The sequence below is a fragment of the Nocardiopsis rhodophaea genome, from assembly GCF_039530945.1.
Taxonomy (GTDB): Bacteria; Actinomycetota; Actinomycetes; order Streptosporangiales; family Streptosporangiaceae; genus Nocardiopsis_C; species Nocardiopsis_C rhodophaea.
The window spans coordinates 1-57,671 of the sequence record NZ_BAAAPC010000023.1; the positions used below are offsets into that span (position 1 = coordinate 1).

The window sequence follows — 57,671 nt, forward strand, 5'->3', positions numbered from 1 at the left end:
GTGCCCCTACCGCCGCCGCTGCCGGAGGCCGTCCACATCAACCCGCCCCGCCCCGAGGGCGAGGGCAGCAACTCCGACCTGGGAGAACACGCGGCATAGAACGTCTCAACTGATTTGACAGCTTCCGTCTCGCGGAGGACGCGGCGCTTGCAGGCGAGGTTGGCACGTCTACGGCCTGCACGGGAGTCCCGGATCGGACGCCGCGGCCGTCTCGACTGTGCGGAGGCGGTGAAGCGAGCGGGAGCCCCTTGTGTGCTGGCGGACGCCTCCAGGCCTGGGAAGGGGCCTGCCAGCGAGGCGTTGGGGCGGGGGCATAGGGGCCGGGGCCAGGGAGACGAGCTCTGTCCGGTGCGGTGGCCGGCTGGGGTGCTGCGGCGTAGCGCCGATGGCGCGTCGCCTGCCGCGACAGTACCGCGTGGTGATCTGGCTGGCGCGTTGTGCACTGGCCGACGTGTTCGGGTTCGGCTGGGGTGTCTGGGCGTCGGTTTAGGGGCTGTGCGGTCATGCTGTTCCCCTCCCGGGGGTATGGAACGGAGTCGAACATGGGGGTGTCCGCCCCGCGTCCCCTCCTACGGGACGGACACCCTGGGTGCGCTCTGCAGCCCGCTCTTCCCCACCGTTTCCGTTAGCGGGCGCGAGCGCGGGAGGGGGCGGGATCGCCCCGTTGCTCACTCGGTGCTGTCGAGGATGAGGATGTTGCGGATACGTCGCGCGGTCTCGCCGATCTCCTCAACGGGGAGAAGGCGCGTCACCTCGGGGTCGGCCGTCTCGTTGTCGAACCGCTCCCCCGGCCACAACACCCACCACCACGGGTGAGCGTCGACCGGATCGGGCCGCAAGATCGCGCGCTGGGTGCAGTGGGCACACGCGCGGCGCAGCCCCTGCTGCCACCGGGAGGAGCCAGGGAGGACGTACGCATCGACCACGGAGACCGACGCGTCGATCGTTGCCCCGAGACGCCGCGCTTCCAGCTCCTTCGCAAGAGCGTGGAGGGGCTGCAGCGGCGAGGACGAGGGAGAGAAGTAGCTGGGCATACAGGTCACCACCTGGGATGCTGGGGAGTCGATCGCTTGCCGCGATCGACCTCTCACACTCCAGGCTACTTAGTTCAAACTGTTTTTATATAGGTAGTTCGAACTATTTTTCCTCGCAAGTCGGTAGCTCTATGCTCATTCAAGACACCGAAGGAGGACCTCTTGCCCTCGAACCCCAGCCAGACTGTTCGCCACCGTCGTCTGTCTGCCGAGCTGAAGCGGCTCCGCGAGGAAGCAGGTGTGACTGTCGACAGAGCCGCAGAGGCTCTGGGGTCCTACAGAACGAAGATCCACCGGATTGAGCGCGGCGAGTGGAAGCGCTTGAAGGAAGCTGACATACGCACTCTGGCTCACCTGTACGGGGTCACCGATCCCGCCAAGCAGGACGCGCTCGTCGCCATGGCCAAACAAGCTAAGGACAAGGGGTGGTGGGTTCGCTACTCGGATGTGCTCGGGCCGGGCACCTACATCAGTCTTGAAGCCGAAGCATCGGCAATCCGCTTCTACAGCGGCATGCTCGTACCTGGGCTACTACAGACACCGGACTACGCCAAGGCGGTGATCGTCGGCTCTGGGACAGCCGACGAGGCGGTGGTCGAACGGCGTCTTGAGGCTCGGCTAATGCGTCAGAAGATCCTCACCCAGAACGACCGGCCACAGATTCACACAATCGTGGACGAGGCCGCCCTGTGCAGGATGGTCGGCGGCACGGAAACCATGCGGGCGCAGCTGCACCACTTGGCAAGGCTCAACGAGCAGGGCATTGCGGAGATCCAGGTGCTCACAAACACCGCAGGAGCGCACCAGGCAATGACCGGCCAGTTCATCATCCTCGACTTCGAGTCACCGGATCAGTCACCCGTGGTCTTCATCGATATATCCCTTGATGGTCTTCTCATGGAGGAACCGCATGATATAGAGAGATATAAGACGAAGTACGACAGTTTGCGCCAGACTGCGCTGTCCCCCAAGGACTCAAACGCGTACTTGGTGCGGCTCACGGCGAGACTTGACGGATGAGGCAGTGATGATCAGTCCGCAGGCCTGGAAGAAGAGCAGCTACAGTGGGGGCGACACACAGGAGTGTGTGGAGGTCGCCTCCTGCCTTCCCTGGGGCAGTTCCGTACGCGACTCCAAGCATCCCCTCCGTGAGAGACTCGCCTTCAGTTCCTGTGAGTGGTCAACGTTCATCGGTAGATTGAAGAGACATGACTTCGAATGATCGCACCGAATGAAGCGAAGTGTTGATCTGTACGATGAGCTGGGCTTGGAGGACGAGCAGCTACAGAGGCCGAAGATCAAGCAGGGGTCCAGCGTTCAAGATCCAGACTCACTGGCTGCGCAATCTCCTTGACTTCGTTCCAGAACGCTGCTTTTGAGACTGATTCAGAATCACTCTGCATCCGAATCATGTAGGCACTTCCACTGATGTTACCAACAAGAACGTACTGCTTACCCTCTTGAGATTCCCCATAGACATAGTGAGAGTCCCCAGCTAGACGCTCGCTGCCTTCCTGTTCAACATCATCGAACAGCTCCTCTGCTTCGGATTTCATACGAGCGAAAGCTTCATCGCCCTGCTCTGAAGGCTTTTTTCCACCATCCTCAGAGACGAACGACTCGTACTTGAGAGTGAACTCCCAAGGCTCAAACTCAGCCGCTCTTGGATTCAACTCCCAGATGCACTCATCACTGATGGTTCGCCCCTCCACAGAAGGGTCGTTCTCGCCGGTATCAACATAGTTGTCTCCGTCATCAAGACGCCGAGGAGTGTTAATCGCGGAGAGCGTTCCGACAGTCTTTTCACATACGTCAAGAACACCGACATCGATAGTTGATGGCGGCTGCCAGGGCTGCTGCCTGCTGTTTTCATCAGCCGAGTTATCGGAACTGAGGCTCGACACAAACATCCGTGCACCCCCTACGACTACGCCCACAACGACAAGTGCTGCCGTTGTACCGCAGCCGAACATGAGGAAGAAGGCACGCCAGCCATGCACGCCTTGCTTTCTTGCAGGTGTGGACGTTCTTTCAGACATATCGAAACCTCAAGTCACAGAGAGGCAGGAAGGCGCTACTTTCCTTGGGCCTTCAGCTGCGCCTTCACATCGGGGTGCTCCAGCGGCCTGGTGAAACCCAGGATCGGCGCCCGGCCAGGGGCATCGTACGGCCGCGTGGCGATCGGGCCACAGTTGGTACATCTGGCCTCCACCATCAGCCCATCACCGATCACCATGCCGACATGCCCCGGCCCCGGCGGCTCGCCCGCCCGGGAGACATCGAAGAACACGAAGTCTCCAGGCTGCTCCTCGCCCTTCTTGATCTCGGGACCGAACTTCCACTGGTCCTGCGAGATCCGAGGAATCGAGACACCGATGCTCTCGTACGCCTTCAGCAACAGGCCGGAGCAGTCGAACGCGTTGGGGCCAGTGCCACCGTAGAGGTACGGCTTCCCGCGCTGCGCCATCGCCCAGTCGACCACCGCCTGTGAGGCCTTGTCGGGCGCTCGCCCGATCGGGGCTCCGTCAGCAGTCACTTCGCAGTTGACGGCCACATCAATGGCGCCGCTGACGTCGAAACTGCCCTTCGCGTACTTCCCCGCCCACTCCATGACGTCATCCACGTACCACCAGGCGTGGTTGTAACCGAAGATCGCCTTGCGCAGGTCGTCCTTGGCGCCGTGCGCGATCAGGTAGTCGGCAGCGGCCGGAATGGCGTCGGCTGGGTCGTAGACGTTGACGATCCCATCGTCGTTGCCGTCCTGGCCATATCCCTTATCAGGCCGGTCCTCAACCGGCATGATGGGTTCTCCTCCCCAACTGTTCCCAGCAGCAGAGCCGTCCTTGGCGCCGAACTGCATTGGTCCGGCCGCACCCCAGTCGTTATGGCCCTCGGTGATGCCGGGTCCATCCCACCGGCCGTGCTTACTCTCGACCTGACCGATTCCCGCGAGCACGTTCCAGGGAATTCCCTTGTCCTTGCCCACCTTCTTGTAGATCTTGAGGTAGTTCTCCGGAATCGACTCTTCGGCATAGCTGCTGCTCGTGGCCTGGTCGGCTTCCTGGCCCGGGGTGCACTTCAGGCCTGCCATCAGGCTGGTCACCCCGGAGTTGAACGTCGCCACCGGGAGGACGATGATCGCGACAAGAATCGTTCCGGCAATCAGCAGGCCAACGCCCACGGCGAGCCGGGTGGCAGCGGACCCTCGATCGTTGGGGGTGGGGGTTGTGAAGAGGGAGATCACTCGGCACCTGCCTCAGACGAGTACCTGCGAAGGGGGAGGGGGAAAGTTGGGGAACTAGCGGTGGGGGAACCGAGGCATCAACCGTCTCCCCGGTTTCCGGCATCAGCGGGTTGGAAGTCGTACACCTTCCACTCGCCGCCCTTCTTTACCACCGTGACGGCGAAGTCTCCCAGGTCCTCCCTGAATCCGTCCTCGTCCTCGGTGATCGACTGGGCCTTGACCACGAAGACGGCAGAGTCCTCGTCGATACTCTGAAGCGTCTTCACGTCCGCTCGCCCCTCCGCGACGGCCTTCTTCTTCGCCATCTCCTCCCAGAGACTCGTCGCCCCGGAGCTCTGCGCGAGTGTCTTCGCATAGTTCTTGGTCGCCAACTCCTCCATCGCCTTGTAGTACTCCTCGGGCGACTTCGAGTAGTCGATCGTGCCGTAGGCCGCGGCGAACCCCTGGGCCGTCGCGGCCGCGGCCTTCACCTCGTCCTCGGACAACGGAAGCCACTCCAGCACCTTCATGTCCTCAGTGGCGGTCGTCGGGATGGGACTAGGTGGGACGGTGGCGGGGGCGTCCACCCCCTGGTCGATGGAGTCCGACTGTCCCTGTGCCTGTTCCCGCCTTGATGACTCCTGCCCGTCGTCACCACCGCCGTTGAAGCCACCCAGGCTCAGATAGATGCCGAATGCGACCAGTACGACAACAAGTGCGCCAAAGAAGAGGCGCTGCTGACCTTCTGTGAGGGGCTTAGGCATGGCGAGGACTTCCTAGCTGGCACGCGGTCTGTGTCGAAACGGGCGAGGTCGCCGACGTGCGGTGGGCTCCTTCCGCATCAGCTGTCCTCATCCCGTAGCCAGAAGGGAATGTCGCGCTTGTGCTCACGTTGGCGCTGGTCCGCCGAACCTGCCCAGAAGGGACTCGTCGGTGCCTCACTGTTCTTCTTCGAACCCGTGAGCCAGTTGCTCCCGTCTTCTTCGCGGCGCGGCGCAGGCGCTGGACGCGGCGGCCGGGGCGGAGGCGCGGCCTTGTCCTCGCGCGTGCTCGGCCCGCCCCACCGCGAGCCCTTCGACGACGCATTGCCCTGCGGCGGCGTAGCCGAGCGCCCTCGGAAGATGCCCTGGCCAGTACTGGGAGCCGCGCGGTCAGTGCCACCTGACGACGACCCGCCGCTGTCGGCCCCGCTGCCGGCCGAGGCGGCGCGAGAGCCACTCCCGGAATCAGTGCCGAACACCGAAGCCCAGCCAGTGTCACCGGTCCCCGTGTACCCACCGGACGGACGGGGCGGGATGGGCCCGCTCCGGCCGCTACTGCCCCGGGACGACCCCAGACCGCCGGAGGCGGCCTCATGGAGTCGGGGCGCCTGGGCGGAGCTGCGCTGGCTCGATGCTCCCTGCTGGGAAGGTCCTGAGTCCCCTTCACCCGAACTGTTCGCCAGATGCAGCGGCGGAGCCGCCTTGCCGCGCACCTTCCCGTAGCCCGCGGTTCCACGGGCTCGTTGCGTGTCCGCGCGAACGCTGGCTCCCTCGCCGTCCGCAGGTTCGCTGGCCGCCACTCCCCGGCCTCCATCGGCCGCGTCGGAGCCCGGGGGGGCGCCGGACCCGGCGGGGAGTGCGCTCGCGGCAGCGGCGATCTGTGGGGCGCGCTTGAGCCCCCACTTCTGCGCCCGCATGTAGGCGACCGGGGGCAGTACGTTCGCGCTCTTGCTGAGCGCACTGGTGCTCACCGCATCGCTGACCATACGAGATGTGAAAGTGTTGGCGTTGACGGACGAGAAGAGATGAACGAATGGCTTGCGGTAGACGAACATTGCCAGTGTGAAGAGCGATAGGAGGATCATTTGCAGGCCCCACCCAAGCCCTGAAGCCATGACCAATCCGTAGCACAGAACCAGTAGCGATATGAGTAGGACGATGAAGATCTGCTTGAGTAGAAGCCCGATCATCATCTCGAACCAGCGCAACAGGACCGTTCGCCCGTATCCTGGATGAACACCGATGAGCAGGAACACAGGCGCCAGCAACAAGAGCAGAAGGAATCCGAGCTTGAGCACGATCAACGCAATCGATCCTGCGAGAATCAGCCCACCAGCGAATATCGCTGCAAAGAGCGCAAGTACTGCGACCCCCAGGCGGCTTCCCTGCTGTTCTCCTTCAAATAACGGATAGACCGACGGGAACGATCCCTCTACCCCCGAAGCGATCTCTTCGTAGTCCTCCTTCTTCTTATCGACGACACTCTCTATTTCCTGGTCATCCCCCTGGATTCGATCTGCTTCAGCCCTGCCGATCCCCTGGGCTTCCAAAAGTTCCTGTCCATAGCGTCGGGCAGCGCTCTCACCCACATCACTAGAGCCAAAGACACCTGCAATCCACGGCTGGCAGACGAGACTGGACCACAGCATCTGGGAGTTCTTCCGGACCGCGAAATCACTCGCACTCTCCCAATCCGCTTTTTGCGGATCTGGCGCGCCCGCAGGACAGGTTTTCGCCCCTCCTCCGACAGATACCTTCCCCAGAGCAGTATTCACCAACTGGCTACCAGAGTTCACGACGGTAGAGGAGTACTGCATGATCTGCGCTGGGTTCACCAAAATCCAGATACCCATCGCAGTGGAAAGTACCATCCAAACGGCACTCTCAATGGTGAGAGTGACCCTCTTGCGGATCAGACCGTACCACCCAAGCCAAACCGCACCGAGAATAATGACCGTGGGCAGAAGTGGACGCCAGACTCCTTCGCGGAGCTGAACAACGACATCTTCTACGACTTCGCTGAATCCCTTGAGGAGACCGTCGGATGTCGCCGCCTGATATACGGTGATCGTCGACTGATTGATCGTCCGCGACAGATCCCACGCTGAGTTGTTGAGGGCCGCCATTGCGCTCGAACCGATTTTGTCGACACAGGAATCACGAATAACGTGCCACTGCTGGCCAGAGATGCCGTACTGTCCGTAAATGCTAGCGTCAGGCGGAAGTGCGTCAGGAGAATTCTTTAGGGATGACTCCGACTGCGGCGGTAGCAGCAGACCGTCCGACCCGCTTTGCGCCAATTCTGGTTCGGGGGCAGGTTCCGCAGCGCTCATACATAGTGGGTTAGCTTGTGCTGCCCCCATCGGAGTCAGCACAAACGCCAGCACCAGCAGCGCCATTGCCAGATTTCGCTTCAGATGCCTGCCGAAGTCAGAGCGCGGGTTCCTCAACGCCCCGGCCGACCAAGTCCTCACCGCTACTCCTGCCTTGTGGTCCCGATACCACTGCCACCGGTACCCACCAGGGCACTGTCGGTACCGCCATCGTCGTCCGCGTCGGGCCTCTGGCGTGTCGGGTTGGTGTCGAGCCACCGCAGCAGCTCCTCGGACACCAGGTCGACGGCGATGCGTCCGGCGCGTCCGTCCAGGTCGCGGAAGATGCACTCGCCGTTGCCGAGGTTGCGCAGCATGGCCATGTGGTCCTCGGAGGGCTCAACCCCGAGCAGGGCCATGACGCTCTCGACCTCGTGGCGTTCGGTCGACCGGAAGGTGAACACGCTGGACAGGCAGTTGGTCACCTGCTCGTTGAGCAGGTCACCCGCGTTCTGGCTGACCAGAATCAGGGCGGTGTTGCGCGACCGCCCCATTCGGGACACCTCGGGCACCAGCTTGGCGCCCTCCGGTGTCGAGGTCACGGCCCAGGCCTCGTCCAGGAAGATGGCCTTGGGCAGGTGGCGGTCGAGCCCGTTCATGAGTCTCCGGGCGAACTGGCTGACCAGGTAGAGCAGGGCCACGCTGAGCCGCTGCTCGTAGGAGTAGTCGTCACGCTGGATGGTGGAGTCGGGCAGCGTGAGCCCGCCGAGGGTGAAGACCGTGGTCCACCCCTCGGTGTCGATCTGTGTGTCGCCCTGGGGGTCGAAGCACAGGCTCGCCAGCCGCATCTCCGACATGGAGCGCAGCACCGCCCCCAGGTTGCGCGACGCCGCGTCGTCGGAGTCCTCCAGGAACTGGACGACCTTGTCGAGGCTGGGGCGGGGCTGGTTGGCGACGGCGGCTACCGCCTGGATCATGGCCGACTCCCGCTCCTCGCTCATTCTGGGCAAGAGCAGGCGGAGAGTTTCGGTCGCCATCGTCTTCTGGGCAGCCAGATCATCGCCGAAGGAGAACGGGTCGAGCAGGCCGGGCTCGGCCGATCCCAAAGACATGATCCGCGCCTTGCGCCCGCGCCGCTGGAGAAGGCGGACGAGGGACTCGGCGTCGCCCTTGGGGTCGATGGCCGCCACCGTCACGCCGCGTAATGCGAGCTGGTGGATGAGGAGGAGGGCGAGTGTTGTCTTGCCGCCGCCGGGCTCGCCGGTGATGGCGATGGCCGTGGGCCGGTTGCGGGCCGCCGCGACCATCGGGTCGAAGTGCACGATCGAACGCGCCCGCCCCAGCGTCTCCCCGATGTAGGGGCCGGTCCAGCCGCCCCCGCCCGCGCCCGGGTCGTGCCGGTCCCCCACCTCGACGGTGGCGGTCGGCATCCCCCCGGCGATCGTGCGCAGCGGCTGGCGCTGGGCGTAGGCGTTGAGCCGGATCCGGTCGCCCGGCAGGGACTCCAGGAACAGCGCGAACTGGTCGCCCGTGGAGTTGGTGACGTCGATACCGATGTCGCGGTAGTGCTCGACGACCGCTTCGACGCGCTGGATCAGCAGGTCCTCGGTGGGTGCCGACACCATCAGCCGGTGCCAGCCGTAGACGAATGGCAGCCGCTCCTTGGTGATGCCGTGCTCCAGCATGCGCGCGGCGTCGATCTGCTCGGCGAGCGCGATGGGCAGGTCGGCCCCGGCTTCGCGGATGTGCGCGTCCATGTCGCGGGCGTGGGCGAGTTTGCGGCCGACGTCTTTGCTGGCCTTGGCCGGGGGGATCAGCTTCATCCGCAGGCTGAGTTCGACCGGGAACGGCAGCGCATCGGAGAAGTGCAGCCACGGCTCGCCGTCGGGGAACGGCATCAGGTCGGGGAACCGGGAGAAGGAGAGGTAGGCGACGTAGGTGGAGCCGGCGGGCTGGTCGAGCCGGAGCATCGAGCGCCCGTTGTGGATCACGCCCTCGACGAGCTGCTCGATCTCGCCCTTGCCCCACGTGCGCCGGTCGGTGGCCGAGGGCCGCGGCTCCTCGATCGTCCCGGTCACGGCGTGCCGGATGAGCCAAGCGAGCTGGTCGGAGGTGGCGTGGCGGGCGTGCAGCGAGCTGGCGGCCAGCGCCCGGCCGAGGCGCTCGGACTGGTCGGTCCAGCGGGCGATCTCCCGGTCGTCGATCGCGTCGTCCTCCATGCCCAGCACCTGTTCGGTGCGCTGGTAGGCGCTGAACAGCTGAGCGAGGACGCCCTGGCTGAGCTGCCCGCGCACCCCGCCGCGGAGGCCGAGCCGCACACCGAGGTAGACCTCTTTGGTCCAGAAGTCCTTGGCCCACACGTGCCGGTACATCTCGTCGAGGTAGTCGAACCACCCCGGCCCGGAATCGGAGGTCTCATCGAGTTTGGTGGCCCACTCGGCGGCCGGGTAGGTGCGGTGGGCGACGCGCAGGTGGACCTCGGCGTCGTCCATCCGGATCGCGGCGAGCGCGATGGTGATGTTGGTGGCGAGCGCTTCGCGTTCCTCGGGGGTGGAGAACTCGTAGGAGACCTTGGGCAGCCGGAAGTACGCCCAGGCTTCCGCGTCGCTGAGCAGGATGCGGTCGTCGAAGTAGCGGACCGCGAGGCGGCTGCCACTCCTGCTGCCGTTCATCGGGGGCCCTCCTTGGTGATGGTGCGCTGCGTGGTGATGCCGGGTTCCCCAATCCCCGTTGATCTCGGCGATATCGACCGAATACCGGCGAGTATTCGGTCGATATCGCCGAGATCAACGGCGGAGGGGCGGGGGGTTGGGGAAGCGGGGTGGGCGGGGGTCACCGGCGGGCTCCCGAGGGTGCGTGCGTACCGGTTCCGGGGCCATGGCCCGGGCCCGCCGGTGCCCGGCCGGAACCGGCGCCGCCGCTGAGGCCGTGGACCAGAACGCCGCCCAGCGCCGCGTGCGCGCGGCGCGTGGTGGAGCGCAGCGCCGTGACATCGACGATCTTTCCCGCGGCCAGGTGGTCGTCCCACGGAACCCGCACGATCGCCCGGCAGCGTCCGCGCGCCACCCGCTCGGCGTCGTCCACATCGCCGAGGCTGCGCTTGCTCACCCCGTTAACCACGACCACGGCGCGCATGCGCAGGTTGGCGTATCCGTGCCCGTCCAGCCACTCGAACGTCATGTCCACGGCGCGCGCGGCGTCCGCGCTCGCCGGGGCGACGAGCACCAGCCCGTCGGCGATCGGCAGCGCCCGCGCCACCCCGGTGGCCGCCGGGTCGAGCAGCGTGAACCCGTAGTAGTTCGCCAGCAGGCTGGTCAGCCCCGCGTAGTCGCGGTCGTCGAGCGTCTGCACGTAGGGGTCGTCGAGCGTGGACACGACCTCCAGTCCGCTCTTGGCCTGGGAGGTGTATTTGCGCATGCCGAGGTAGCCGTGGACGGAGTCGGCGTTGGCGAGGAGTGAGGTGAGGGTTTCGGGTGTCTCCGTCCGCACGCGGCGGGAGAGGGCGTTCAGCCCCGGGTTGACGTCGACCGCCACGACGCGCTCGTCGCGGTGTGCGGCCAGCGTATGGCCGAGCATGAGCGTGGTGACCGTCTGCCCGGCCCCACCGGTGCAGCCCAGGACGACGACGCGGCGTGTCCCGCGCAGCGGCGTGCGCAGGCGCTCGACGTCCTCCTCGGACAGGTCCGAGCGCTGGGGCGCTGTGGAGCCGCCGGAGACGACGCGGGCCAGTCGGCGCCAGCCGCGGGTGCCGCCCGGGGTGGGCGTGTCCTCGGTGTGGCCCGCGGCGTCGTCGTGCCGCGCGGGCGTGCGGTGCGGAGGATCGGTCAGGCTGGCCTGCTCGCCGGTGCCGTGGTCGAGTTGCAGGGTCGGCTTGTCTGGCCCCTCGGCCGCAGGCGTTCTGCTGTCGGCGCCCGCATCGCGGTTGGTCGCGTCCCCGGGGTGCTCCGGGGGCTGCCCCGGCGGCGTGGTGCCGAAGAGGTCGCTGATCCGCCGCGCGTTCTGCGCGACCCGGTTGAACACGCCGTCGTCGACGTGGTGCGCGTCGCGCGGGCCGTGCCCCTCCCGTCGCTTGCCGGGGGTCGTGGGGGTGCGCGGGATGGGGCCGACCGGACGCGGTGTGGAGCGCGATGTCGGAGGTGTCGCGCTGCTGTCGGTCGTGTGCGGGCGCGCGCTGATGGCGGGGGTGCCGCCGGTCGGGTTCGACCGCATGCTGCGGGACAGGCGGTCGGATCGCCCGGTGTCGGAGTCGGCCGCGCCGCTGGGCTTTTTCTCGGAGGGTGGTGTGGTGTCGGCGCTGTCCGAGGACGGTTCCGGGGAGGACGCTGCCGACTGCCGGGGCGCGCGGGGTGGTGTGGAGTCCGCCGCGGAATCCGCGGAGGCGTCCGCGCCGCTGGTGGTCGGAGGTGGACTCGGCGTGTGGTCGCGCGGGCTCTGGCGCTGCCGGGAGCGGAGTGCGGCGGCCTCGGCGGCTTCCAGGTCGGCGGGCGTCGCACGGCGCGGGGCCACGTCGATTTCGGAGAAGCTCTCGTGCTCGCCGGTGCCGTGGTCGAGTTCCAGCGGCGGCTTGTTGGTGGCGCCGTGCTGCTCCGCGCTTTCGCCGGGGTCGGCGGGACCGGTGGGCGTGGCGGGCGTGGCGGGCTCGGGGGTAGCCGAGTGGGTCGTCTCCACGGAGTCAGTGGTGGCCGTAGCGGGGGCGGAGCGCTGGTCGCTCGTGGTGTCGCTGCCTGGCGTCGGGCGCGGCTGATCCGCGGGCGTCTCGGTCGAGGGTGTGGACGTCGTGGGCGTTGGAGCCCTCCGCTGCTTGGCGTCCGCGGGGCCGGTGCTGGCCGGGGCCGCTGTGGCGGCGGGATCGTCGGTGAACCAGTCGACGTGCGGACGCGGCTTCGGCCCGTCGGCGTCGGCGAAGCGCGGAGGCGGTGGCGGTGGGGTGTCGGTGCGGTTCAGGTGGCGGTCGAGGACTTCCAGGCGCTCGGCTTCGGCGGCGTTCCTGGGGCGTTCGGCGGGTTCGGTGGTATCCGCGGCCAGGCGGCCCTCCGGAGGGGGGGCGTCCTTGCCGTCACCCTCGGGGTGGGGTGTCGCGTGGGTTTCCGGGGCGGGCCGCGCGGCCGAGGCGTCTGGCTCATCGTGCGCGGTCGTCGGTGCCTCGGAGATGTCCGGGGTGTCCACGACGACGGGGGCGTACTCGAACTCTCCCTCCACGGCGGGGGCGGACTCCTCGAACTCGACGGTCGTGGATCCGTGTTCCTCGCTCGCGGAGGCTGCGGCGGACGAAGCGCTGTGCGTGGCCGTGTCGCTCTCGGGGCCGTCCGCGGATGACGGGGTGGAGAAGACGCGCAGGACACCGGACATGTCTCGGTGCTCGCCCGTCCCGTGGTCGAGTTCGAGCGAGGGCTTACCGGTGGAGGAACCCGCCGCAGCGGGGTCCTGGTCTGCGGATCGCGTGGTGTCTCCTGCGCTGGAAGAGGCGTCGGTGTCCTCGGCGTCGTCGGTAACCGCGGGCTGCGGGTCGTCGGGCTCCTCCGGCTGCGCCTTCGAGCCGCGCGGTTCGTAGAAGTGCGAGGACAGGGGCAGATCCCACGGTGCCGCATGCGGGCGGCGGCGGGGACCCTTGTCCACAGGCTCTTCGTGGTTTTCTTCGGGAGGGGCGGGTTCGCCCAGGCCATGGGCGCGCTCGACCGGTGGCTGCGGCGCGGGGCGCTCCCGCTCGCGCAGGTCGTCCCGCGCGTCGGGTGCCGCCTCCGGTGAGGGTGCCGCGGGTGCTGCCTCAGCCGCCTCGGCGGTGGGCGGTGTCCGGTCCCCGGTCACCGCCTCGCTGGGCGGGTTGGGCGGGTGCGGTGGGGGCACCGACGGCGGGGGCTGCACGGCCTCGGCCGGCGTGATCGACTCGGCCTGGTTGGGCTGCGTCGGTTCCAGGAGGGTGGCACGCCTGCGTTCGAGGCGGCGGGTGGCTTCGACCGCCTGGGATCGGGCGCGCAGCCGGTGGTGGGGCGCGAGTCCGGGCCGCGTGCGCAGATCGGGGGACGACACGGGTTCGGGGGCCGCCGTTGTCGGCTCGGCGGAGGCAGCGGGCTCCGCGATCCCTGTCTCGGCCTGTTCGGCCGGTGCCTCCCCGGCCGACTCCTCCGCCTCGGGCGGGTCCGATGGTGCCGGTTCGGGGGCCGACATCATCTCCTCGGCGCGGCGGCGGGCGGCCACGTCGCCGGTGTCCTTGCCGCGTTCACGCGTGTCGGCCGTGTCGGGCGGCGGCATCGGACCGGTGTCGCCGCGCTCGTAGGCGGCCTTGGACGACAGCGGCCAGGGGGTCTGGCCGGAGGAGGTCCCCAGGTCGGAGATCCACTCGGCGTCGTGGTCCGTCTGACCGTCGTCGTCCTGGTCGCTGAGTTCGAGTCCGGGAATCGGGCCGCTCCGGGACCCGGCGAGGGCAGGCCCGGCGTTGGTGGGCCGGTCCGTTGCGGGCCGTCCCGCCCTGTCCGGGCGTGCCGGTCGGGGGTGATCGTCCGGCCGGTCCTGTTTCGGCAGGGCGAAGCCGAAGTAGTTGAGGAGCTTCAGGCCCACGCCCCGCTTGGCGGCGGGCCGATGGACGGGCTCCTCGGTGGAGCGGACGGGCTCCGCTGCCGCGGGGGTCTCCTCCGCGTGTTCGGATTCCCCAGCGGCCGCCTGCTGGGGCCGGACGCCGCTCCAGGCCGACGGCCGGGGTGCGCGCCCGGCGGGGCGGGCGGCTGTCGGCGGGTGGGCGGTCGTGCCCCTCTCGACGGGCTCGACGCGCTCCGCCGACTCCACCGGCTTCATCGGCTCAGCGGGAGCCATGGGCTCGGCCGCCGGGAACCGCTCGCCGTGTCGGTGCTCCCGCCGTTCTTTCCGTCTGGCGTCGAGTGCCAGCGGTGGCGCGGCCCTCGGGGGACGGGCGGAGGCCGCGGCCCCCGCCGACGAGACCGTCGGCAGCGGCTCGGCTTCCGGCGTTGCGTCGTTCGCGGTGGCCGCCCCCGCGCCGGTGCGCGCCCGGTCGACCTCCACCGGCCGCTCGGTCTGCGCCGCGACGGGCGCGCCCCGCGCGGCGCGGACCGTGTCGTTCTGAGGGGTGGTCTTCTTGTGGACAGCCGGGAGCGGACCCGCGGCGGGGTCGCGGTGCCACACGCGCACCGCGACCCGCACCTCGGTGGGCTCGCGCTCCGGGCTGAGGCTGGTGTAGACGCGGGCCTCGGCCATGTACCGGACTTGCGACACCACCAGCTCGCTGAGCCGCTTCCCTTCCATGACCGGTCTGGTCGCGAAGAAGGTGATGATGAACGGGGGGACCAGCCAGAGCACGTGCCAGGGCGGGTCGGTCGTGAACGGCACGCCGATGACGGCGAGCAGCGCGAACCAGACGGCATACGTGCCCAGGAGAACACCAAGGAAGACGACCGAGACCGGCTGCGGCAGTCGGAAATCATAGAGCTTGTACAGCCGCTTCTCGATGCGCCAGATATTGGTGTACGTGGGCAGGTCCACGTCCCCTGCCTCCTACTCGGTCGAAACGCCCATTGCGCGCGCGATGGCCACGGCGGTGACCTCGATGATGCCCGGCACGTAGAACACGATCCCGATGAAGATCGCCAGAATGATGAACTGCGCGAACCGGGTGATCTCCCTGGTGAACAGGAAGAAGATGGCCACCACCGACACGATCACCAGGAACAGGGGCCCGAAGAAGCCGCGGAGGAAATCGGCCAGCCCGGACGTGTTCGGGGCATCGCTGCTGGTCGCGAGGACGAGCGGTCCCGCGAGGTCATATGTACTGCGCACTAGGTCCGAAGACGCGTAGGCGAGATTGGCCACGAGGGGGAGCATCTTAGCCGCCATCCTCCCGTACCTCATGTCTGAACTGCATTTTCGCTCACGACTCCTTGGTCACTGCCCTGCTCGACCGATATTGTCCTCTGCTCGCCGCCCGGTTACCTGCCGAACGAGCGCGGCGCTCCCTGGACATCCAGGACCTTCCAGTCGTCGCCGTCCTTGATCACGGACAATCGGTAACTCTGGGTGAGTTCGGCGGGGTCATCCCCTTTCTCACCCGCGAGCCGCCACTTCACGGTGGCCGTCGCCTGTCGTACATCATCTTTGCCGTTCGCGGCCTTCGCCGGAACCACCAGTTCTTCCAATTCGACGAATTCCAGACTGCCCGCGGGCAACTGGGCCACGTGGGCGCCGTCCGCCAGGTAGCTGGGCAGGTGTTCGGGGGTCTCGGCGTAGGCCTCGAAGAAGCGCTTGAGGCGGGGTTCCAGCTCGTCGCGGGTGCCGGAGTCGTTTTCGACGGCCTTCGGGGCGGGCAGCTCGGCCTTGGTCGGCGCCGCGAGGAGGGCGGGGCGGCCGGAGACGACGAGGGAGGCGCCATTGTCGGCGGCGTAGACGGGGACGTCGAGGCGCATCGGGTCGCCGTTGACGTCGGCGCTGAGGGTGACGACGGCGCTGTTGTCGTCCTGCGGGTCGACGCCGACCACCTGGATGTCGCGTCCGCTGAGTTCGGCGCCGGAGAGGTTGAGTTCGGCGACCTTGCCGTCGGGCACGAAGGCGGCAAGCTCCTCGGCGCGCTCGGTCTCCTCGCCCTTCTTGGCGTTCAGGTAGGTCTCGGCGAAGCGCAGCGCAAACGCGGAGGCCGCGCTTTCGGGGAAGTCCGGTTCGTCGCTCCCGGCCGAGGGCGCGGCGGAGGGCTCGGCGAAGCTGTCGCGGATGGGCATCCAGAGCCCGTTGAAGATGACCACGATGATGAAGGCCCACAGCACGGCCCGTCCCACCCAGACCCACCACCGACCGCCGGATCCGGCGCGCGGGCCGCGCACCGGCGCGTTGGCGTCGTCGTAGTCGTCGGCCGCCACGGTGCCGTCAAGCGCGCCACCGCGTCGCGCGGTCGACCTGCCAGCCATCACGCCTCCCCATCCCATACCGGGTCCAGAGCACCCACCGGCGGCAAACCGACGGCAAAGTGATCCACGCCCTGTTTACCCCATACCTATGGTGAGGCATTGTTCCGGATCCCCGCCGACAATCCACGTTGGAGTTTCGTCCCCGGCCCTGTGTCCTACCCCGGTTGAGATCGAACCAATGGCGCACAAGCGGGCGAATCCGAGCCAATCGACGGAATCAGTCGAGGCCATCGGCGCAATTGCGTGACAGTGAGAAAGGAAGAAGTCCCTGGTCGGATAGGTATTCGTGACGATTAGTGACCTTCGGCCGACCGGTCATGGGCCGTTCGTCCCACGGTGGGCAGCCCGGGGAGAAAAGTGGCGAAGCCTACACCGGGGAGCGGGATCCGGTCCCGCAGGTGAGCGTCCGACGACGGGACGCAAAATGTGCACCTCTGGTGCGCCGGTGGGAGATCGCGCGACCGTGGCAGCACGGGCGGGGGGCGGTGACCGCCCAGCGGGTGGCCCGACCGCAGGGTGATCCCCGAGGGGGAGGGGAGGGTGGCGGCGGTTTCATCGTCGACCACCAAATCGGTAACCAGCCCGCCGCGCAGCCCGGGGACCTTGTGCTCTCACGCGACGACGCAGACCCGGGAGCGCACCTGCTAAAGCTCGGACAGGTCCGGGCCGCTCGCCCGCTGGTCACCGGGAAACCGACCGACACCGCGACGCTCTCCCGCGACCCCGGCGTCACGCGACCGCGGCCCGGAGGCCTTTCCCCAACGGCACCGCCTCCGCCCACGCCAAGTCAGCGCTCGATGCCGTCACCCGCTGCCTCGCTCCGTCGCCGCCGAGCTAGGCATCACCGTGTACGCGGTGGCTTCAGGCCACACGGCCACCGACATGCCCGTGCGAACTCGGTACGCCGGGGACCGGGCCCATAGCGAGGGGCTGTCCGTGTTCCCCGGCTGGGGACGGCGGAGGACATCGTCGACGTTGTGGCCTTCTCCCCCCGACACCGCCCGCTGGGTCGCCGGCACCGAATCGAGATCGCACACAAAGGCATAGTCAACGGGGCCACGGATCGAATAGCGGAAGCCACCTCCACCCTCTCTTACCTGCCGTTACGTAACCCCAAGTCGGGCAAAACATCACAATCCACCAAGATCATGACATTAGGAATATTCAGACGATACGCCGGAAATATGAGCTTCTGGCGATAGTAGCCCCTGTGACTGGAAAGGGGCGCTGATGGCACGCTTGAACGGTGGATACGCGGAGTCGCCGCATGCCGCTCCCGTAGTACAGAAATACGGCGGAAGTTCTCTCACCACCCTCGACCAGGTCCGCTCCGTCGCGGAGCGGACCGCGGTCCGCCATCGGACTGGAACGCGCGTCGTCCTCGTCGTCTCCGCCCGCGGGAACAGCACCGATGACCTCCTCGCACTGGCGCGCGAGGTCGGCGCTGCCACTCCCGGCCGTGAGGTCGATCAGCTGCTGGGAACCGGAGAGTCGGCATCCTCGGCGCTCCTGGCCCTCGCGGTGCAGAGCGCCGGCGTCCCGGCGCTCTCCCTGACCGGAGAACAGACCGGCATCCTGGCCAGCGGCGCGCACGGCCGCGGCACCATCGTCGCGGTCGACACTGAGCCGATCACCCGGGTCCTCGACTCCGGCGCGGTCGCCGTGGTCGCGGGCTTCCAAGGGGTGAACGAGCGGCGGGACATCATCACTCTGGGCCGCGGAGGATCTGACACGACGGCCGTCGCGATCGCCGCAGAACTCGGTGCCGACCACTGCGAGATCCACACGGACGTCCAGGGGGTCTACACCGCCGACCCCAGGCTGGTTCCCGAGGCCTCACGCATTCCGCGGATCGATGTGGACGTCATGGCCGAAATGTCATTGGCCGGGGCGAAGGTCCTTCATTCACGCGCGGTCGAACTCGCGGCCGCCCACGCGGTGGACATCCATGTTCTGCACAACCAGCGGCCGGGACCGGGAACTTTCGTCGCGGCCCGAAACGACACCAGGAGAGACATGTTGGAGTCCAGCGGTCTCGTCACGAGCGTGATGGCCGATCGCCAGGTCGCCAGAATTGATCTGCGGCTGGCCGACAAGGATGCGACTGCACAGCTATTCGACTTCTTCGCACGGAAATCCGTTCTCGCCGACATGACCACGCTGCACGACGTCGACGGCGGGGTCCACGTATCGGCGACGGTGGGCAGCGCCGACGTCGAAGCGGTGCGCTCCTATGCACAGTCATCCCTCGACGCCGCCCGGGTCGAGGTCGGTGACGACATCGCCAAGATCTCGCTCGTCGGCCAAGCCCTACTCAGCAGCCCGGAGTGCGCTGCTCGCGCCCTGCGCCGTCTGCGCCGCTCCGGGATTTCCGCAAACGCGGTCTCGACCTCGCAGCTGCGGATCTCGATCACCGTCCCTGCGGCGGAGGCGACCCGCGCCACGCGACTACTGCACCGCGAGTTCGAGTTGGACTCGCGAAACACGGACCACGGATCCCCCTCCCCCGTGCCGGTCTGACCTGATCAGCGACAGCACCGACCTCACCAACGAAAGAGGAGGCTGACCATGACCGCGAACTTGCCCTTTTCTCGACAACTGCGTATACGCCGGATGTACCGCAACGGCGATGACGGGCTGGTCATCGTACCGCTTGACCACTCGGTCACCGAAGGACCGGTGACCGGGGGACGACACCTGAACCGCCTGGCCGGCAGCTCGCGGGCAACGGTGTCGACGGTGCCGTCCTGCACAAGGGAAGCCTGCGGTACCTGGATCCCGGGTGGTTCACGTCCATGTCCCTGATCGTGCACCTGAGCGCGAGCACCGTGCACGCCCCGGATCCCGACGCGAAGTACCTGGTCGCCGACGTCGAGGAGAGCCTGCGTCTGGGAGCCGACGCGGTCAGCGTCCACGTCAATATCGGCTCGGACGGGGAGCGGCGGCAGATCGCCGACATGGCCGTCGTGGCGGAGGCCTGTGACCGCTGGAACGTCCCGCTGCTGGCCATGATGTACCCCCGCGGCCCGCAGATCTCCAACCCGCGCAAGGCAGAACTTGTCGCGCACGCGGTCTCGCTCGCCGCCGACCTGGGGGCCGACGTAGTCAAAACTGTCTGCGCCGAAACAGTGTCCGAGATGCAGGACATCACCGACCTGTCCCCGATTCCGGTGGTCGTCGTCGGAGGTCCCCGGGAGCCCGACGAGGACCGGGTCCTGGCCTACGTCGAAGAGGCGCTGCAGGGCGGCGCGGGGGGCGTGGCGATGGGGCGCAACGTGTTCCTCGCCCCCGACCCCGGTGCCATGGCGGCCAAAGTCGCCGACCTCGTCCACGCCCAACGGCGCCCGCTCGTGGACGCGGTTCCCACCACGGTCACCCGGTCACCCGTTCCCGCTCTGTCCTAAAGTCCCGCGATCTCTGAAGGAGAACCCCTCATGAAGCTCAGCTGGCTCGACATCCGCTCCCTCGGCGAGGCCAAGGAGGCGATCCTCCAGGAGGCCTTGCACAACCGCCTCGACGGCGTCGTCGCGGATGACGCCGCGGATCTGGCCGACCTGCCCCCGACCGTGACCAAGGTGCTGTTCCCCCGACCTGGCGAGATGCCGGACAGATTCGACGGCGTATCGGTGGTGATCGTCGACCCGAAGACCCACGGCATCACCCCGGCCGAGTTGGCGGTGGCCCACCCTGGCGTCGAGTTCGGCAAATTCATCGAGATCACCGACGCTCCGACGCTGGACGAGGCGTGCGCTGCGGCCCGCGCCGAGACGTGGAGCCTCTTGCAGTTCCGCGACCCGACCAAGATCCCGCTGGAGATCGTCATCGCGGCGGCGGCCCGCTCGACCGGCAGCCTGATCACCGTCGCGCAGGATGTGGAGGAGGCCGAGATCATCTTCGGGGTGCTCGAGCACGGCTCGGACGGGGTCATGATGGCCCCGGCGCAGGTCGGCGACGCCGCCCGCCTCAAGGCCGCCGCCGAGGCGCAGACCCCCGCCCTCAACTTGGTGGAGCTGGAGGTCCGCAAGACCGAGCACATCGGTATGGGAGAGCGCGCCTGCGTCGACACCTGCACCCACTTCCGCGAGGACGAAGGCATCCTCGTCGGCTCGCACTCCAAGGGCATGATCCTGTGCGTCAGCGAGACCCACCCGCTGCCCTACATGCCCACACGCCCCTTCCGGGTGAACGCCGGCGCGATCCACTCCTACACGCTCTCCAAGGACGAGCGCACCAACTACCTCAGCGAGCTCAAAGCCGGAAGCAAGGTCATGGCCGTCGACGTCAAAGGCCAGACCCGCATGGTGACGGTCGGCCGGGTCAAGATCGAATCCCGTCCGCTCATCTCGATCGACGCGGTGGCACCGAGGGGCGAGTCGGTCAACCTCATCCTGCAGGACGACTGGCACGTCCGCGTCCTCGGCCCTGAAGGGGCCGTCCTGAACAGTACCGAGCTCAAACCGGGCGACACCGTCCTGGGCTACCTGCCCAGCGAGGACCGACACGTGGGCTACCCGATCGACGAGTTCTGCCTGGAGAAGTGACCAGTCCTCCCGGAGGCGCCGCGGCGCCCATGCCGACGCCGCGGCGCCTCCGGGATTGTGACCAGAAGGGAGTGCGCATGCTCAATCGACGCGACGTGATACGGCGCGGAGGAGCGGTGGCAATCGGTGTCGCCGGCCTGGGGGCCGCCGGCTACCTCCCTGCGAAGGCGCAGCGGCCGGATGCGTCCGAAGAATCCCGGGCCGGACGACCGTACCGCGAGAGCTACCGGGGACGGACGATCCAGATCCACGAGACGGAGTACGGACCGGACGTGCGTGTGGACGGGGATCCACTACACCTGATGCAGCTGGGCGCGAACGCCTATGTGAGTTCGACGTGCCACTACGAGGTACTCGAAAGCCCACTGCAGGCGGCCCGTGCGGCGGTGGACGAACTGCAGGGGGCGCGCCTCCTGGACATCGGAAACGGGATGAACTTCCACCGGATGTGACCCCGGCACCCCACGCGTTCTTTGAGAGGCGGACATGGTCCACGTTCGCAAGAACCACCTTGACATGACGGAAGAGGAGCGGCGGCGCTTCATCGAGGCCGTCCTCGAGATCAAACGGCGCGGAGTCTACGACGAGTTCGTGCGCATCCACGTCGATGTCAACTCTAAGGACTACATCGACAAGGACACCGGGAAGCGCACCGGCCACATCAACCCGGGGTTCCTTCCCTGGCACCGGCAGTACTTGATCAAGTTCGAGAACGAGCTCCGGAAGATCGACCCGACGGTGACGCTGCCGTACTGGGACTGGACACACGACCAGTCCCGGAACTCCCCGCTGTGGAGCGAAAAATTCATGGGAGGGGACGGCCGGGAGGAGGACGGCATGGTCACCTCCGGCCCTTTCGCCTTTTCCAACGGCTGGAAACTGAAGATCAATGTGCGGCCGGAGGGGCCGGAGGACCCTGCGCTCAACGGCCACTACACCGTCGACGACCGGGAGTTCCTCATCCGGCGCATCGGGCGCAAGATCCAGGAGCTGCCCTCCGTTGAGCAGCTCGACCAGACCCTGGCCCTCCCGGTGTACGACTGCCCGCCCTGGGACTACACCTCCGGCGGCGACGCCCCCTACAACAGCTTCCGTAACCACCTGGAGGGCTACACGGGGTTCCCGTGGGAGCCGAAGGCCGGAAAGCTGCACGGCGCCGGTCACCAGTGGGTGGGCGGGCACATGATGTACATCGCCTCCCCAAACGATCCGGTCTTCTTCCTGCACCACTGCTTCATCGACAAGTGCTGGGCCGACTGGCAGGAGCGGCATCCGGACGTCCCGCACTACCTGCCCACCGAACCCACCCCCGAAGTCCCCGACATCAGCACGCCGCTGTTCCCCTGGCACACCATGACCCCCGGCGATCTCGTCGACCACACCCGGTTCTACGAGTACGCGTGACGAGAAGAGAGAAGGATTTCCGATGTGCGGAATCACCGGTTGGGTCTCGTACTCGCGGGACCTGAGACAGCACGGCGCGGAGCTGGAGGCCATGGTCGCGACCATGGCCTGCCGGGGGCCCGACGCGGGTGGCACCTGGCGGGACCGCCACGCGGCACTGGGGCACCGCCGACTGGCCATCATCGACCTGGAGGGCGGTCGGCAGCCGATGACCGCCGAGGAGAGCGGGCACTCTCCGACGGTCATCAGCTACAGCGGCGAGGTGTACAACTTCCGCGAACTGCGCGCGGAGCTGCGGCGGCGCGGCCACCGGTTCCGCACGGCCAGCGACACCGAGGTCGTGCTGCGCGCCTACCTGGAATGGGGAGATGCGTTCGCCGAACGCCTGAACGGGATGTTCGCCTTCGCCATCTGGGATGCCCGGACCGAGGAGCTGGTGCTGGTCCGGGACCGGATGGGCGTCAAGCCACTGTTTTACTACCCCACGGGCGACGGCGTCCTCTTCGGTTCCGAACACAAGGCGATCACCGCCCACCCGGAGGTACGGGCTCGGGTGGACCCGGACGGCCTCCGCGAGATCTTCGCCCTGACCATGACCCCCGAGCACGCCGTCCAGCAGGGAATGTACGAGGTGCGGCCGGGCGGTCTGGTCCGGATCTCCCGCCGGGGGGTGCGTACGAGCCGCTACTGGTCGCTGGAGTCCCATCCGCACGAGGACGACCTGGACACCACCGTGCGCACCGTCCGCGACTTGCTGGAGGACACTGTCAGCCGCCAGCTGGTCTCCGACGTCCCCCTGTGCTCCCTGCTCTCCGGCGGACTGGACTCCAGTGCAGTCACCGCTCTAGCGGCGCGCGGGCTCGCACGGGAGGGCGGGGAGCGCGTACGCACCTTTTCCGTCGACTTCGCCGGGCACAGTGAGCGGTTCCGGCCCAACGCCGTGTGGGAGAGCCCGGACTCGCCATACGTCGACGAGGCAGTGCGGCACATCGGCGCCGACCACGAGAACATCATCCTGGACAACGCGGAACTGCTGCGCCCGGACGTGCGCCGGGCCGTGCTCCGGGCGCTGGATCTTCCCACCGTCACCGGCGACATGGAGTACTCCCTCTACCTCCTCTTCCAAGCAATCCGGAGCCGGTCGACCGTCGCGCTGTCGGGCGAGTCCGCAGACGAGCTGTTCGGCGGGTACAGCCACTTCCACGACCCGGAAGCGGTGCGCTCTCCGACCTTCCCCTGGCACCTGCCGTTCGAGCGCGCCGGCGGCCAGGGGGCTCTTCGTACAGCCGGCCTCTGGGACAGGCTGGACCTGGGCGGCTATATCGAGCAGCGGTACAAGGAGGCGCTGGCCGAGGTCCCCGTTCTGGAGGGCGAGTCTCCTGAGGAAGCGCGCATGCGGGAGATCAGCTACCTGCACCTGACGCGGTTCGTCACGTTCCTGCTGGACCGCAAGGACCGCATCAGCATGGCGGTGGGGTTGGAGGTCCGTGTGCCCTTCTGCGACCACCGGCTCGTCGAGTACGTGTTCAACACCCCCTGGGCGATGAAGACCTTCGACGGGCGGGAGAAGAGCCTGCTGCGCGCCGCCACGGAGGACCTGCTGCCGCGCTCGATCTCGCAGCGCAAGAAGAGCCCGTACCCCTCCACCCAGGACCTGCGGTACGAAGCGTCGCTGAGGGAACGCGTCGCCGCCCTCGCCGAAGGGGATTCTCCGGTGCTCGATCTGGTCGACCGTCGGGGGATCCGCGACCTGCTCGAACGCCCCTCGGGAACATACGCGATCGGCGGTCCCTACAGCGCCCGGGCCGTGCTCGAACGACTGCTCGACCTGGATATCTGGCTTCGCGAGGGGGACGTCGAGCTGATCGCTCAGAGCGGCTGAACCACCGCCCGCCCCGGACTGGCCGCGGCGCCGGTGCCGACCGTCCCGGCCGATACGGCGCCGCCCCCGCCCCCTGGCCGCGTTGCGGTCAGGGGGCCTTCTCGGCGGCTGCTCGGCGTGGACTGTTCGGCCAGCGGAGCCGTCCACGCCGACGCCGAGCCGGAGGGCGGGTCAGTCGAGGATCCGCTGCTCCCTGCCCTCGCTCAGCGGCGCGTAGTGCTCGGTGAAAAGCTTGGCGACCAGTTCACCGCGGCTGGCCACATGGGTTTTCTCGAAGATGGACTTGATGTGGTCGCGGACGGTGTGCGGGGAGATGTAGAGCCTGTCGCCGATCTCGGCCGTGCCCAGCCCGCGCGCGATGTGCTGAGTGATTTCCAGCTCGCGGTCGGTGAGACGGTAAGCGCGGACCATCAGCGGGGCGACCTCCGAGATGGAGGCCGGTTCGATCACCACCACCGAGGCACCCGGCTCCCCGTCGACCGTCCGCAGGCAGGACGCGTGGCACACCAGCCAGCGTCCGTGCCGCCCCCGGACCCGTACCCGCGCCGAACCCCGGTCGCGACCGGAGGCGATGGCCCGCGCCTTGCTGACCGTGCTGTGGATCCAGGCCGGGATCGCCATTCTCAGCGCATTGCCGGTGTCCGGTTCGCCGCCGCCCGCCTCGGCGAGTTCGGTCAGGTACTGGTGCGCCGCGTCGTTGAATGAAACCAGGGCGCCCGACGGGGCGAAGTGGAGCAGGCCCGGCTCGGGCCCGGAGCTGGGGGCGGGGTCACCGTCGAGGCGGGGTTCGGCGAACGACCGCAGCCGGCGGGCCAGCGCGGCCGAGACCCGTTGTACGACACGGGTGTCGTCGGCGCCGAACACCGGGCTCTCCCGCGCCCGGAAGAGGCTGATCTGGCCCCAGGGGTTCCCGTCGGCGCGCGCCACCGCCCGCAGCTCGTCGTTCAGGCCCCGGGGCCGCAGAAACGCCCGGTAGAGAGTGCTGCGGTCGGGCAGGCCCCCGGTCGAGCCGTGCAACGTGGCAGTCGGCACCTTGGCCCGGGCCAGGTCGCTGAACAGGTTGACGTTCTCGGTCAGCAACTCCTCTTCCCAGTAGACCGAGCAGCCGTCCTCACCAAGGTTCTCCACGCGCACCGGATGGGTCATCATCCCGGTCAGGGGATCCGTGGCGCGCCACACCGCGGCGTCAAAGGGCACGATCGAGCGCAGGCGCTCCGACGCCCGGGCGAACAGCTCCAGCGCGTCGTCGGCCTGCTCGATCTCCGCCAGCAGGGCCGCCAACCTCCGTCGGGCGTCTCGTCCCGCACCGCCGCTCGCGTTCATGCTCTCTCCTCTTCGCGCCGTCGGGCGCACACGGATGTCCCCGCCCATGCTGGCCGATGTCGCGTCCTCGGCACACCCCCTCATCGAGGGGGTTTCCCGGTCGTCCGACCACCCCCTCGCGGGATGGTTCCCCCGCCGCAGCCGGACGAGGATGCGGAGCGTCGCCTTCGAACGCGTCCAAGGGGCAGCGGCCGCGGCCCTCCCCGCGACGCCCACATCTCAAGGACCTGACCATGCACCACACAGACACAGGGATCACGACGCTCGCCGGGGAGGTGCGTGGCCCTGTCCTGCTCCCCGGAGACGCGGGATACGACGCCGAGCGGCGCGGCTTCAACACCCTCCACGACCACCGCCCGGACGTGATCGTGGGCTCCACCGGCGTCCGGGACATTGCAGCGGCGGTGCGCTTCGCCGCCGACCGCGGACTGCCAGTCGCCGTCCAGGCGACCGGCCACGGTGCGGCCATGCCGCTACGGGGAGGGGTCCTGGTCTCCACCCGCCGGATGACCGGCCTGCGCGTCGACCCCGAGCGGGCAAGCGCCAGAATCGAGGCCGGCGTGCGCTGGGAGCAGGTCATCCATGAAGCGGCGGCCTACGGGCTCGCCCCGCTCAACGGATCGTCGCCCCTGGTCGGGGCGGTCTCCTACACGCTGGGCGGCGGGTTGGGTGTCCTGGCCCGCAGCTTCGGCTATGCCGCCGACCACGTGCGCGCCATCGACGTCGTGACCGCGGACGGCGTTCCACTCCAGGTGAACGCCGACAACCACCCGGACCTGTTCTGGGCGCTGCGCGGCGGCAAGGGCAACTTCGGGATTGCCACCTCGATCGAGATCGGGCTGGTCCCGGTGAGCCGGGTGTACGGCGGGACGCTCAGCTTCCCCGGGCGGTCCGCCCCGCAGGTACTACGGGCCTGGTCGGAGTGGACGCGACATGTTCCCGACCGGATGAACTCCTCGGTCGCACTGGTACGGCTTCCCGACGATCCCGATATCCGCGCCGAGCTGCGCGGCCGCTTTCTCATCCAGGTCCGCATCGCCTTCACCGGCCCCAGCGGCGAAGGTGAAGGGCTCGTGGCTCCGCTGCGCTCGGCCGCCCCGACGCTCGTGGACACCGTCGCCGAAATGCCCTACACCGACGTGGCCTCGATCCACGCCGATCCCACCCGGCCCTACTCCTACCACGAGCGCACGCTGATGCTCGGGGCTCTGGACGAGGGCGCCATCGACACCGTGCTGGCCGTGGCGGGGCCGGACACCGACTGCGGGCTGGGGTTGGTCGAGCTGCGGCACCTGGGAGGTGCCCTGCGCACGCCCCCGCCCGAGGGCAGCGCCGTGGGCAACCGGGACGCCGCCTACTGTCTGCTCACCGTCGCCCCCGGCGGTCCGCGCCAGTCCCCGGGGGAGGACGACTTGCTGTTGGACAAGATGACCGGCTGGTCCACCGGCGGCCGCTACCTCAACTTCCTGGACGCCTCGGCCACCCCCGACCAGGTTCGCTCCGCCTTCACCGAGCCGGCCTACGCGCGGCTGTCGGCGCTGAAGGCCGCCTATGACCCCGACAACCTCTTCCGCCTCGACCACACCATCCAGCCGACCGCCGACCGGGGGTGACACCGATGCTCATCAGTGTGATCGGTGCCGGGGCCATGGGACGTGCGGTCGCCCGGCAGTACGTCCGTTCCGGGGCCCACGTCCTGGTTACCGACCGCAGCGGTGAATGCGCCGCCGAAGCCGCGGCTCAGACCGGAGCCGACATGGCCGACAGCGTCCGCGAGGCGTTACGCGCCGACATCGTCACCCTTGCCGTCGGGCACGAGCGCGCGCTGGAGTTCGTCACCGCCCACGCGGCCGAACTGGCCGACCGCACGGTGGTGGACACCACCAACCCGGAGGAGAGCGACCATCCGCGCGGGTGGCAGGGGCTGCCCAGCATCGCCGAGGTGATCGCCCAGGCGGTCCCGGCGGCGTCGGTCGTCAAGGCGTTCAACACGCTGTGCGCATCGGCCGTGCTGAGCGGACGGATCGACGGCCTTCGCACGGACGTCTTCGTGGCCTCCGACGACGAGGCCGCGAAAGCCACCGTCATCGAGGTGGTCGATCGGAGCGGGATGCGCGCCCTGGACGCAGGCGGGCTCCACAAGGCCCTGGTCCTGGAACAGATGGCGGCGCTGTGCACCGAAATCATCGACCGCCTCAAGATCCCCCCGCGCGCTGGCATGAAGTTCCTCCCCGACTGGTGACCGACGGGCGTCCGGCGCCACCGGTCGCGCCCTGACCGGCCTCGACCGGCCGTCTGAACCACGAGACGAACCAGAAAGACGAAACCATGCGTCTGAGACTGCTCATCCTGGCCCTCGGTAACTTCGCGATGGGGGTCGACACCTTCGTCATCGCGCCGATCCTCAGTCCGATGGCGGGCGATCTGGACGTCGGTCGCACCGCCGCTGGCTGGCTGATCACCGCGTTCGCCCTCGCCTACGCGATCGGCGGGCCCCTCCTGGCCGGGCTGGTCGGCGACCGTCCACCGCGCCGACTGCTGCTGGCCGCCCTGGTCGTGTTCGCCGTCGGCAACCTCCTGACAGCGGTGGCGACCGGTTACTGGGTGGCGATGCTCGGCCGCGTCGTCGCCGGCCTCGGCGCCTCCATGTACACGGCCAATGCCCTGGCCGTGGCCCGCTCCCTGGCGCCCCCGCACCTGACCGGGCGCGCCACCGCTACCGTCGTGGGCGGTCTGACCACGGCGATCGTGCTCGGGCTGCCGCTGGGCGCGTGGCTCGGTGCCGAGGTCGGATGGCGGATCACACTGTGGAGCGTCGTCGCGCTCACCGCCGTCGCCGCCGCCGGTATCGCCGCCCGGCTGCCCCACCAGCCCGGGCAGGCAGCCGCATCGCTCAGCGCCCGGCTCGCTCCGCTGGGGCGGCCCCGTGTGCTGGTCACCCTGATGGCGACCTGGCTGTGCCTGAGCACCAGCTGGACCGTCTACAACTTCATCGACCAGATCACGCGGAACGCCACCGGAGGAAACGCCACCGCGGCATCCATCGTGCTGCTTACCTTCGGCGTCGGCGCGGTCCTCGGCAATCTGCTCACCGGCCGCCTCACCGACCGGCTGGGCCCGACGCGCACCATCGGCATCGCCGCCCCCCTGCTGGTGCTGGCCGCAACGGCGACTCCGCTGCTGTCCGGCACGCTGCCGGCCGTGCTGGTGTTGGCTGCGGTCTGGGGGCTGTTCCACTGGATGGTGAACGTTCCACAGCAGGCGCGGGTCACGGCGGCCGCACCCGAGTCGGCCCCCCTGGTCCTGGGGCTGCACCAGAGCACCATCTATGTCGGGATCAGCACCGGAGGCGTCGCGGGGGCGATCGGGTTCACCGCCGCTGGGCCGCACGGCGTCGGCTACGCCGCCTTGGCGGTCGGCCTGCTCGCGCTCGCGGTCCTGGCCGTGTCAACGCGCATCAACCCGGCCGCACCGGCCGCACCGGTTACCCCACCCGAGCCTGTACGGGCGGAGTGACCCACACCAACCGCTGTTCGGCCAGGGCCCTGCTCCCGCTCTTGGCCGAACAGCTCTCCCATTGGCGCGCTCTCTTTTCCACAATACGACCGGTCCGCCGAGTGCGACCGCCCGGACGATATCGGTGGACAGGGTTTCCGCCACACGCATACGGCCTCACCTGCGGACCGCCCCCACAGGCCACATCAGGCCATCCACAAATAAGAGGTATGAGCGCATATTTATGTAAGATCGTCCACGCCATATCCGGATCAGACGATATCGAGACACAGCACGAATGGATTCACCTCCAGAAATTCCCCAAGCAATCTCGGGGCGTACCGGACCCCCCGCTCCCAGCGCCGCTTATCCCCGACATAGACCATGGACTTCGAATAGACCAGGAACCGCGCCAGCGCCACTGAGAGCTCAACCAGGGGGCGAAACATGATCGAGCACGAGTTCCGAATACTCGGCCCACTCGATACATTCGGAAGCGAAGGCCGGGTTGCCATCAAGAGCGCACGGATCCAGATTCTCTTGGCCATGCTGCTGATGAACGCCAATCGCGTGGTGGGCGGCGAACGGCTCATCGACGCGATCTGGGGCGAGGCGCCGCCGGATTCGGTGACCAGCCAACTCCGCATTTGCGTATCAGGTTTGCGGCGACAGCTGAAGCTCAACGGCTCATCCGCCAGGATCGAGACACACCCATCGGGATATCTGATCCGCGTCCCCGATGACGCTCTCGACCTCAGCACTTTTCATCGCATGGTGGATCGGTCGCGCAGGGAGCTGGAGGGGGGACGAATCGAGCTGGCCGCCGCCCTGATGCGGTCGGCCCTGGGCCTGTGGCGCGGCTCACTGTGCGAGGGGCTCGACAGCCGACTCCTCCGTTCCGTGGCACGGAAGGAGGAAGAGGAGCGGCTTCTGGTCACCGAGGAGTACTTCGACCTGCAATTGCTGCTGGGGCGTCACCGAAGGATTATCGGCGAGCTGACCTCTTTCGCAGCAGAGAACCCGTTCCGCGAGACCCCGGCCGCGCAACTCATGCTGGCGCTGCACAGATCGGGACGGCAAGCCGACGCACTCGACGTCTACCGCGACCTCCGCGAGCGTTTTTCCCAACAACTCGGGATCGACCCAACGGAGAGCCTGCGTGAGCTGCACCACCTCATTCTGAAAGGCGACGGCGTCACCGCCTTCGCCAGCTCCCGATGGGCCGTCGCCAATACCGACATGGCCGGGGTTTCAGCTTGAATTCTAATCCCGGCCGAAGAACGTAATGCCCAGAAGAGACTTCGACCCGTGGAGAGGAGAGGCCACCTTGCGCGATCGAATTGGAACGGCCAGGCCGGAGGAGCAACGGCCTGCACGGAATCCGGTCCAGCGCGGCGAACGAATCCCCCGGACCCGAGCGCCGATTTCACGGGTGCGCTCGATTCGATCGCCACGGTTTCCGGAGAATAGGGGCGCGTCCGGCCGAACATGGGCCGAACCCCAAACAGGCGTCGTTTCCCGGTCCCCGCCGGCCTCCGAACGCGGCAGGGGCCGCGGCGGCCGCCGCGGCCCTCACCGTCGGTTCGGGACCGTTAAGTCAGACGTTGAAGCGGAACTCGACGACGTCGCCGTCGGCCATCACGTAGTCCTTGCCCTCCATGCGGACCAAGCCCTTGGACTTGGCCGCCTGCATGGAGCCGGCCTCGACGAGGTCGTCGAAGGAGACGATCTCGGCCTTGATGAAGCCGCGCTGGAAGTCGGTGTGGATGACACCGGCCGCCTCGGGAGCGGTCGCGCCCTTCTTGATGGTCCAGGCGCGGGCCTCCTTCGGCCCGGCGGTGAGGTAGGTCTGCAGCCCCAGCGTGTCGAAGCCGACCCGGGCCAGCCAGGCCAGGCCGGACTCCTGCTGCCCCATCTCGGCGAGCATCTCGGCGGCCTCGTCGTCGTCCAGCTCGGCGAGCTCGGACTCGATCTTGGCGTCCAGGAAGATCGCCTCGGCCGGGGCGACCAGCTCGGCGAGCTTGGCGCGCAGGCCCTGGTCGGCCAGTTCGTCGGAGTCCAGGTTGAACACGTAGATGAACGGCTTGGTCGTCATCAGGTTGAGCTCGCGGATGGCCGACAGGTCGATCCCGGCGGCCGGGCCGCCGCTGAACAGGCGCTCTCCCTTGTTCAGGACGTCCTGCGCGGCCTTGGCGGTCTCCAGCGCGAGCTGGGCGTCCTTGTCCTTGGCGTTGCGCTTGGCGTCCTTCTCCAGCCGCGGCAGCGCCTTCTCCAGCGTCTGCAGGTCGGCGAGGATCAGCTCGGTGTCGATGGTGGAGATGTCGCGGGCGGCGTCGATGGCGCCGTCGACGTGGGTCACGTCCGGGTCGTTGAACGCCCGGATGACCTGGCAGATCGCGTCGGCCTCGCGGATGTTGGCGAGGAACTGGTTGCCCAGCCCCTCCCCCTCCGAGGCGCCGCGGACGATCCCGGCGATGTCGACGAAGTCGACGGTCGCCGGGATGACCTTGGCGGAGGAGAAGATCTCGGCCAGCTTGTCCAGGCGCGGGTCGGGCACCCCCACGACACCGACGTTGGGCTCGATGGTGGCGAACGGATAGTTCGCCGCCAGAGCTTCGTTCTTGGTTAGCGCGTTGAACAGCGTGGACTTACCGACGTTCGGCAGGCCGACGATCCCAATTGACAGACTCACGACTCCTGAGTCTATGCGCGCCGCACCCCTGGACCGTCCGCTGATATCGGCCGGGGGCTCGGTGGCGTTTCGGTGACACGCGGGACTCGGTTGGGGCAAATGACCTGCGGCCACGAGGATTCTCGGAGTACGTTCGTGTTTCAATCAGCCGGCACGAGGAACGGGGAGCCTCGTGGCGTGGACGCGACCGTGCGCCAACGGCCCCAACGGGGGGACCCACGCGACCCCCGGTGGCCGTAACCGCCATCTCGGCAGGGACCTAACGGGGTGTTTCCGCGCGGCTCATTCGCCATACAGGTCACAGTGGGGGGATATCAGTGCTACCTGGTCAGGTGCGAGCTTTTGTCCGCCGACATCCGGCGGTGCGCCACGCCACGCGCCAGATCCGGATCCATCTGCCGCAGAGCCTCGGGGGGCTCGACCCGGCCCGGCTGCCGCCGAAGACGCGCAGGTTCGAGCTCCAGCTGCCGCGCCGGGAGGGCGCCCCCCGGGTCGGTCCCGAAACGCTGATCGTCGAGGCGCCGGGCGACTCCTGGATCCCGCGCTGCCTGCACCTGTCGGGCCTGGCCGGGTACGACCCGGAGACCCTGTCCTGCTACCTCGCCGTGCTGGAGCACGCCCGGCCCGGCTCGGTGCTCGACGTCGGGGCGAACATGGGCCTCTACGCGGCGCTCGCGGCGGCGCGTACCCGGCGCCGGGTCTACGCGTTCGAGCCCACGCCGGACACGGCCGCCACCGCGCGGCGCGTGGCCGCCGCCAACGGCCTGGGCGTGGAGGTCGTGGAGCTGGCCGCCAGCAACCACAGCGGCACCGGCCATCTGCACCTGTCGATGACCAGCGACGCGTCGAACTCACTGGTGCCGGGGTTCCGCCCGGCGCTGGGCCGGATCGAGGTCGAGGTGGACACCCTCGCCCACTGGCGGGAGCGCGCCGGGACCGCGCCCGCCGTGATCAAGATCGACACCGAGGGCAGCGAGCCGGACGTCATCTCCGGCGGTCTGGAGATCCTGCGCCGGTTCCGCCCGTTCGTCTTCTGCGCGGTCCTGCCGGAGCCGGGGATCTGGGAACGGCTCATGGCGCTGCTGGAGCCGGTGGACTACCACTGGTACCACCTGGCCGGGGGGCCGCCCTACACCGCGCGGCCGACGATCGGCGGCGTCGACCCCGCGAACGAGCAGAGCATGTGGTTGTTCGCCCCCGCGCCGGTGCCCGACCGCGTGTGGGAGACCGCGGTCGAGTGGAACGCGGCGATCAGCGCGTGCCGGTGACTCCCGCGCCGCGCGCCGATGGGGACACCCGGAACGGGGCGGTGAGCCGGGTGTCGGTGCTGGACCGCCCGACCTGGAGTTCGTAGGAACCGGTGGCGAGCCGCCAGTCGTGCGCCGCGGCGTCCCAGTATTCGGCGGCGCGGCGGGGGATCGTGAGTACGGCCTCGGCGCGCTCCCCGGGTTCGGCCTCGACGGCGGCGAAGGCCGCCAGGCGGCGGGCCGGACGGTCGGCGTCGGGGCGGTCCGCGGCCAGATAGAGCTGGACGACCTCGCGTCCGGCGCGCTCCCCGGTGTTGGTCAGGCGCACCCGCACGGCCGCCAGGGCCTCGGCGGGGTCGGCCCCTGTGAGGTCCAGGGCGTCGTAGCTCCACGTGGTGTAGCCGAGCCCGTGGCCGAAGGGGAAGGCGGGGGTCCGGCCCTCGCGCTCCCAGGCGCGGTAGCCGATGAACACGCCTTCGGTGTAGCGCAGCACGCCGTCGGTGGGCCGGACGTCGAGCACCGGGACGTCGTCCTCGACGCGCGGCCAGGTGGTGGGCAGCCGCCCGCCCGGTTCCCGTGTGCCGAGCAGCACGTCGGCGAGCGCCGCGCCGAGCTCCTGGCCGCCGAACCAGGTGAGCAGGATCGCGGCGACGTCGTCGCGCCACGGCATGGTCACGGGGGCTCCGGCGTTGACCACGGCCACGGTCCGGTCGTTGGCGGCGGCTACGCGGGCGACGAGGTCGTCCTGGCGGCCGGGGAGGGCGAGGGAGGTGCGGTCGAACCCCTCGGACTCCACGTCCTCGGTGGTCGCCACGACCACGATGGCGACGTCGGCGTCGGCGGCCGCCCGGACCGCCTCCTCGATGAGCTCGTCGTCGGCGGGCCGCGGTTCGACGTGGGTCAGGACGAAGCCCACGAACATGGCGTCGGCCATGGCGCGGAAGGGTCCGTGCACGGTGACCGCCACGTCGACGGGGTGCCCAGCGGTCAGGTGGAGGGCGTGGGAGCTGCTCGGCGGCGCGAAGATCGCGGCTCCCGGGTCTGTCCCGTCCAGTTCCTGCGTGCCGTCGTGGAGGACGGTGCCGCCGAGCGTGAGGGTGAAGTGCCCGACGCCGGTGACACCGAGGGTGTGCGTGCCGGTGGCGGCGGGCACGAGGGTGCCGGTCACCTCGATGGCGGCCAGGTTGGCCGGGGTGACACCGGCGGGGAACTCGCCCAGCCAGTGCGCGGTTCCGTTGGGCAGGGGCTCGGTGGCGAGCACGGCGCCGTCGGCGTCGCGGAAGGTCGCGGTGAGCGGCCCGCGGATCGGGGGCGGGCTGACCCGGGGGTCGGCGCCGATGGCGTGGACGAGCTCGACGCCGTCGGGAAGCGCGGCGCGCAGCCCCGCCAGCGGGGAGACGGTGCGCTCGGCGAAGACGGCGGCGCTGCCGCCGCCGCTGGTCCGGGCCTCGTCGGCGGCGCGTCCGATGAGCGCCACCCGGCGCACATTGGCCGGGTCGATGGGCAGCGTGGCGTGCTCGTTGCGCAGCAGGGTGAAGGACCGGGCGGCGGCGTCGCGGGCGACGGCCCGGCCGTCGAGGGCGGCGGGCACTTCGGCGGGCGCGACCACGGGGTCGGCGCCGTCGAGCAGGCCGACGCGTGCGGCCAGCCGCAGCACGCGGCGGGCCATCGCGTCCACGGCCGACTCGGGCACGCGCCCCTCGCGGACGGCCGCCACGAGGCGGTCGCCGTAGACGGTGGCGGGGCCGGGCATGGCGACGTCGAGCCCCGCGAGGGCGGCGCGCACGGTGTCGCGGGCGGCGAACCAGTCGGACACGAGGATCCCGTCGAACCCCCATTCGTCGCGCAGCACCGCCGTGAGGTCGGCGTGCTCGGTCATGGTGGTCCCGTTGACGCTGTTGTAGGCGGCCATGGCGCCCCAGGGGCGGGCGCGTTTCACGATGGCCTCGAACGGGGCCAGGTAGACCTCGCGCAGGGTGCTTTCGTCGATGCGGTTGTCGACGGTGTAGCGGTCGGTCTCGGCGTCGTTGGCGACGAAGTGCTTGACGGTCGCGCCGACGCCGCCGTCCTGCACCCCCTGGACGTAGGCGGTGCCGATCGCGGCGGTGAGGTGGGGGTCCTCCGAGAAGCACTCGAAGTGCCGTCCGCCGCGGGGGCTGCGCTGCATGTTGACCGTGGGGGCGAGGAGCACGTGCGCGCCTTTGCGCCGCGCCTCCTGGGCGAGGAGCCGGCCGGCGGTGCGGACCAGGGCGGGGTCCCAGGTGGCGGCGAGGGCGGTGGGGCTGGGGAGTTGCACGGATGGGTCGTCGGGTGTCCCGTGTTCTCCGCGTACGCCCACGGGGCCGTCGGACATAACCAGCCGCCCGAGCCCGATGGCGGGGTTGGGCGCGATCGCCCACATACTCGCTCCGGACAGCAGCCCGACCTTGTCGGGGAGGGTGAGCGCGGCCAGGGCGGCGTCGACGCGGCGTTCCCTCCGCTCCCCCTCGTCGCCGACGGGGCGGAGGGCGGTGGGCTGAGCGGACATGTCACTCCCGCGGCTGTGCCGTGGATCGGGCATCGGGGCGCCGCAGCGCGTGCCGGGACGCGTCAGTGGGGCTCCCCCTGCCCGCAACCTAGCAAGCGCCCGGTCTGATTCCTAGGGTCGCCCGCGCCGCCGGGTGAACCGCCCGCGACCCGGAAACGACTCCCATTCCGGTCACTGTCGGCGTATACCCGATAACTCTGTTGCGATAATCCGCCCTGTAACGTCGGCTGCGGCCATCTCGAAGTTGGAGGCACGATGAGTGAGACCGTCGTACGACGGCGTCGCGGTCAAGGCAGCGCCCGGCGTAACGAGATCCTCGCTGCGGCGATCGAGGAGTTCGCCGCAGGTGGGTACAAGGGCACGTCCCTGGCCACCGTCGCCGAGCGCGTCGGACTGACCCAGCAGGGGCTGCTGCACTACTTCCCGAGCAAGGAGGCCCTGCTCGTCGCGGTGCTCGAAAGGCGCGACGAGATGGACGCGGCGATGGGCGACATCCCGCGCGACCTGGCCGATTTCGCCGAGGTCGCCACCCGCAACACCGACCGTCGCGAACTCGTGCAGCTCCACACGGTGCTCAGCGCGGAGGGAGTGACCGAGCACCACCCGGCGCACAACTACTTTCACACCCGTTACATGGAGCTTCGTGACCGCACCACGGAACAGCTCCGCGAGCGCCACGGCGACACCCTGCCCAGTGGCCTCGCCCCCGAGGACGCCGCCGCGCTGGTCATCGCGGCGATGGACGGCTTGCGGCTGCAGTGGCTGTATGACCCGGACTCCGTCCAGATGCCCGGCCTGATCAAAATGTTGGCCGACGTCCTGACCTCTCCCGCGCGTGGCGGAAACCCCGGCGCCGCCGAGGATTGAGAACATAGGCCGCTATGGACGGCCTGAGCGTGATTCTGGTGTTGTTGGTAGGTGTCGCGATCGGCGTTGCGGTGGGGTGGTTACTCGCCCGCGACCGCACCGCCGATTCGCGGGCCCGTGCGCGGGCGGCCGAGGAGCGGGCCGCCTATATCGAGGAGCAGCTCGGCGACCGCTTCCGCGCGCTGTCCGCGGAGGCCCTGGACGCCACCAATCAGCGCTTCCTGGAACTGGCCGAGGGGCGGATGCGCGCCGTGGGCCTGGAGGCCGGCCACGACATGGAGCAGCGGCGCCAGGCCGTCGAGCAGCTCGTCGCGCCGTTGAAGGAGACCCTGTCCAGGGTCGAGGGGCAGCTGCGGGAGGTCGACGCCGGTCGCCGCGCGGCCCACGCCGAGCTCGCCAAGCAGGTCGACTACGTGCGCCAGGGGTCGGAGCGGCTGCGCGACCAGACCCAGGCGCTGGTCACCGCACTGCGCCGCCCCGAGGCTCGGGGCCGGTGGGGCGAGCTGCAGCTGCGCAGGGTCGCCGAGCTCGCCGGGATGAACGCCTACTGCGACTTCTCCGAGCAGGCGAGCGCGTCGACCGACAGCGGCGTGCGGCGCCCGGACATGGTGGTGCGGCTGGCCGGGGGCAAGAACATCGTCGTGGACTCCAAGGTCTCCCTTGCCGCGTACCTGGAGGCCGTGGAGACCGACGATGAGGATGTGCGGACCGAGCGCCTGCGGGTCCACGCCCGGCACCTGCGGACCCACGTCGACCAGCTCGCGTCGAAGTCGTACTGGAACGCGTTCAGCCCGGCACCGGAGTTCGTGGTGCTGTTCATTCCGGGCGAGGCGTTTCTGGCGCCCGCTCTGGAGCACGACCCGGCGCTGCTGGAGTACGCGATGGGGCGCAAGGTGCACATCGCGACGCCGACGACGCTCATCTCGCTGCTGCGTACCGCGCAGTACGCCTGGCAGCAGGAGGCGCTCAGCGAGAACGCGCGCGCCGTGTTCGAGCTGGGGAAGCAGTTGCACGCGCGGCTGGCGACGCTCGGCGGGCATGTGGACGGCCTGGGCCGCCAGCTCTCGCGAACGGTCGCCGCCTACAACCAGACCGTGGGCTCGTTGGAGAGCCGGGTACTGGTGACGGCGCGCCGGTTCGGGGAGCTGGGGCTGGTGGACGGTGAGCTGGACCGCCCCGCGGGGGTGGAGGACCAGGCCCGGCCGCTGACCGCGCCGGAACTGATCGGGGAGGCGGAGGGCGCCGCGGAGCCGGAGCCGCCCGGGCGGACGGACACCCCCGCGGCGGGCCACGGGCATGGGGCCGATCCGCGTGTCGAGTTGTTCGGTGAGCCGTTCGAGGAAGATGGAGACACGGCGCCCCAAGAGGAACCCAAGCCCTCACCTCGGGTGACACAATAATTACCATGAGTTACATAGGGAGCGCACGGCGATGGTAACGCGTAATACGGAGACCCCGGAGGACCCGCGGCCTCCGTTCTTCGTCGAGCAGCCATCCCGCCGCCGCGAGCCATCCCGCGGGGAGTCCCCGAGCAGTTTCGGCCCCACCGCAGCCACGCGGACGTCCAGATCGCGGGCGGGTGTCGCCGAGGCGCCCCCGGAACGACGGCGACCCGACGCGGAAGCGCCGAGGCCCCGGACCCGGCCGCCGCGCCCGAGCGGCGCGAAGATGCGCCTCACCGGACGCGGCGGCATCCTCGCCATCATGCTCGCCACCTTCGCGGGCGCCATGATCGCCCCGCTTGTCGAGATGCCGAGCATCAGCGGCGGGGCGTTCGTGGCCTCATGTGTCGTCGCCGCTCTGCTGGTCCGCCCCACAGACCTGCTGTCCCTCTCGGTCAGCCCCCCGCTGGCCTATTTCACCGCCGCCCTGGGCGCCGAGATGATCACGACCCTGGGGGAGAACGGCTTCGCCCGCGGCGTGGCGATCGGCATCGGCACCCGCCTCGCCAACATCGCCCCCTGGCTGTTCCTGGGAACGGCCCTCGTACTGCTCATCACGCTCTTCCGCGGCCTCCCCGCCAACGTCCGCGACCTCGACGACGAACTCAACGGCCGCAAGGAGCGCGCCGCCCGTCGTGCCGAGCGGAACGCCCAGGCGGACTAGTGGGAAACGTTCGGCCTGGTCATGGGGTAAACGAGCGGCGCACGCCTGAGCGCGGCACCGACGCCGCCACTTCCCTGCGTCGATATCGCCGAGATCAGCGGCTAGGCCGCGTTCTTCGGATGCGTGCGGATGAGGGAGCGGCTGTCCGGGGCCGCTCCGCAGTGCCCGCCGGTTCGGCAGGAGCCGGTCAGAACGGCGTGTCCTGCCCATTCTGGCCGTTCTGCCCGTTGCCCTCGTTCTCCGGAGCGCTCTCCTCCAACGCGACGGCGAGCTTGGCGCGGGCGCCCTCCAGCCACTGCTCACAGGTCTTGGCGAGCTGCTCACCGCGTTCCCACAGGGCCAGTGACTCCTTGAGGGTGAGTCCGCCGGACTCCAGCCGCCGCACGACGTTGTCGAGCTCCTCGCGGGCCTCCTCGTAGCTCAGCTCCGGCTCGGCGGGCGCCGCGGAGCCGGTGTCGGCGCTGGCGTCCGTCTCGGTGTTGGCGTCAGCGCCGTTGCCGTCGGCCGTCTTGGCCATGGGTTCCCCCTCAGTCATCGGTGGTCTGCATGTCGTCGGCCCGCGCGCGGCCGTCGGCCGTCGCGGTCAGGCTGTCCTCGGCGAAGCGCAGGCGCAGCGTCTCCCCCGTCTCGACCTCGGCGGCCGAGCGGACCACGGCGCCGTCGGACTTCTGCACGATCGCGAATCCGCGGGCCAGGGTCGTCGCCGGGGACAGCGCGTGCAGTCGCGCCCTGGTGTGGGCGAGGTCGTCGGACGCCCGGTCGAGCGAGATCGCGACACACCGGCGGGCACGGTCGCGCAGACCGGTGATCTGCTCGGTGAGCCGGTCCATCTCACGCAGCGGGCTGGCCAGCACGGGGCGCGAGCGCATCGATGCCAGCCAGGCCTCCTCGCGGGCGATCCCGCCCTCGATGACCCGGCGGCCCCGGTCGCGCAGCTGGTGGATGAGGCGCAGCTGTTCCCCCACGTCGGGCACGACCTTCTTGGCGGCGTCGGTGGGTGTGGAGGCGCGCAGGTCGGCGACGAAGTCGAGCAGCGGCGTGTCCTGCTCGTGCCCGATCGCGCTGACGACAGGGGTGCGGGTGGCCGCGACCGCGCGGACCAGCGCCTCGTCGGAGAAGGGCAGCAGGTCCTCCAGGGAGCCGCCGCCGCGGGCGATGATGATGACCTCGATGCCGGGGTGCGCGTCGAGCTCCTTGAGCGCGTCGAGCACCTCGCCGACGGCCCGGTCGCCCTGAACGGCGACCTCGCGCACCTCGAACCGGACGGCGGGCCACCGGCGCCGACCGTTCTCCAGCACGTCGCGCTCCGCGGCGGAGTCGCGCCCGCAGATCACCCCCACGGCCCCCGGGAGGAACGGCAGCGGCCGCTTGCGCGCCTCGGAGAACAGCCCCTCGGCGGTCAGCGTCTTGCGCAGCTGCTCCAGGCGCGCCAGCAGCTCGCCCAGGCCCACGTGCCGGATTTCCAGGGCGAGCAGGGAGAACGTGCCGCGGGCCACATAGAAGTCGGGCTTGGCGTGGATGACGACGCGCGCCCCGGCCTGCGGGGCCGGAGCCGCGGCCTCCAGCACGCGCACCGGGCACACGACGCGCGCCGAGACGTTGGCGACGGGGTCGCGCAGGGTGATGAACACCGTGCCGCCGCGCCGGTTCAGCTCGGCGATCTGGCCCTCGACCCAGATGCGGCCCAGCCGCCCGATCCAGCCGCCGATGGCCTGCATGACGACCCGGACCGGCTGCGGTGACTCCGGGGAGCTCTCCATACCCATGGCCATGAGCGTAGAGGAGTGTGGGGACGTTTCCCGTCAGGCGGCAGGGGCGGTGGATCGGCGGGCGGGTCCGGTGCGGGCGCAGTGCGGCTCAGGCGGGGGTCGCCGCGCCCCAGGCCGCGCGCACCTCGTCGAGGATCTCCGCTGCCTGGGCCCGTCCGGCGCGGGCGGCCGGGGCGCGCCGAGCCGGGTCGAGCGGGTTGGAGCCGATCGCCTCCTTGGCCGCGGCGCTGGGGACGACCAGGGCGGTGCGCGGTGATCCGGGCAGCCGGGCCAGCTGCTCGGCGGGCGACGGGACGGGCCCCATGCCCGCGCCGATGGGGGCGAGCACCACGACATGGTCGTAGCCCGCGGCCAGGTCGGCGTTGGCGGCGGAGCAGACGCCGCCGTCGATGTACAGCTGGCCGTTGATGATCGCCGGAGGCCAGACCCCGGGGACAGCGCAGGAGGCCAGTACGGCGTCGGGCAGGGCGACGCCGCTGTCGCGCCCGAAGGCGGCCCGCTGTCCGGTGCGCGCGTTCACCGCCGTGATGCGCAGGTCGCACTTGGGCCAGTCGTGCGAGGGGAGACGCGCGGAGATGACCTCGCGCCGCTCGGCCAGCGAGGCGGTGGACGAGGAGTGCGCGATCCGCCCGATGCGGGCCCTCGCCCGCGCCGGGTCGCGCTCCGTGAGGAACGCCCACACCATCCGGGCGAGGACCCGCCGGGAAAGGCGTGCGGTGACCTCGCCGTTGGGCGGGCGGAGCTGGCGCGCGAAAAGGGCCTCCAGCGGCACACCGGACGTGATCTGCGCACCGACGACCGAGCCCGCCGAGGTGCCCACGATCAGGTCGGCTTCGGTGAGGTCGACCCCGGAGTCCCGCAAACCGGAGAGGACGCCCAGTTCCCAGCCGATTCCGGTGAACCCTCCGCCGCCCAGTACGAGTGCCCTGCGCATTCACTCCGCCCTTCGTCCGAGGTCTCCCCCGACAGGATAGAGGGACACAAAGTGATCACGGTTACACCGCCCCGGGCGCGCGATCCCCGCGCACGCCGCGACCTCGGATGCACCCCTGCACGCGCGGGTTTTCTCTATTCTCGTGCGAACCCCAGAAATAGCAGGGTATTCAGAAGCGATCGTCCACCCCGCGCCATTGTTGGCACCGAAAAGGCGGTTCGGCGGGGAAAAGGGCGGAGCGCCGACGCTAACGCCGAAACGCCCGCCGCGCGCGCCGCCGACCGCGCCGGCCCCCCGCGGAGCGACGGTTCACGACGGTGGCCCGACCCTGGGGGCGGAAACGGTGGAGAAGCCCGCCGCGAGGCGCAGAGCTCCTGCCCGTAGGACATGTCCGCGGAGCGTCCGGGGGTGTCGACCAGCCGATCCCGGCGGTCGACACCCCCGGGTGGTTGGAGACGCCCAGGGGCCATCGGCGGTGTGCCGCGGACGGCCAGCCGCCTACTCTCCCTCTCCCGTTTTGCGGAGCTTGGCGATGCGGTTGTCGTACATTTTCACGAACTCCGGCCGCTCGGCGTTGGCGATCTCGTAGGAGCGCAGGTCGCGGACCTCGTCGATGGTGAGCTTGCGCAGGCGGGCGCGGATGGAGGGCAGGGTGAGGCTGTCGTAGCCCGGGACCGGCAGATCCTCGGCGGCGGGGGCGGACCGCTTGCGGACCTTCTCCAGGACGTCGTCGCTGGCGACCTGGGTGGTGGCCTCCGCCCTGGCGATCTCGTCGGCGATGGCGTCCTTCTCCTCGCCGGCCACGAGCGGGGGGTCCTCGGCGGCGGGGGTCTCGTCCGTGGGGGCGGGGGTGTCGCTGTCCGTAGCGGCCTCGGGTGCGTCGTCCTTCGCCGCGGCGGCCTTCTCGCCGGTGGCCGGAACCTCGGTGGCCTCCGACCGGGTGGCCGGCTTGGCCTCCGACGCCGCCGCGGCGGTCTTCTCGGTGGTGTCCGTCTTCGCTACCGTGTCGGCCTTCTCGGTCTTCGAGCCCTGCTGTACCGGGATGCTGGCGGGTCCGGGGGCCGGGGCTTCGGTCTTCTGTCCGAAGACCCCCTTGACCAGGGTCATCACCTTGCTGACGATCGACGGCTTAGACATGGGACTGGGGGCTCCTGACAATCTCGGTGGGGTGAAACATGGCGGCGCACTCACACTGGGGATGGCCCATCGAGCGAACCGATGGAGTGGGTGCGGACGGCTGGCACAGTGCTGCTCACTACTGCGGTCGGATAACGCGAATTCAACCCAGAATAGGGGAGTAAGAGTCGCCCCCCGCGCGCCGTTTGTGAATGGTTCCGGCTGGTCGCGACGGAAACGAGCACGGACTGTTATCACGCATTCATCAAATCCGCTGACCCCATCACCCAAGGTGAGGGGGTGCGTCTGGTCACAGGAGCACCGCCGTTGGCCCACGGGCCGTAGGATGGGGCACATGACTGCGACGAATCGCCGCCGTGTCCTGCTCGCCAAGCCCCGTGGATACTGTGCCGGGGTGGACCGCGCTGTCGTCACGGTCGAGAAAGCCCTGGAACAGTACGGGGCCCCGATCTACGTGCGCAAGCAGATCGTGCACAACACGCACGTCGTGCGCACGCTGGAGGAGCGCGGGGCCGTCTTCGTCGAGGAGACCGACGAGGTGCCCGAGGGCGCGATCGTGGTCTTCTCCGCCCACGGCGTGTCGCCGATGGTGCACCAAGAGGCCGAGCGCCGCCAGCTCAAGACCATCGACGCCACCTGCCCCCTGGTCACGAAGGTGCACAAGGAGGCCAAGCGCTTCGCCAACGAGGACCGCGACATCATCCTGATCGGCCACACCGGTCACGAGGAGGTCGAGGGCACGAGCGGCGAGGCCCCGGAGCACATCCAGGTCGTGGAGAGCCCGGACGAGGTCGACAAGGTGAAGGTCCGCGATCCCGACAACGTCTCGTGGCTGTCCCAGACCACGCTGTCGGTCGACGAGACGAACCAGACGGTCGACGCCCTGCGCCAGAAGTTCCCGAACCTTCTCGACCCGCCGAGCGACGACATCTGCTACGCCACCTCCAACCGCCAGGACGCGGTCAAGGAGATGGCGCCCGAGTGCGACCTGGTCATCGTGGTCGGCTCGGACAACTCCTCCAACTCGGTGCGGCTGGTCGAGGTCGCCCTGGACGGCGGGGCGAGCGCGGCCCACCTGATCGACAACGCCTCCCTGATGGACGAGGCCTGGCTCGAAGGCGTCACGACCGTGGGCGTGACCAGTGGCGCGTCGGTGCCCGACATCCTGGTCCAGGACCTGCTGCGCAGGCTCGCCGAGCACGGCTTCGACACCGTGCAGGAGATCGAGACGGCCGAGGAGCGCCTGACCTTCTCGCTGCCCAAGGAGCTCCGCCGGGACCTGCGGGCGGAGGAGCCGGCCGGCTCGTAACCGGTCCTTCCCCCGTCCCCATTCGCTACGTGCGCGGCCCCGCGTCCGACGGTTCGGATGCGGGGTCGATGCGCGTGGGGGCGCCGGGTCAGCTCTGGGGTTCCAATGACCCGGCCAGCGTCTCCAGCTCATCGAAGCCCGCGCTGCCGACGACGATGATGGTCGCGTCGTCCTCGCGTTTCACCAGCGCGCGGCGGGGTTTCCGGTCGCTCTGCGACGCGCGCTCGAAGCGCTCCCAGCTCGCGCCGTCCACGTCGGTCGTCCCGGCCGACTCACCCTTGGTGGTCTCGGCGATGAACGCGTCGGGGTCCGCGTCGCTCATGGAGAGCTCGGCGTGCCGGTCGGCGGGGGTGGCGAAGCCGAGCGTCCAGCTGACCGGGTCGTCGGTGGTCAGCCTCGAACTGGTCGGCACCCACCCTTCGGGCAGGCCGTCACCCGGGGCATAGGTGGTGTAGTCGGCGGTGTCGCGGAGGTTCGCCGCGTCGATGCTGTAGTCGACGCTCGGGATGTGCTCCTCCCGCCCTCCCGCGACCACGATGGCCATGACGAGCAGGATGCCGACGATGATGCCCATCGCGGCGGCCAGGGAACCGAAGGTCGCGTTGGCGCGGTTGTAGCTACTCATGATGCTTCAAGCTTGCCGCAACGTACCGGGTCACTCGTCCCGGGGCCGGGGTCTCCGCTCCGCGGCATGCTGCGGCTCCAACCGGGACAGCAGCGCGGTGATGTCGTCGGCGAGGCGGCGCGCGTCCGCGTCGTCGCGGCGGATCACCTCGGCCACGGCGATGAGCATGGCACCGCTCACGACCATGAGGAGCGCCTCGTCGACGGGTTCGTCGGCCTTGCGGAACAAGGCGACGTTCCGGTCGGTCCACTCGCGGAGCCGGACCCGCAGCTGGGAGTCGAAGCCGGGCGGTCCGTCGCCGCTGAAGAAGAGGAGTGTGGTCTCCCTCTCCTCGATGCACCCCTCCAGGTAGGCGCGGGCGGCGGCGTACATCAACCGGGTGGGGTCGGTCTCCCCCTGGGCGCGGGCGTCGCTGACCGCCGTGTGGGTGCGTTCCTGCTGGCGCTGCTGGAACTCCTCGTACAGCGCCATGAAGAGGTCGGCCTTGCCGCTGAAGTGGTGATACAGGCTCCCGACGCTGGCCCCGGCCTCGGCGACGACCTCGCTCACCCCGGCCTTGGCGAACCCCACTGTGCGGAACACGTGGGCCGCCGCGTTCAGGAGGGCGCTGCGGGTGGCCGCTCCGCGGTGCGAGACCCGCACAGCCTTGTTGACCTTCTCAACCGTCAAGTCCGAATACCGTCCCGTCCCTATCCCGACAGCGTGCCGACGGCCCGCCTTGGGACGAGGTTACGCCAGTTGATTACGCTGGTTCCAAGCCACCGCACTCGGCGGGGGAACGTTGTGCCCACGAGAGCACCCGTTGTGACCTGGGCATTGAGTGCTGCACCTGAGAGGCTGTTCGAAAGATGACCAATCCCACCGCACCCGTGCCGCACGCGCCGGAGGCGCCTGACCGCAACCTGGCACTCGAACTGGTCCGGGTGACCGAAGCCGCCGCTCTGGCCGCGGGCCGCTGGGTCGGCAAGGGAGACAAGATCGGGGCCGACGGTGTGGCCGTGCGCGGTATGCGCCACCTGATCAGCACCGTGTCGATGGACGGAACCGTCGTTATCGGCGAGGGGGAGAAGGACAACGCCCCGATGCTGTTCAACGGCGAGCGTGTCGGCGACGGCGCGGGGCCGGAGTGCGACGTGGCGGTCGACCCGATCGACGGCACCCGGCTGACCGCGATGGGTATGCCGAACGCGATCGCGGTCATCGCCGTGAGCCCCCGCGGGTCAATGTTCGACCCGTCCGCCGTCTTCTACATGGACAAGCTGGCGACCGGTCCCGCGGCGGCGGGCGTGGTGGATATCACCGCGCCGGTCGGCGACAACATCCGGGCGGTGGCCCGCGCCAAGGGCGGCACCCCCGCTGATGTGACGGTCGTCATCCTCGACCGGCCGCGGCACAAGTCGATCGTGCGCGAGGTGCGTGAGGCCGGTGCGCGCATCAAGTTCATCACCGACGGCGACGTGGCCGGTGCCATCATGGCCGCCCGCGAGGGGACCGGTGTGGACCTGCTGCTGGGGATCGGCGGTACGCCCGAGGGCATCATCACGGCGTGCGCGATGAAGTGCCTCGGCGGTGTGATCCAGGGCCGGTTGTGGCCACAGGACGAGGATGAGCGGCGCAAGGCGATCGACGCCGGGCACGACCTGGACCGTGTCCTGACGACCGACGACCTGGTCGCTTCCGAGGACGTGTTCTTCGCGGCGACCGGCATCACCGACGGCGAGCTGGTCGGAGGCGTCCGCTACCAGCCCGGAGGCGCCGTCACCGACTCGCTGGTGATGCGCGGGCGCAGCGGCACGGTCCGCAAGGTGCACAGCGAGCACCGCATCGACAAGCTCGCGACCTACTCCGGCGTGGACTTCGAGACCGCTCGTTAGGGACTGTCCGGCCCGGCGATATGGGCGGGATCAGGGGAAATTGACGACCTCGGGATTGGTACGGTCTACATCGACCAAGCTTGTCCCTCCGGAGGTTCGATGTCCTATCCTGACCCGCCCAACCAGCCGTCGTGGGCGCCTCCCGGTCCGCAGACCGGGGGACAGCCCGCCGGACAACCCGGATATCCGGGATATCCGATGGGCATGGGCGCACCGCAGCCGCCGCAGTACGCCGCACCGCGGAAGAAGCGCATCTGGATGGTCCCGGTCGCCGCGGGCTTGGGTGTCGTGCTGCTGGCGTCCACCGTGTGGGCGGCCAACACGGTACTCGGAGGGTGGTTCGGCGGACCGCAGCCGGAGACGGTCATGCCGTCGTCGTCGGTGATGTTCGCCAAGCTCGACCTGAAGCCGTCGGGCGGGCAGCTGGCGAACTACGCGGAGTTCGCGGGCAAGCTGCCGGACGAGGTCAAGGACGAGCTCGACCCCGAATCCGACCCCGCGCGCGACCTCGTCGAGAGCGAGTTCGACTACCTCGACTACGACAAGGACGTCGAGCCGTGGCTCGGCAAGCGCTTCGGGTTCGCGATGTGGGAGACCGACTCCGAGGCCGCCCAGGTCTCCCGGGACGGCATGGCGGCGGCGTTCGCCGTGGCCGTGACCGATGAGGACGCCGCCCGGACAGCGCTGCAGGAGGTCCAGAAGAAGGAGGACCTGTCCTTCGACTTCCGGGACGACTTCGCCCTCCTCGCACCGAACAGCGCGACGCTCAGCGACCTGGACAGCAAGATCGCGGCCAGCGGCACACTCGACGCCCAGGAGGACTTCGCGTCCGACATGCAGAGCATCGGCGGCGACACCCTGGCGACGGCGTGGATGGACCTGGGAGAGTTCAGCAGGATCCAGGCCGACTCGCCTTCCAGCGGCTACGGCAGGTCCTCCAACCCCTTCGACGACCTGACCGGCGGTGAGGACGTCGAAGGCCGCGTCGCGATGTCGCTGAAGATCGAGAGCGAGTACGCGGAAGTGCGCGGCGACATGTTCGACGTCAAGAGCGGCAACGCCCTGGACGACTACAAGGCTCCCGAGCCCGGGCTGGAGGCGATGTCGTCTCTGCCGAACAACACCGTGATGGCGGTGGGCGGCAGCGGCCTGGACAGCGTGGCCGAACAGGTCTGGGAGGAGAACCCCGACGACTTCGGCGACTTCGAGGACGCCCTGGACGCGCAGGACGTGTCCCTGCCCGAGGGCTTCACCCAGCTCCTGGGGTCCAAGACCGCGCTCGGCATCACCGATGTCGAGGGGTCGTTCGACGACGTCTTCTCCAACGACTTCTCCCTCCAGTACCGAGCGACCGGTGCCGACGCCGACCTGCTGGAGGAGATCGCCACGGCGATGTCCGAGGCCAACTACAAGTCCGCCCCGGGCGTGGACACGGACGGCGACACGGTCGTCATCTCCTCGGGGGCGACCGGCGCCGGAAAACTCGGTGACGACGCCTTCTTCCAGCGGGTCATGGAGGGGACGGAGGACTCCCACGTCGGTGTGTACATGAACCTGCGGGAGTTCTCGCCGGACGACGACATCGCCAACCCCGAGCAGTGGGGGGCCGTGGGCGGCGCGGTGAACTTCGACGGGTCCAACGGTTCCATCGTGGCGCGGTGGGCTCCGTCCGGCGGCGCCTAGGCCGCGGCCTGACGCGACCGCGGCGACCGTAGCGGCCGCGGACGGCCCGAGCGGCGAGCGGGCGGCACCCCCAGCGGGGATGCCGCCCGTTTCGCGTTCCGGACCGTCGGCACGCACCACCGCCGAAAGCGGCCGATCCGGCTAACGTGGGGTGGTGTGGACAACGCACTGCCTCCGGAACGGCTGCGCGCCTCCCATGCCGATCGGGAGCGCGTCTTCGACGTGCTGCGCAGCGCCGTGGAGGACGGGCGGCTGGACATCTCCGAGTTCGAGGAGCGCGCCGAACGCGTCTACCGGGCGCGCACGCTCGGCGAGCTGCCCGCGATCACCCGCGACCTCGTCCCGGCCGATCGGCAGCCGATCCAGCCGTACGCGGGGCCGGTGACCGCGTTCTTCGGCGATGTCCGCCGCTCCGGACGGTGGGTCCTGCGAGCCGAGGAGCACGTGGTGGCCGTCGGCGGCACCGCCGATGTGGATCTGCGCGAGGCGCTGATGATGCGTAGCCGGGTCCGCATGAACGCCTTCAGCCTCTTCGGCCGCGTCCGCATCCGCGTGCCCGAGGGGATCGACGTGCGGATGGGCGGCCGGGCGTTCCTCGGGCGGCGCACCAGCGGCGCGCGTCCGCCGGAGGAGAGCGACGCGCCGGTCCTGGAGATCGAGGGGTTCTCCCTCTTCGGCTCGGTGAGCGTGCACGCGCCGCGGCGGCGGAGCCGACGCGGGCGTTGGTCTCTGCCCCGATGGCGCGGGCGCCGCGAACTCGACTAGACGCGTGATTCCCGGGAGGGCTGTTCAAGGTCGTCTCCGGTGAGTGACCGGAGGACGGGGCTGGCCCATGCGGTGGGTGCTCCCGACCGCGACGGTCGGCGAGCGGCTCGGCGTCGTGCTCGATACATATCCGGATACCACCCCCGGAATGTTGAAGGTTAACCGAGTGCCAGGTAAGTGATCTCTAGCGTCCACGCCACCCCCGCACCAGAAGGCCACTGGTCCGCCCCACCGCCTGCACTGGTCCATGCCTCTTCGGTGATCTCCGTTGTCCCCACGTTGACCTGCACGGACAAATGACAGGAAAGTACCTTTCCTTTTAGTTGAATCCGTGCCTATATTTCGGTCACCCCCCACCATTCGGTGCGCACCGTCTGGAACTCCCCCGGTGGGCCCCGGGGCGCGGTCCCGGCCCCGGCCCCCGCTCCCACAGGAGGACACCTATGCCCAGACGACGCACGACGGCCGCCCTCGCCGTGATCGGCGGCTTCACCCTGCTGTTCAGCGGACTCACCGCGTCCGCCGCCAACGCCCACGGCAGCATGCAGGACCCCGTCAGCCGGGTCTACAACTGCCGGTTGGAAGGGCCGGAAAACCCCCGTTCCGACGCGTGCCGAGACGCCATCGCCCGCGGCGGCACACAGCCCGTCTACGACTGGATGGAGGTCAACATCCCCAACGCCGCCGGACGGCACCGCCAGCTCATCCCCGACGGGCGGCTGTGCAGCGCCGGACGCGCCAAGTACGCGGCCTTCGACGCGGCGCGCACCGACTGGGTCGCCACCGACCTGCCCTCGGGCGGGACGCGGACCCTCACCTTCCACGCCACCGCCCCGCACCGCGGGACCTACGAGTTCTACCTGACCCGGGACGGCTACAACCCGGCCCTGCCGCTGGCCTGGTCCGACCTGGAACCGACACCGCTGACGACGGTCACCGACCCGGCGACCTGGAACGGCCGGTGGAGCACCACGGTGCGGCTGCCGAACAAGAGCGGACGGCACATGCTGTTCGTGATCTGGCAGCGGTCCGACAGCCCCGAGGCGTTCTACTCCTGCTCCGACGTGGTCTTCAGGTGACACGCGCCGCGGCGCTCGGCTGACGGACCCTCCCCCCCGGCCCCGGACCGTCCCGCAGCGGCCCGGGGCCGCCTTCGCGACCAACGTGACGCTCAGCACGTTCCGGGAGGTCGTGGGCGTGTGAAGCGGGGTGCGGGAAGCCTCGGCGCGGGGTATCTGGCAGTCTTGTGCACAGGTTTCCCTGGAGGTGTCTTTCAGCAATGAGTGAATTCCGCATCGAGCACGACTCGATGGGCGAGGTCAAGGTCCCCGCCGACGCCAAGTGGCGTGCGCAGACGCAGCGCGCGGTCGAGAACTTCCCGATCTCGGGGCAGGGCCTGGAGAGCGCGCACATCGCCGCTCTGGGGCACATCAAGGCCGCCGCCGCCAAGGTCAACGCCGAGCTCGGGGTCGTGCCGGACCGCCTCGCCAAGGCGATCCGCGAGGCCGCCCTGGAGGTCGCCGAGGGCAAGTGGGACGACCACTTCCCGATCGATGTGTTCCAGACGGGTTCCGGCACGTCCAGCAACATGAACACCAACGAGGTCGTCGCGACGCTGGCGAGCGCGCGCCTCGGCGAGGACGTCCACCCCAACGACCACGTCAACGCCTCGCAGTCGTCCAACGACGTGTTCCCCTCGTCGATCCACATCGCCGCGACCGCGGCCGTGGTCAACGAGCTGATCCCCGCGCTGCGCCACCTGGAGGGCGAGTTCACCCGCAAGTCGGTGGAGTTCTCGACCGTCGTGAAGAGCGGGCGCACGCACCTGATGGACGCCACCCCGGTCACCCTGGGCCAGGAGTTCGCCGGCTACGCGGCACAGGTGCGTTACGGGGTCGAGCGCCTGCAGGCCGTTCTGCCGCGCGTCGCCGAGCTGCCGCTGGGCGGCACCGCCGTCGGCACCGGCATCAACACCCCCGAGGGCTTCTCCGAGCGGGTCATCGCCGAGATCGCGAACGCCACCGGTCTGCCGCTGACCGAGGCCCGCGACCACTTCGAGGCGCAGGGCGCCCGCGACGGCCTGGTCGAACTCTCCGGCCAGCTGCGGACCATCGCGGTGAGCTTCGCCAAGTTCGCCAACGACATCCGCTGGATGGGCTCCGGCCCGCGCACCGGCCTCCAGGAGATCTTCCTGCCCGACCTCCAGCCGGGGTCCTCGATCATGCCCGGCAAGGTCAACCCGGTGCTGTGCGAGGCCATGCTGCAGGTCTCCTCGCAGGTCGTCGGCAACGACGCGGCGGTGGCGTTCGGCGGGGCCAGCGGCAACTTCGAGCTCAACGTGCAGCTCCCGCTGATCGCCCGCAACGTGCTGGAGTCGGTCCGCCTGCTGGCCAACGTCTCCCGCGTGTTCGCCGACCGCTGCGTGGCCGGGATCGAGGCCAACGAGGAGCGCTGCCGCGAGTACGCCGAGTCCTCCCCCTCCATCGTCACGCCGCTTAACCGCTACATCGGCTACGAGGAGGCCGCCAAGGTCGCCAAGCAGGCCCTGGCCGATCGCAAGACGATCCGCGAGGTCGTGCTCGAACGCGGCTACATCGCCGACGGCAAACTCACCGAGGCGCAGCTCGACGAGGCGCTCGACGTGCTGAAGATGACGAACTCCTAAGACGCGCGGCCTGGTCGCCCGCCCATCGGGCTCGAACGGCGGGGAAGCTGGTGTGCCGGGATGTCCCGGTGCGCCAGCTTTTCCTTTTTCCGCGCTCCTTCTCCGATAACGTCGTGGCCGATTCACGCCAATTCGCCGGAAAGTGATCATCATCGTGATCTTGTGAGTAATCTGCAGGTGAACCCACTGCGTTTCCCCCCATTCTCTCCCCCGGCAAAGGCTGCTCATGGCGAAGAGCAACGACGGCGGCGAGCGCGTCATCGCCGACAGGTACCGGCTGCGGAGCAAACTCGGTGCCGGCGGCATGGGCGTCGTGTGGCTGGCGTGGGACCCCCATCTTGCCCGCGAGGTCGCCGTCAAGGAGGTGCTGCTTCCCGACGGTCTCACCGAGTCCCAGCGCGCGGAGGCGCACGCGCGGGTGCGGCGCGAGGCCCAGTCGGCCGCCCGCGTCACCCACCCCTCGGTCGTCACCATCCACGACGTCCTCGACGTCGAGGGCCACCCCTGGGTGGTGATGGAGCTGATCCGCGGCCGGTCGCTGCAGGAGGAGCTGAGCACCGGCGGCCCCCTCGACCTCCGGCGCGTCGCCGCGATCGCGCGGGAACTGCTCGAAGCGGTCCGCGCCGCCCACGCGGCGGGGGTGATCCACCGCGACATCAAACCCGCGAACGTCATGCTCACCGAGGGCGACCGGGTGACGCTCACCGACTTCGGGATCGCCACGGTCGAGGGCGGATCCACCATCACGCGCACCGGCACGCTGGTCGGCTCGCCCGAGTACATGCCGCCGGAGCGGGTCCGCGGTGAGCAGGCGACCAGCGCCGCGGACCTGTGGAGCGTCGGGGTGACGCTGTACGCGATGTGTGAGGGCGCCTCCCCGTTCCACCGGGAGAGTGTCACCGCGGCGATCGCCGCGGTGCTCTCGGCCCCGGTCCCGCCCACGGAACGCGCGGGACCGCTGGCGCCGCTCATCCGGGGCCTGCTGGACCGTGACCCGGCGCGACGGCTCACCGCCGACCAGGCGCTAGGGCTGCTCGGCGAGAGCACGCCATCGCCCGGCCGAACGGCCACCGCGGACCGGGGGCGGCAGGACCCGCCTCCCCACCCCCAGCCACCGCAGGGGCCCACGACGCCGTATCCCAGCGGTCCGGTGACGCCGCGGCCGCCCGGCTCCGTCACTCCGCGGCCGAACGGCCCGGTCACGCCCCGCCCCGGGGGCCCTTCGACACCGCACCCGGTGGGAGGGCAGCCCACCGGGGCGATGGCGTTTCCGCCCCCCGGCGGATGGTCCGCGCCGGCCCCCGCTCCCCCGCCTGGGGTGCCTCCCGCCGCCGGAGCCCACACGCGGCCCGGCGCACGGCGCTCACGTTCGGGGTGGGTGGGGGTCCTCCTTGCCGGGGGCGTGCTCGGTCTCCTGGCCCTGGTGCCGCTGGTCTGGCTCGCCATGTACGCGGCTGTGGACGGCCCCATGCGCGGCGCCACGACCTATTCCAACGCGTGGTACGCGATCGACCACCCGTCGGACTGGGAGGTACGCGCGTCCAACGGCGACGATCGCGCTGTCGAGTTCACGCACCCCGACGGCGACGCCCAGCTCCACGTGGAATCGTGGACGATCGAGGACTCCGAGCCGCAGAGCGCCTACGAGGTGCTGGTGTCGTTCGACGAGGAGGCCGAGGCCGGGGGCTACGAGACGATCGAGCTCGTCGGGTCCGCACCCGGCTTCCCGGCGTCCTGGGACGTCGCCTACGCGGAGATCGAATACGTCGATGGCAGCTGGACGACCCCGGAACGGCGGCTGGCCGCGCACGTCGTCGTGAAGGACGGCGAGGGCTACGTTCTGGTGTGGGACGTCCCGGCCCATGCGGCCACTGACTACCAGGGACTGCACCGATCGATCCTGGACTCCTTCGAGCCCCGGGCCTGATCCGTGCTTCCCCGTGGATCCGCCTGGTCGCCCTGTCGGGTCACCCTGCTTCGACCGGGGGCGAGGAGTCCCGGCACCAGGGGCAGATGGCTTTACCCTGCTTGTCTCTGCCGCACATTCGGCACATATGACCCTGCTCTACCTAGCGCTACATACTGGGGGCGATGACGACCCGGTACACCTGGCCGGGTGTCGTGGCGGCGATGTCGACCCGGAAGTCGGCGACGTTCACCGCCTGCTGCACGTCGTCGGCGAGGATCGGGGACGAGTCGAGCGGGTGCAGCCACTTCCGCACCACCGATACCGCGTCCTCTACGGTACGTGCCGTGTCCTGGTGGGTCGGAGTGATCTTGCGGCCGGGGTTGTCCACATGGCTGATAGCGATTCGGTACACGCCGCGCTCCAGGGCCGGGGGATGTCGTCTCGTCTCCGCCACCGTAACCTCCCGCTCCGGGGCCTGTCCGGACCCCGGCCTGAGCCGGTCACCCGATCCGGGCGGCCCCACGGATCTCGGTGACGGCGAGGAATGCTGGGTGTACCCCGGGAACGCTCCGGCGAATCGCGGTGGGCCCGCGGGCTGACGCCCGCGGGCCCACCGTGCACGCGCGGCCTCGGCTCACGCCATCGCACGCCGCTGGATCAGTACCACCCGTTGGCCTGTGAGTGCGCCCAGGCGCCGCAGGGGTTGTCATAGCGGCCCTGGATGTAGCCCAGGCCCCACTTGATCTGGGTGGCCGGGTTGGTCTCCCAGTCGGAACCGGCGCTGGCCATCTTGCTTCCGGGTAGCGCCTGCGGAATGCCGTAGGCGCCGGAACTGGCATTCTTGGCCTGGTGGTTCCAGTTGCTCTCCTTCTCCCACAGCGGTTCGAGGCAGGTGAACTGCTCCTGCCCCCAGCCGTAGTCGCCGAGCATGGCCTTGGCGATCGCCTTGGGGTCGCCGGTGGGAACCGGGGTGTCGGAGTCGCCGGAGTCGTCGTCCGCTTCGTCCTCCGCCTCCTCTTCTTCCTTCTCCTCCTTGAGGGAGCCCGTTCCCGAGCTCACCGCGGAGTTCCCGGCCTGCTCCATCAGTCCCTTGGCCTCTTCACGCCGCCGAGCCAGGTCCTCATCGGAGTCCGGCTCACTGGCGGCGAAGAAGTCGTCGGGGGCGGCCTCGGGGGGCCGCGCCGCGGTGGCGGCTGAGGCGGCCAGCCCGGGGTCGGCGCCGGTGTCCGCGAACGCGGTCACCGCGAAGGTCACGCCTGCGACCAGCGTCGCGGAGCCCACGGCCGTAGCCGCCCGCAACGAGATCCGGTTGAGTAGCACAAATCGCCCTTTCGCCAGTCACGCGCCCGGCGGTGACGCGCGTGATCGACCTCGGCCCCGGGAGTCACAGGTCGGATTGCCATGGGGAGTTGAGCGGCGGATGTAGCAGAGGGGGCGCGACCGCCGGCCGCCCCGCCGCATTCGCGACCTCGCGCACGGGGTCTGGGGGTCCGTGGGGGTGTCACATCGGTACCCGTCCCGCGCTCCGGGGGACTCCTTATGGAACGGATCCAACCCTGCCGCATCGACACAGAAGACCACGCAAAATCCACCTATGACGTGAATCACACCACACACGGTAAACATTGAGCCAAGTCCCACCTGCGTTGATGCACACTGAGTGATCACGCGTCACAGGGGAGAACCGCTTGCGCGGGCGCCTCGCCGCGGCGGCGTCCGCCACGCGAACCGCATTCCCGGGCAGGACGCGGTTCGGGCCCCGCGATCGGTGATCGCGGGGCCCGAAGGGACCTCGACGGAGCCGGGCGCTCCGAGGGGCTCAGTCGAACAGGTGCTGGCCGCACTCCGGCCACTGGCCCTGCCAGTTGCCGTTGACCATGGTGTAGAGCTTCTTGGCGCGCATCGTCTGCTCGTCGGCGCTCGCCTCGGCGGGTGACCCCGTCCCACCGGCCGAGTGCCATGTGGACATGCTGAACTGGTAGAGGCCGTAGTACCCGGCGGGGCTCACCTTTGCGGGGTCGCCGCCCGACTCGCACGCGGCCAGGGCGCTCCAGTTGAGGCCGTCGACGGCGCCGCCGATATTGGGATCGATCGCCCCGTCGGAGCCGCCCGCGTCATCTTCGTCCTTCTCCTCGGGCTCTTCCTTCACCTCCGCGGCCGAACCCGTTCCCGTCGTGACGGCCGCTCCGCTGGCCGCGTCGATCCGCTGCTGTGCCTGTTCGCGCTGCTTGCGCAGGTCGGTCTCGGAGATCCGCTCGGTGGCGGCGAAGAAGTCGTCGGAGGCGTCCGAGGTCGGCCGCAGCGCGGAGACCGCCTGGCCGGGGTCCGCGTCGGAGTCGGCATACGCGGCGACAACGAAGGCCACCCCCGCGATCGCCGACGCGGCGCCGACGCCCGCGGCCAGCCGTCCTGAGATCCGGTTGAGTAACACGAGTCCCCCCTTCTGTTCGCCGTTCGCGCGTCGAACCTTCACGCGCGGGCGACGTCACCCCCGGCAGCGCGCCGATGACGCCTGCCGTGCCGGCAGGTGGACGGCCCCGCCGTCGCACAACCATGCGCATGCGTTGCGTCGCTCTGTGTAACCACACGTTGGCATGTTCACGCACTCCGGGAGTTCGTACAGAACGGGTCCCACCCTTCCGCACCCCGAAGAAGCGGAAGGGGCATTCGCTGTGTGACGTGAATCACATCTTGCCTCGCTGGCGGCGGGCCGGCCGCCCCCGCGGCGTCAACGTCGTGGACCAGAGGGTGTCGCCGTTGCCGTCGCGCAGGTACACCGTGAGGTCGCGCGTCTCGCGGTCGATCTCGACCTCCCCGAAGTGCTGGAAACCCTCCATGGGGGAGACGTTGGCGCGCGGCGGCGCCTGGACGAAGACCGCCTCGGGACCGAATGTCGGGTCGAGCTCGTTGGGGCCGAACGCCCCCGCGTGCAGCGGGCCGGAGACGAACTCCCAGAACGGCGTGAACTCCGGGCCGCTCGCGCGCTCCGGCGCGTAGTGGTGCGCCGCCGTGTAGTGCACGTCCGCCGTCAGCCAGACGACGTCGCGCACGCCGTCGCTGTGCAGCCGGCGCAGCACCCACGCGATCTCGGCCTCCCGACCGCGCGGGACGCCCGGCCGACCGTTGGCGACCGCCTCGATGTCGTCCCCATCGGGCACGACCAGGCCGATCGGCATATCGGAGGCGACGACCTTCCAGGTCGCGGTGGAGGCCGCCATCTCCCGCACCAGCCACCGGGCCTGGACCTCGCCGAGGATCCGTTCGCGGTCGGCCGTGCCCGGCGAGTTGGGGTCCCGGTAGGGGCGCATGTCGATGACGAAGGCATCAAGCTCGGGACCGTAGGAGAGCTTGCGGTAGACGCGGCCGTCGACGGCCTCGGTGGGGATGATCGGCTGCCACTCGTGAAACGCCCGGTGGGCGCGGGCGGCCAGCACGTCGACGCGGCGCTCGGTGTAGCGGTCGTCGTCCAGGACCTCGCCCGGGTACCAGTTGTTGACGACCTCGTGGTCGTCCCACTGGACGATATGCGGGACACGCGCGGCGAACGCGCGGACGCCGTCGTCGAGCAGGTTGTAGGCGAACTGGCCGCGGAACTCCGCCAGGGTCTCGGCGACCTTGCTCTTCTCCTCGGTCACCAGGTTGCTCCAGGTCCGGCCGTCAGGCAGGGCGACTCTGTCCCGCAGCGGCCCGTCCGCGTAGCACGTGTCGCCGCTGTGCACGAAGAAGTCGGGATCGCGGTCGGCCATGGCGCCATAGATCGGCATCCCGCCGATGTCGGGGTTGATCCCCCAGCCCTGCCCGGCGACATCGCCCGACCAGAGGAAGCGGATCGGACCGTCCCCGCCGCCGGGAACGCGGAACGAGCCCTCGACGGGTTCGCTGGCGTACCTGCCGGATTCGGCGCGCACCCGCAGGTGGACGCGCGTGCCCGGCTCCACCCCGGTGATCCGTACCCGCCCGGTCCCGTCGTGCGCTCGGGTCAGCATCGGGCCGCGGACGACGCGGGCGTCGGAGAAGTCCGGCCGGGAGGAGACCTCCACGATCATCCGCGCGGCGCGGTCCGCCCGGGTCCACACCACGGCGCCGTCAGCGCGCGGATCGCCGAGCTGGACGCCGTGGGTGAGAACGGGCCGGTTTCGGCCCTGGGCGAGGGCAGGGGCAGCTCCGGGGGCGACGGCGGTGGCCAGCCCGACGGCGCCGGAGGTGAGCAGGGCGCGTCGGGACACCGGGGACGCGGGGGATCGTTCGGCCATGCGTGGCTCCTCCGTGCAGGGACAAGACGCGCACGGCAATCTACGCCAGCGGCCCCGACCCCCACCCGAACGCACGCCGACCGCAGCGTGAACACAGCGACCGCCCAGGCTGGCCCGCTCCCGCGACGATCGCGGGGACACCGGCCGGATCACGGCCGACAATCACGTCGATGCCTCGGGTCATCGCAGGTGGGAGTGCGGGGTGTGTGCGGGCGGCGCGCCGCCCGCACACACCGGGTCAGCCTTCCAGCATCTCGGTGACGAGCGCGGCGATCGGGGAGCGCTCGGAGCGGGTGAGCGTGATGTGCGAGAAGAGCGGGTGGCCCTTGAGCTTCTCGATCACCGCGACAACCCCGTCGTACCGGCCCACCCGCAGGTTGTCGCTCTGCGCGACGTCGTGGGTGAGCACCACGCGGGAGTTCTCGCCGAGC

The 57,671-nt window shown here is 69.5% G+C and carries 46 protein-coding genes (1 of these 46 running past the window's edge); 23 read left to right on the plus strand and 23 right to left on the minus strand.

Annotated features, from left to right (window positions below):
- Nucleotides 1-668 precede the first annotated feature (668 nt).
- On the minus strand, nucleotides 669-1,034 hold the full coding sequence (locus tag ABD259_RS21780; protein WP_344164985.1) for a hypothetical protein: 366 nt from the start codon (nucleotides 1,032-1,034) through the stop codon (nucleotides 669-671).
- A 162-nt stretch (nucleotides 1,035-1,196) separates the two neighbouring features.
- Here ABD259_RS21780 and ABD259_RS21785 point away from each other — a divergent pair, with 162 nt between their 5' ends.
- Nucleotides 1,197-2,054, plus strand: a complete 858-nt coding sequence (locus tag ABD259_RS21785; RefSeq protein ID WP_344164988.1) for a helix-turn-helix domain-containing protein — start codon at nucleotides 1,197-1,199, stop codon at nucleotides 2,052-2,054.
- Between the two features lie 7 nt (nucleotides 2,055-2,061).
- Complete coding sequence (locus ABD259_RS21790) at nucleotides 2,062-2,256, plus strand: DUF397 domain-containing protein (protein WP_344164991.1); 195 nt, start codon at nucleotides 2,062-2,064, stop codon at nucleotides 2,254-2,256.
- Nucleotides 2,257-2,332: 76 nt separating this feature from the next.
- Here ABD259_RS21790 and ABD259_RS21795 read toward each other — a convergent pair whose 3' ends face one another.
- The 8 genes from ABD259_RS21795 to ABD259_RS21830 form a co-directional block, all read right to left on the minus strand.
- On the minus strand, nucleotides 2,333-3,073 hold the full coding sequence (locus tag ABD259_RS21795; RefSeq protein WP_344164994.1) for a hypothetical protein: 741 nt from the start codon (nucleotides 3,071-3,073) through the stop codon (nucleotides 2,333-2,335).
- A 35-nt stretch (nucleotides 3,074-3,108) separates the two neighbouring features.
- A complete protein-coding gene (locus ABD259_RS21800; protein WP_344164997.1) occupies nucleotides 3,109-4,278 on the minus strand; it encodes a C40 family peptidase in 1,170 nt (389 codons plus the stop codon).
- 77 nt (nucleotides 4,279-4,355) lie between these two features.
- Complete coding sequence (locus ABD259_RS21805) at nucleotides 4,356-5,021, minus strand: hypothetical protein (protein WP_344165000.1); 666 nt, start codon at nucleotides 5,019-5,021, stop codon at nucleotides 4,356-4,358.
- Between the two features lie 77 nt (nucleotides 5,022-5,098).
- Nucleotides 5,099-7,417, minus strand: a complete 2,319-nt coding sequence (locus ABD259_RS21810) for a conjugal transfer protein TrbL (RefSeq protein WP_344165003.1) — start codon at nucleotides 7,415-7,417, stop codon at nucleotides 5,099-5,101.
- A 77-nt stretch (nucleotides 7,418-7,494) separates the two neighbouring features.
- Nucleotides 7,495-10,002 carry an ATP-binding protein gene (locus ABD259_RS21815; RefSeq protein WP_344165006.1) on the minus strand — a complete coding sequence of 836 codons (2,508 nt, stop codon included), beginning with the start codon at nucleotides 10,000-10,002 and terminating at the stop codon, nucleotides 7,495-7,497.
- A 160-nt stretch (nucleotides 10,003-10,162) separates the two neighbouring features.
- Nucleotides 10,163-14,821: a TcpE family conjugal transfer membrane protein gene (locus ABD259_RS21820; protein ID WP_344165009.1), complete on the minus strand. Its 4,659-nt coding sequence runs from the start codon at nucleotides 14,819-14,821 to the stop codon at nucleotides 10,163-10,165.
- A gap of 12 nt (nucleotides 14,822-14,833) precedes the next feature.
- A complete protein-coding gene (locus ABD259_RS21825; protein ID WP_344103886.1) occupies nucleotides 14,834-15,160 on the minus strand; it encodes a hypothetical protein in 327 nt (108 codons plus the stop codon).
- A 104-nt stretch (nucleotides 15,161-15,264) separates the two neighbouring features.
- Nucleotides 15,265-16,233 (minus strand): conjugal transfer protein, encoded by a 969-nt coding sequence (locus ABD259_RS21830; protein ID WP_344165012.1) that lies wholly within the window; start codon nucleotides 16,231-16,233, stop codon nucleotides 15,265-15,267.
- A 1,230-nt stretch (nucleotides 16,234-17,463) separates the two neighbouring features.
- Between ABD259_RS21830 and ABD259_RS21835 the strand changes: the two genes are divergently transcribed.
- From ABD259_RS21835 to asnB, 6 genes are all read left to right on the plus strand, one after another.
- Nucleotides 17,464-18,753 carry an aspartate kinase gene (locus ABD259_RS21835; protein WP_344165015.1) on the plus strand — a complete coding sequence of 430 codons (1,290 nt, stop codon included), beginning with the start codon at nucleotides 17,464-17,466 and terminating at the stop codon, nucleotides 18,751-18,753.
- A 251-nt stretch (nucleotides 18,754-19,004) separates the two neighbouring features.
- Entirely contained in the window at nucleotides 19,005-19,637 is a 633-nt protein-coding gene (locus ABD259_RS21840) for a Cgl0159 family (beta/alpha)8-fold protein (RefSeq protein ID WP_344165110.1), read from the plus strand.
- Between the two features lie 30 nt (nucleotides 19,638-19,667).
- Nucleotides 19,668-20,774, plus strand: a complete 1,107-nt coding sequence (locus tag ABD259_RS21845) for a 3-dehydroquinate synthase II family protein (protein ID WP_344165017.1) — start codon at nucleotides 19,668-19,670, stop codon at nucleotides 20,772-20,774.
- A 77-nt stretch (nucleotides 20,775-20,851) separates the two neighbouring features.
- Nucleotides 20,852-21,226 carry a tyrosinase family oxidase copper chaperone gene (locus ABD259_RS21850; protein WP_344165020.1) on the plus strand — a complete coding sequence of 125 codons (375 nt, stop codon included), beginning with the start codon at nucleotides 20,852-20,854 and terminating at the stop codon, nucleotides 21,224-21,226.
- Nucleotides 21,227-21,260: 34 nt separating this feature from the next.
- Nucleotides 21,261-22,178, plus strand: coding sequence for a tyrosinase family protein (locus ABD259_RS21855; protein WP_344103814.1), 918 nt, complete (start codon nucleotides 21,261-21,263; stop codon nucleotides 22,176-22,178).
- A gap of 22 nt (nucleotides 22,179-22,200) precedes the next feature.
- Nucleotides 22,201-24,060, plus strand: coding sequence for an asparagine synthase (glutamine-hydrolyzing) (gene asnB / locus ABD259_RS21860; RefSeq protein WP_344165022.1), 1,860 nt, complete (start codon nucleotides 22,201-22,203; stop codon nucleotides 24,058-24,060).
- Between the two features lie 171 nt (nucleotides 24,061-24,231).
- Here asnB and ABD259_RS21865 read toward each other — a convergent pair whose 3' ends face one another.
- Nucleotides 24,232-25,383, minus strand: a complete 1,152-nt coding sequence (locus ABD259_RS21865; RefSeq protein WP_344165024.1) for a LuxR C-terminal-related transcriptional regulator — start codon at nucleotides 25,381-25,383, stop codon at nucleotides 24,232-24,234.
- Nucleotides 25,384-25,616: 233 nt separating this feature from the next.
- On the opposite strand from ABD259_RS21865, the gene ABD259_RS21870 reads away from it, so the two are divergent.
- The 4 genes from ABD259_RS21870 to ABD259_RS21885 all read left to right on the plus strand — a co-directional run bounded on the left by ABD259_RS21870 (nucleotide 25,617) and on the right by ABD259_RS21885 (nucleotide 30,138).
- Nucleotides 25,617-26,996 (plus strand): FAD-binding oxidoreductase, encoded by a 1,380-nt coding sequence (locus ABD259_RS21870; RefSeq protein ID WP_344165026.1) that lies wholly within the window; start codon nucleotides 25,617-25,619, stop codon nucleotides 26,994-26,996.
- A 5-nt stretch (nucleotides 26,997-27,001) separates the two neighbouring features.
- On the plus strand, nucleotides 27,002-27,625 hold the full coding sequence (locus ABD259_RS21875) for an NADPH-dependent F420 reductase (RefSeq protein WP_344103806.1): 624 nt from the start codon (nucleotides 27,002-27,004) through the stop codon (nucleotides 27,623-27,625).
- 86 nt (nucleotides 27,626-27,711) lie between these two features.
- A complete protein-coding gene (locus ABD259_RS21880; RefSeq protein WP_344103804.1) occupies nucleotides 27,712-28,899 on the plus strand; it encodes an MFS transporter in 1,188 nt (395 codons plus the stop codon).
- 426 nt (nucleotides 28,900-29,325) lie between these two features.
- Complete coding sequence (locus ABD259_RS21885; protein ID WP_344103801.1) at nucleotides 29,326-30,138, plus strand: BTAD domain-containing putative transcriptional regulator; 813 nt, start codon at nucleotides 29,326-29,328, stop codon at nucleotides 30,136-30,138.
- A gap of 337 nt (nucleotides 30,139-30,475) precedes the next feature.
- Here the strand turns inward: ABD259_RS21885 and ychF are convergent, their stop codons facing one another.
- Nucleotides 30,476-31,570: a redox-regulated ATPase YchF gene (gene ychF, locus ABD259_RS21890; protein ID WP_344103798.1), complete on the minus strand. Its 1,095-nt coding sequence runs from the start codon at nucleotides 31,568-31,570 to the stop codon at nucleotides 30,476-30,478.
- A 332-nt stretch (nucleotides 31,571-31,902) separates the two neighbouring features.
- Here ychF and ABD259_RS21895 point away from each other — a divergent pair, with 332 nt between their 5' ends.
- Nucleotides 31,903-32,838 carry an FkbM family methyltransferase gene (locus tag ABD259_RS21895; protein WP_344165029.1) on the plus strand — a complete coding sequence of 312 codons (936 nt, stop codon included), beginning with the start codon at nucleotides 31,903-31,905 and terminating at the stop codon, nucleotides 32,836-32,838.
- Here ABD259_RS21895 and ABD259_RS21900 read toward each other — a convergent pair.
- Nucleotides 32,822-35,344: a beta-glucosidase H gene (locus tag ABD259_RS21900; protein ID WP_344165032.1), complete on the minus strand. Its 2,523-nt coding sequence runs from the start codon at nucleotides 35,342-35,344 to the stop codon at nucleotides 32,822-32,824. The two genes, ABD259_RS21895 and ABD259_RS21900, sit on opposite strands and share 17 nt — an antisense overlap.
- A 255-nt stretch (nucleotides 35,345-35,599) precedes the next feature.
- Between ABD259_RS21900 and ABD259_RS21905 the strand changes: the two genes are divergently transcribed.
- The 3 genes from ABD259_RS21905 to ABD259_RS21915 all read left to right on the plus strand — a co-directional run bounded on the left by ABD259_RS21905 (nucleotide 35,600) and on the right by ABD259_RS21915 (nucleotide 38,317).
- The gene (locus ABD259_RS21905; protein ID WP_344165035.1) at nucleotides 35,600-36,211 is read left to right on the plus strand and encodes a TetR/AcrR family transcriptional regulator; all 612 of its coding nucleotides are present in this window, start codon (nucleotides 35,600-35,602) and stop codon (nucleotides 36,209-36,211) included.
- Between the two features lie 14 nt (nucleotides 36,212-36,225).
- Complete coding sequence (locus tag ABD259_RS21910; protein ID WP_344103790.1) at nucleotides 36,226-37,611, plus strand: DNA recombination protein RmuC; 1,386 nt, start codon at nucleotides 36,226-36,228, stop codon at nucleotides 37,609-37,611.
- A 268-nt stretch (nucleotides 37,612-37,879) separates the two neighbouring features.
- Nucleotides 37,880-38,317, plus strand: a complete 438-nt coding sequence (locus tag ABD259_RS21915) for a DUF6542 domain-containing protein (protein ID WP_344103787.1) — start codon at nucleotides 37,880-37,882, stop codon at nucleotides 38,315-38,317.
- Nucleotides 38,318-38,504: 187 nt separating this feature from the next.
- On the opposite strand, the gene ABD259_RS21920 is transcribed toward ABD259_RS21915, so the two are convergent.
- The 4 genes from ABD259_RS21920 to ABD259_RS21935 form a co-directional block, all read right to left on the minus strand.
- Nucleotides 38,505-38,834 carry an exodeoxyribonuclease VII small subunit gene (locus ABD259_RS21920; protein ID WP_344103884.1) on the minus strand — a complete coding sequence of 110 codons (330 nt, stop codon included), beginning with the start codon at nucleotides 38,832-38,834 and terminating at the stop codon, nucleotides 38,505-38,507.
- A gap of 10 nt (nucleotides 38,835-38,844) precedes the next feature.
- The gene (gene xseA, locus ABD259_RS21925; RefSeq protein ID WP_344165038.1) at nucleotides 38,845-40,083 is read right to left on the minus strand and encodes an exodeoxyribonuclease VII large subunit; all 1,239 of its coding nucleotides are present in this window, start codon (nucleotides 40,081-40,083) and stop codon (nucleotides 38,845-38,847) included.
- 91 nt (nucleotides 40,084-40,174) lie between these two features.
- Nucleotides 40,175-41,020 carry a patatin-like phospholipase family protein gene (locus tag ABD259_RS21930; RefSeq protein ID WP_344165041.1) on the minus strand — a complete coding sequence of 282 codons (846 nt, stop codon included), beginning with the start codon at nucleotides 41,018-41,020 and terminating at the stop codon, nucleotides 40,175-40,177.
- 498 nt (nucleotides 41,021-41,518) lie between these two features.
- Nucleotides 41,519-42,157, minus strand: coding sequence for a hypothetical protein (locus ABD259_RS21935; RefSeq protein WP_344165044.1), 639 nt, complete (start codon nucleotides 42,155-42,157; stop codon nucleotides 41,519-41,521).
- A 334-nt stretch (nucleotides 42,158-42,491) separates the two neighbouring features.
- Here ABD259_RS21935 and ABD259_RS21940 point away from each other — a divergent pair, with 334 nt between their 5' ends.
- Nucleotides 42,492-43,466, plus strand: coding sequence for a 4-hydroxy-3-methylbut-2-enyl diphosphate reductase (locus tag ABD259_RS21940; RefSeq protein ID WP_344103777.1), 975 nt, complete (start codon nucleotides 42,492-42,494; stop codon nucleotides 43,464-43,466).
- An 88-nt stretch (nucleotides 43,467-43,554) separates the two neighbouring features.
- Here the strand turns inward: ABD259_RS21940 and ABD259_RS21945 are convergent, their stop codons facing one another.
- Together ABD259_RS21945 and ABD259_RS21950 are read right to left on the minus strand one after the other, a co-directional pair.
- Nucleotides 43,555-44,091: a DUF4245 domain-containing protein gene (locus ABD259_RS21945; protein ID WP_344103775.1), complete on the minus strand. Its 537-nt coding sequence runs from the start codon at nucleotides 44,089-44,091 to the stop codon at nucleotides 43,555-43,557.
- 30 nt (nucleotides 44,092-44,121) lie between these two features.
- On the minus strand, nucleotides 44,122-44,760 hold the full coding sequence (locus ABD259_RS21950) for a TetR/AcrR family transcriptional regulator (RefSeq protein WP_344103773.1): 639 nt from the start codon (nucleotides 44,758-44,760) through the stop codon (nucleotides 44,122-44,124).
- A gap of 179 nt (nucleotides 44,761-44,939) precedes the next feature.
- On the opposite strand from ABD259_RS21950, the gene glpX reads away from it, so the two are divergent.
- The 6 genes from glpX to ABD259_RS21980 all read left to right on the plus strand — a co-directional run bounded on the left by glpX (nucleotide 44,940) and on the right by ABD259_RS21980 (nucleotide 53,005).
- Nucleotides 44,940-45,965 carry a class II fructose-bisphosphatase gene (gene glpX / locus ABD259_RS21955; protein WP_344103770.1) on the plus strand — a complete coding sequence of 342 codons (1,026 nt, stop codon included), beginning with the start codon at nucleotides 44,940-44,942 and terminating at the stop codon, nucleotides 45,963-45,965.
- A 204-nt stretch (nucleotides 45,966-46,169) separates the two neighbouring features.
- Entirely contained in the window at nucleotides 46,170-47,648 is a 1,479-nt protein-coding gene (locus tag ABD259_RS21960; RefSeq protein WP_344103768.1) for a DUF3352 domain-containing protein, read from the plus strand.
- A gap of 156 nt (nucleotides 47,649-47,804) precedes the next feature.
- Entirely contained in the window at nucleotides 47,805-48,413 is a 609-nt protein-coding gene (locus tag ABD259_RS21965; RefSeq protein WP_344165047.1) for a DUF1707 SHOCT-like domain-containing protein, read from the plus strand.
- Between the two features lie 443 nt (nucleotides 48,414-48,856).
- On the plus strand, nucleotides 48,857-49,492 hold the full coding sequence (locus tag ABD259_RS21970; protein ID WP_344165050.1) for a lytic polysaccharide monooxygenase auxiliary activity family 9 protein: 636 nt from the start codon (nucleotides 48,857-48,859) through the stop codon (nucleotides 49,490-49,492).
- A gap of 200 nt (nucleotides 49,493-49,692) precedes the next feature.
- Nucleotides 49,693-51,078, plus strand: coding sequence for a class II fumarate hydratase (locus ABD259_RS21975; RefSeq protein ID WP_344103760.1), 1,386 nt, complete (start codon nucleotides 49,693-49,695; stop codon nucleotides 51,076-51,078).
- 226 nt (nucleotides 51,079-51,304) lie between these two features.
- Nucleotides 51,305-53,005: a serine/threonine-protein kinase gene (locus tag ABD259_RS21980; protein ID WP_344165053.1), complete on the plus strand. Its 1,701-nt coding sequence runs from the start codon at nucleotides 51,305-51,307 to the stop codon at nucleotides 53,003-53,005.
- Nucleotides 53,006-53,153: 148 nt separating this feature from the next.
- Here the strand turns inward: ABD259_RS21980 and ABD259_RS21985 are convergent, their stop codons facing one another.
- From ABD259_RS21985 to phoH2, 5 genes are all read right to left on the minus strand, one after another.
- Nucleotides 53,154-53,441: a hypothetical protein gene (locus ABD259_RS21985; RefSeq protein WP_344165055.1), complete on the minus strand. Its 288-nt coding sequence runs from the start codon at nucleotides 53,439-53,441 to the stop codon at nucleotides 53,154-53,156.
- 203 nt (nucleotides 53,442-53,644) lie between these two features.
- A complete protein-coding gene (locus ABD259_RS21990) occupies nucleotides 53,645-54,307 on the minus strand; it encodes an aggregation-promoting factor C-terminal-like domain-containing protein (protein WP_344165057.1) in 663 nt (220 codons plus the stop codon).
- Between the two features lie 499 nt (nucleotides 54,308-54,806).
- Nucleotides 54,807-55,418, minus strand: coding sequence for a transglycosylase family protein (locus ABD259_RS21995; protein ID WP_344165060.1), 612 nt, complete (start codon nucleotides 55,416-55,418; stop codon nucleotides 54,807-54,809).
- Nucleotides 55,419-55,671: 253 nt separating this feature from the next.
- Nucleotides 55,672-57,240 carry an alkaline phosphatase D family protein gene (locus ABD259_RS22000; RefSeq protein WP_344165063.1) on the minus strand — a complete coding sequence of 523 codons (1,569 nt, stop codon included), beginning with the start codon at nucleotides 57,238-57,240 and terminating at the stop codon, nucleotides 55,672-55,674.
- A gap of 238 nt (nucleotides 57,241-57,478) precedes the next feature.
- A protein-coding gene (phoH2, locus tag ABD259_RS22005) for an RNA 5'-3' helicase PhoH2 (RefSeq protein WP_344103882.1) crosses the window boundary here: on the minus strand, nucleotides 57,479-57,671 show its final stretch. It continues 1,070 nt past the right edge of the window; 193 of the gene's 1,263 nt are visible here — the last part of the coding sequence; its start codon lies off the right edge, out of view; it ends in the stop codon at nucleotides 57,479-57,481.

Bases quoted from the DNA above. Each gene is read 5' to 3' on its own strand.
- ABD259_RS21975 (WP_344103760.1), top strand. From the start codon at position 49,693: ATGAGTGAATTCCGCATCGAGCACGACTCGATGGGCGAGGTCAAGGTC.
- ABD259_RS21810 (WP_344165003.1), bottom strand. From the start codon at position 7,417: ATGGCGCTGCTGGTGCTGGCGTTTGTGCTGACTCCGATGGGGGCAGCA.
- ABD259_RS21780 (WP_344164985.1), bottom strand. From the start codon at position 1,034: ATGCCCAGCTACTTCTCTCCCTCGTCCTCGCCGCTGCAGCCCCTCCAC.
- xseA (WP_344165038.1), bottom strand. From the start codon at position 40,083: ATGGGTATGGAGAGCTCCCCGGAGTCACCGCAGCCGGTCCGGGTCGTC.
- ABD259_RS21900 (WP_344165032.1), bottom strand. From the start codon at position 35,344: ATGTCCGCTCAGCCCACCGCCCTCCGCCCCGTCGGCGACGAGGGGGAG.
- ABD259_RS21970 (WP_344165050.1), top strand. From the start codon at position 48,857: ATGCCCAGACGACGCACGACGGCCGCCCTCGCCGTGATCGGCGGCTTC.
- ABD259_RS21875 (WP_344103806.1), top strand. From the start codon at position 27,002: ATGCTCATCAGTGTGATCGGTGCCGGGGCCATGGGACGTGCGGTCGCC.
- ABD259_RS21845 (WP_344165017.1), top strand. From the start codon at position 19,668: ATGAAGCTCAGCTGGCTCGACATCCGCTCCCTCGGCGAGGCCAAGGAG.
- ABD259_RS21980 (WP_344165053.1), top strand. From the start codon at position 51,305: ATGGCGAAGAGCAACGACGGCGGCGAGCGCGTCATCGCCGACAGGTAC.
- ABD259_RS21850 (WP_344165020.1), top strand. From the start codon at position 20,852: ATGCTCAATCGACGCGACGTGATACGGCGCGGAGGAGCGGTGGCAATC.
- ABD259_RS21960 (WP_344103768.1), top strand. From the start codon at position 46,170: ATGGGCGCACCGCAGCCGCCGCAGTACGCCGCACCGCGGAAGAAGCGC.
- ABD259_RS21920 (WP_344103884.1), bottom strand. From the start codon at position 38,834: ATGGCCAAGACGGCCGACGGCAACGGCGCTGACGCCAACACCGAGACG.
- ABD259_RS21795 (WP_344164994.1), bottom strand. From the start codon at position 3,073: ATGTCTGAAAGAACGTCCACACCTGCAAGAAAGCAAGGCGTGCATGGC.
- ABD259_RS22000 (WP_344165063.1), bottom strand. From the start codon at position 57,240: ATGGCCGAACGATCCCCCGCGTCCCCGGTGTCCCGACGCGCCCTGCTC.
- ABD259_RS21885 (WP_344103801.1), top strand. From the start codon at position 29,326: ATGATCGAGCACGAGTTCCGAATACTCGGCCCACTCGATACATTCGGA.
- ABD259_RS21825 (WP_344103886.1), bottom strand. From the start codon at position 15,160: ATGCTCCCCCTCGTGGCCAATCTCGCCTACGCGTCTTCGGACCTAGTG.
- ABD259_RS21910 (WP_344103790.1), top strand. From the start codon at position 36,226: ATGGACGGCCTGAGCGTGATTCTGGTGTTGTTGGTAGGTGTCGCGATC.
- ABD259_RS21905 (WP_344165035.1), top strand. From the start codon at position 35,600: ATGAGTGAGACCGTCGTACGACGGCGTCGCGGTCAAGGCAGCGCCCGG.
- ABD259_RS21915 (WP_344103787.1), top strand. From the start codon at position 37,880: ATGCGCCTCACCGGACGCGGCGGCATCCTCGCCATCATGCTCGCCACC.
- ABD259_RS21790 (WP_344164991.1), top strand. From the start codon at position 2,062: ATGATCAGTCCGCAGGCCTGGAAGAAGAGCAGCTACAGTGGGGGCGAC.
- ABD259_RS21815 (WP_344165006.1), bottom strand. From the start codon at position 10,002: ATGAACGGCAGCAGGAGTGGCAGCCGCCTCGCGGTCCGCTACTTCGAC.
- ABD259_RS21805 (WP_344165000.1), bottom strand. From the start codon at position 5,021: ATGCCTAAGCCCCTCACAGAAGGTCAGCAGCGCCTCTTCTTTGGCGCA.
- ABD259_RS21880 (WP_344103804.1), top strand. From the start codon at position 27,712: ATGCGTCTGAGACTGCTCATCCTGGCCCTCGGTAACTTCGCGATGGGG.
- ABD259_RS21865 (WP_344165024.1), bottom strand. From the start codon at position 25,383: ATGAACGCGAGCGGCGGTGCGGGACGAGACGCCCGACGGAGGTTGGCG.
- ABD259_RS21870 (WP_344165026.1), top strand. From the start codon at position 25,617: ATGCACCACACAGACACAGGGATCACGACGCTCGCCGGGGAGGTGCGT.
- ABD259_RS21855 (WP_344103814.1), top strand. From the start codon at position 21,261: ATGGTCCACGTTCGCAAGAACCACCTTGACATGACGGAAGAGGAGCGG.
- ABD259_RS21940 (WP_344103777.1), top strand. From the start codon at position 42,492: ATGACTGCGACGAATCGCCGCCGTGTCCTGCTCGCCAAGCCCCGTGGA.
- asnB (WP_344165022.1), top strand. From the start codon at position 22,201: ATGTGCGGAATCACCGGTTGGGTCTCGTACTCGCGGGACCTGAGACAG.
- ABD259_RS21945 (WP_344103775.1), bottom strand. From the start codon at position 44,091: ATGAGTAGCTACAACCGCGCCAACGCGACCTTCGGTTCCCTGGCCGCC.
- ABD259_RS21930 (WP_344165041.1), bottom strand. From the start codon at position 41,020: ATGCGCAGGGCACTCGTACTGGGCGGCGGAGGGTTCACCGGAATCGGC.
- ABD259_RS21935 (WP_344165044.1), bottom strand. From the start codon at position 42,157: ATGTCTAAGCCGTCGATCGTCAGCAAGGTGATGACCCTGGTCAAGGGG.
- glpX (WP_344103770.1), top strand. From the start codon at position 44,940: ATGACCAATCCCACCGCACCCGTGCCGCACGCGCCGGAGGCGCCTGAC.
- ABD259_RS21830 (WP_344165012.1), bottom strand. From the start codon at position 16,233: ATGGCTGGCAGGTCGACCGCGCGACGCGGTGGCGCGCTTGACGGCACC.
- ABD259_RS21835 (WP_344165015.1), top strand. From the start codon at position 17,464: ATGGCACGCTTGAACGGTGGATACGCGGAGTCGCCGCATGCCGCTCCC.